The 55856-nt window shown below is 63.3% G+C and carries 42 protein-coding genes, 1 tRNA gene and 3 pseudogenes; 17 read left to right on the top strand and 29 right to left on the bottom strand.

Annotated elements, in window-relative coordinates; all coding sequences use genetic code 11:
- Positions 1-461 (bottom strand): DNA gyrase subunit A (locus tag ACFMO3_RS00230; protein ID WP_376788421.1); only part of this gene is annotated, 461 nt, incomplete at its 3' end.
- 158 nt (positions 462-619) lie between these two features.
- On the opposite strand from ACFMO3_RS00230, the pseudogene ACFMO3_RS00225 reads away from it, so the two are divergent.
- Positions 620-841 (top strand): annotated as a pseudogene (locus ACFMO3_RS00225) (nucleotidyltransferase family protein); the annotation flags it as partial.
- Between the two features lie 10 nt (positions 842-851).
- Here ACFMO3_RS00225 and ACFMO3_RS00220 read toward each other — a convergent pair.
- From ACFMO3_RS00220 to ACFMO3_RS00170, 11 genes are all read right to left on the bottom strand, one after another.
- Entirely contained in the window at positions 852-992 is a 141-nt protein-coding gene (locus ACFMO3_RS00220; protein ID WP_376788420.1) for a type II toxin-antitoxin system RelE/ParE family toxin, read from the bottom strand.
- Positions 993-1736: 744 nt separating this feature from the next.
- Positions 1737-2915, bottom strand: coding sequence for an acyl-CoA dehydrogenase family protein (locus ACFMO3_RS00215; RefSeq protein ID WP_376788419.1), 1179 nt, complete (start codon positions 2913-2915; stop codon positions 1737-1739).
- Between the two features lie 19 nt (positions 2916-2934).
- Positions 2935-4263, bottom strand: a complete 1329-nt coding sequence (locus ACFMO3_RS00210; RefSeq protein WP_376788418.1) for an LCP family protein — start codon at positions 4261-4263, stop codon at positions 2935-2937.
- 11 nt (positions 4264-4274) lie between these two features.
- Positions 4275-4670, bottom strand: coding sequence for a cytidine deaminase (gene cdd, locus ACFMO3_RS00205; RefSeq protein ID WP_376788417.1), 396 nt, complete (start codon positions 4668-4670; stop codon positions 4275-4277).
- A 339-nt stretch (positions 4671-5009) separates the two neighbouring features.
- On the bottom strand, positions 5010-5774 hold the full coding sequence (locus ACFMO3_RS00200) for an amino acid ABC transporter permease (protein WP_376788416.1): 765 nt from the start codon (positions 5772-5774) through the stop codon (positions 5010-5012).
- Between the two features lie 37 nt (positions 5775-5811).
- A complete protein-coding gene (locus ACFMO3_RS00195) occupies positions 5812-6453 on the bottom strand; it encodes an amino acid ABC transporter permease (protein ID WP_376788415.1) in 642 nt (213 codons plus the stop codon).
- 128 nt (positions 6454-6581) lie between these two features.
- Positions 6582-7472: a transporter substrate-binding domain-containing protein gene (locus ACFMO3_RS00190; RefSeq protein ID WP_376788414.1), complete on the bottom strand. Its 891-nt coding sequence runs from the start codon at positions 7470-7472 to the stop codon at positions 6582-6584.
- Positions 7473-7660: 188 nt separating this feature from the next.
- Positions 7661-8404 carry an amino acid ABC transporter ATP-binding protein gene (locus ACFMO3_RS00185; RefSeq protein WP_376788413.1) on the bottom strand — a complete coding sequence of 248 codons (744 nt, stop codon included), beginning with the start codon at positions 8402-8404 and terminating at the stop codon, positions 7661-7663.
- Positions 8405-8484: 80 nt separating this feature from the next.
- Positions 8485-9765: a hemolysin family protein gene (locus ACFMO3_RS00180; protein WP_376788412.1), complete on the bottom strand. Its 1281-nt coding sequence runs from the start codon at positions 9763-9765 to the stop codon at positions 8485-8487.
- Positions 9766-10434: a response regulator gene (locus ACFMO3_RS00175; RefSeq protein WP_376788411.1), complete on the bottom strand. Its 669-nt coding sequence runs from the start codon at positions 10432-10434 to the stop codon at positions 9766-9768.
- A gap of 19 nt (positions 10435-10453) precedes the next feature.
- Entirely contained in the window at positions 10454-11347 is an 894-nt protein-coding gene (locus ACFMO3_RS00170) for a patatin-like phospholipase family protein (RefSeq protein WP_376788410.1), read from the bottom strand.
- Positions 11348-11557: 210 nt separating this feature from the next.
- Between ACFMO3_RS00170 and ACFMO3_RS00165 the strand changes: the two genes are divergently transcribed.
- The 3 genes from ACFMO3_RS00165 to ACFMO3_RS00155 all read left to right on the top strand — a co-directional run bounded on the left by ACFMO3_RS00165 (position 11558) and on the right by ACFMO3_RS00155 (position 13580).
- Positions 11558-12700, top strand: a complete 1143-nt coding sequence (locus tag ACFMO3_RS00165; RefSeq protein WP_376788409.1) for a hypothetical protein — start codon at positions 11558-11560, stop codon at positions 12698-12700.
- Between the two features lie 72 nt (positions 12701-12772).
- Positions 12773-13471 (top strand): Maf family protein, encoded by a 699-nt coding sequence (locus ACFMO3_RS00160; RefSeq protein ID WP_376788408.1) that lies wholly within the window; start codon positions 12773-12775, stop codon positions 13469-13471.
- Positions 13472-13507: 36 nt separating this feature from the next.
- A tRNA-Asn gene (locus ACFMO3_RS00155) sits at positions 13508-13580 on the top strand.
- 261 nt (positions 13581-13841) lie between these two features.
- On the opposite strand, the gene ACFMO3_RS00150 is transcribed toward ACFMO3_RS00155, so the two are convergent.
- From ACFMO3_RS00150 to ACFMO3_RS00140, 3 genes are all read right to left on the bottom strand, one after another.
- On the bottom strand, positions 13842-14984 hold the full coding sequence (locus tag ACFMO3_RS00150) for a helix-hairpin-helix domain-containing protein (protein WP_376788407.1): 1143 nt from the start codon (positions 14982-14984) through the stop codon (positions 13842-13844).
- Between the two features lie 83 nt (positions 14985-15067).
- Positions 15068-15541 carry an RpiB/LacA/LacB family sugar-phosphate isomerase gene (locus ACFMO3_RS00145; protein ID WP_376788406.1) on the bottom strand — a complete coding sequence of 158 codons (474 nt, stop codon included), beginning with the start codon at positions 15539-15541 and terminating at the stop codon, positions 15068-15070.
- A gap of 56 nt (positions 15542-15597) precedes the next feature.
- On the bottom strand, positions 15598-15960 hold the full coding sequence (locus ACFMO3_RS00140) for a hypothetical protein (protein WP_376788405.1): 363 nt from the start codon (positions 15958-15960) through the stop codon (positions 15598-15600).
- 255 nt (positions 15961-16215) lie between these two features.
- On the opposite strand from ACFMO3_RS00140, the gene ACFMO3_RS00135 reads away from it, so the two are divergent.
- The gene (locus ACFMO3_RS00135; protein ID WP_376788404.1) at positions 16216-19449 is read left to right on the top strand and encodes an ATP-binding protein; all 3234 of its coding nucleotides are present in this window, start codon (positions 16216-16218) and stop codon (positions 19447-19449) included.
- A 133-nt stretch (positions 19450-19582) separates the two neighbouring features.
- Here ACFMO3_RS00135 and add read toward each other — a convergent pair whose 3' ends face one another.
- The 3 genes from add to secA all read right to left on the bottom strand — a co-directional run bounded on the left by add (position 19583) and on the right by secA (position 31875).
- Positions 19583-20674 carry an adenosine deaminase gene (gene add, locus ACFMO3_RS00130; RefSeq protein WP_376788403.1) on the bottom strand — a complete coding sequence of 364 codons (1092 nt, stop codon included), beginning with the start codon at positions 20672-20674 and terminating at the stop codon, positions 19583-19585.
- A gap of 80 nt (positions 20675-20754) precedes the next feature.
- A complete protein-coding gene (locus ACFMO3_RS00125) occupies positions 20755-27150 on the bottom strand; it encodes a GAF domain-containing protein (RefSeq protein WP_376788402.1) in 6396 nt (2131 codons plus the stop codon).
- A 651-nt stretch (positions 27151-27801) separates the two neighbouring features.
- The gene (gene secA, locus ACFMO3_RS00120) at positions 27802-31875 is read right to left on the bottom strand and encodes a preprotein translocase subunit SecA (protein ID WP_376788401.1); all 4074 of its coding nucleotides are present in this window, start codon (positions 31873-31875) and stop codon (positions 27802-27804) included.
- 547 nt (positions 31876-32422) lie between these two features.
- On the opposite strand from secA, the gene ACFMO3_RS00115 reads away from it, so the two are divergent.
- Entirely contained in the window at positions 32423-32965 is a 543-nt protein-coding gene (locus tag ACFMO3_RS00115) for a CvpA family protein (protein WP_376788400.1), read from the top strand.
- Between the two features lie 112 nt (positions 32966-33077).
- On the opposite strand, the gene coaBC is transcribed toward ACFMO3_RS00115, so the two are convergent.
- The 3 genes from coaBC to ACFMO3_RS00100 all read right to left on the bottom strand — a co-directional run bounded on the left by coaBC (position 33078) and on the right by ACFMO3_RS00100 (position 35451).
- A complete protein-coding gene (gene coaBC / locus ACFMO3_RS00110) occupies positions 33078-34304 on the bottom strand; it encodes a bifunctional phosphopantothenoylcysteine decarboxylase/phosphopantothenate--cysteine ligase CoaBC (RefSeq protein ID WP_376788399.1) in 1227 nt (408 codons plus the stop codon).
- A 72-nt stretch (positions 34305-34376) separates the two neighbouring features.
- The gene (gene xpt, locus ACFMO3_RS00105) at positions 34377-34949 is read right to left on the bottom strand and encodes a xanthine phosphoribosyltransferase (protein WP_376788398.1); all 573 of its coding nucleotides are present in this window, start codon (positions 34947-34949) and stop codon (positions 34377-34379) included.
- A 70-nt stretch (positions 34950-35019) separates the two neighbouring features.
- The gene (locus ACFMO3_RS00100; protein ID WP_376788397.1) at positions 35020-35451 is read right to left on the bottom strand and encodes a zinc ribbon domain-containing protein; all 432 of its coding nucleotides are present in this window, start codon (positions 35449-35451) and stop codon (positions 35020-35022) included.
- Between the two features lie 357 nt (positions 35452-35808).
- On the opposite strand from ACFMO3_RS00100, the gene ACFMO3_RS00095 reads away from it, so the two are divergent.
- The 5 genes from ACFMO3_RS00095 to fabD all read left to right on the top strand — a co-directional run bounded on the left by ACFMO3_RS00095 (position 35809) and on the right by fabD (position 41043).
- The gene (locus ACFMO3_RS00095) at positions 35809-36513 is read left to right on the top strand and encodes a guanylate kinase (RefSeq protein WP_376788396.1); all 705 of its coding nucleotides are present in this window, start codon (positions 35809-35811) and stop codon (positions 36511-36513) included.
- Positions 36510-37919 (top strand): replication-associated recombination protein A, encoded by a 1410-nt coding sequence (locus ACFMO3_RS00090; RefSeq protein ID WP_376788395.1) that lies wholly within the window; start codon positions 36510-36512, stop codon positions 37917-37919. Before ACFMO3_RS00095 ends, ACFMO3_RS00090 begins: the two co-directional genes overlap by 4 nt.
- 65 nt (positions 37920-37984) lie before the next feature.
- Positions 37985-38746 (top strand): ParA family protein, encoded by a 762-nt coding sequence (locus tag ACFMO3_RS00085; RefSeq protein WP_376788394.1) that lies wholly within the window; start codon positions 37985-37987, stop codon positions 38744-38746.
- Positions 38747-39154: 408 nt separating this feature from the next.
- Complete coding sequence (locus ACFMO3_RS00080) at positions 39155-40099, top strand: hypothetical protein (protein ID WP_376788393.1); 945 nt, start codon at positions 39155-39157, stop codon at positions 40097-40099.
- Positions 40096-41043, top strand: a complete 948-nt coding sequence (gene fabD / locus ACFMO3_RS00075; RefSeq protein WP_376788392.1) for an ACP S-malonyltransferase — start codon at positions 40096-40098, stop codon at positions 41041-41043. The genes ACFMO3_RS00080 and fabD overlap by 4 nt, the downstream gene beginning before the upstream one ends.
- 170 nt (positions 41044-41213) lie before the next feature.
- Here fabD and ndk read toward each other — a convergent pair whose 3' ends face one another.
- Positions 41214-41666, bottom strand: coding sequence for a nucleoside-diphosphate kinase (ndk, locus tag ACFMO3_RS00070; protein ID WP_376788391.1), 453 nt, complete (start codon positions 41664-41666; stop codon positions 41214-41216).
- Positions 41667-41878: 212 nt separating this feature from the next.
- Between ndk and ACFMO3_RS00065 the strand changes: the two genes are divergently transcribed.
- On the top strand, positions 41879-42859 hold the full coding sequence (locus ACFMO3_RS00065) for a S1 RNA-binding domain-containing protein (protein WP_376788390.1): 981 nt from the start codon (positions 41879-41881) through the stop codon (positions 42857-42859).
- Between the two features lie 254 nt (positions 42860-43113).
- The gene (locus ACFMO3_RS00060) at positions 43114-43932 is read left to right on the top strand and encodes a ParB N-terminal domain-containing protein (protein WP_376788389.1); all 819 of its coding nucleotides are present in this window, start codon (positions 43114-43116) and stop codon (positions 43930-43932) included.
- A 22-nt stretch (positions 43933-43954) separates the two neighbouring features.
- Here ACFMO3_RS00060 and ACFMO3_RS00055 read toward each other — a convergent pair whose 3' ends face one another.
- Genes ACFMO3_RS00055 through ACFMO3_RS00045 form a run of 3 tightly spaced genes read right to left on the bottom strand, consistent with a single transcriptional unit; the run spans position 43955 to position 47087 of the window.
- The gene (locus ACFMO3_RS00055; RefSeq protein ID WP_376788388.1) at positions 43955-44878 is read right to left on the bottom strand and encodes an RluA family pseudouridine synthase; all 924 of its coding nucleotides are present in this window, start codon (positions 44876-44878) and stop codon (positions 43955-43957) included.
- Between the two features lie 8 nt (positions 44879-44886).
- The gene (locus ACFMO3_RS00050) at positions 44887-46107 is read right to left on the bottom strand and encodes an ATP-binding protein (RefSeq protein WP_376788387.1); all 1221 of its coding nucleotides are present in this window, start codon (positions 46105-46107) and stop codon (positions 44887-44889) included.
- The gene (locus tag ACFMO3_RS00045) at positions 46077-47087 is read right to left on the bottom strand and encodes a TIGR03617 family F420-dependent LLM class oxidoreductase (protein WP_376788386.1); all 1011 of its coding nucleotides are present in this window, start codon (positions 47085-47087) and stop codon (positions 46077-46079) included. Before ACFMO3_RS00045 ends, ACFMO3_RS00050 begins: the two co-directional genes overlap by 31 nt.
- Before the next feature lie 200 nt (positions 47088-47287).
- On the opposite strand from ACFMO3_RS00045, the gene ACFMO3_RS00040 reads away from it, so the two are divergent.
- The gene (locus ACFMO3_RS00040) at positions 47288-48328 is read left to right on the top strand and encodes a phosphatase PAP2 family protein (protein WP_376788385.1); all 1041 of its coding nucleotides are present in this window, start codon (positions 47288-47290) and stop codon (positions 48326-48328) included.
- A 50-nt stretch (positions 48329-48378) separates the two neighbouring features.
- On the opposite strand, the gene ACFMO3_RS00035 is transcribed toward ACFMO3_RS00040, so the two are convergent.
- The gene (locus ACFMO3_RS00035) at positions 48379-49419 is read right to left on the bottom strand and encodes a sensor histidine kinase (protein ID WP_376788384.1); all 1041 of its coding nucleotides are present in this window, start codon (positions 49417-49419) and stop codon (positions 48379-48381) included.
- Positions 49416-50090 (bottom strand): response regulator, encoded by a 675-nt coding sequence (locus ACFMO3_RS00030; protein WP_376788383.1) that lies wholly within the window; start codon positions 50088-50090, stop codon positions 49416-49418. Before ACFMO3_RS00030 ends, ACFMO3_RS00035 begins: the two co-directional genes overlap by 4 nt.
- A gap of 363 nt (positions 50091-50453) precedes the next feature.
- Between ACFMO3_RS00030 and yqeC the strand changes: the two genes are divergently transcribed.
- Positions 50454-51839: a selenium cofactor biosynthesis protein YqeC gene (gene yqeC, locus ACFMO3_RS00025; RefSeq protein WP_376788382.1), complete on the top strand. Its 1386-nt coding sequence runs from the start codon at positions 50454-50456 to the stop codon at positions 51837-51839.
- Positions 51840-51905: 66 nt separating this feature from the next.
- Positions 51906-52742, top strand: coding sequence for an HAD-IIA family hydrolase (locus ACFMO3_RS00020; protein WP_376788381.1), 837 nt, complete (start codon positions 51906-51908; stop codon positions 52740-52742).
- A 47-nt stretch (positions 52743-52789) separates the two neighbouring features.
- On the opposite strand, the pseudogene ACFMO3_RS00015 reads toward ACFMO3_RS00020, so the two are convergent.
- Positions 52790-53026: pseudogene (locus tag ACFMO3_RS00015) on the bottom strand (hypothetical protein); the annotation flags it as partial.
- Here ACFMO3_RS00015 and ACFMO3_RS00010 point away from each other — a divergent pair.
- On the top strand, positions 52937-55486 hold the full coding sequence (locus ACFMO3_RS00010; RefSeq protein ID WP_376788380.1) for a glycoside hydrolase family 2 protein: 2550 nt from the start codon (positions 52937-52939) through the stop codon (positions 55484-55486). The pseudogene ACFMO3_RS00015 and the gene ACFMO3_RS00010 overlap by 90 nt on opposite strands.
- A gap of 80 nt (positions 55487-55566) precedes the next feature.
- Here ACFMO3_RS00010 and ACFMO3_RS00005 read toward each other — a convergent pair.
- Positions 55567-55856 (bottom strand): annotated as a pseudogene (locus tag ACFMO3_RS00005) (Uma2 family endonuclease); the annotation flags it as partial.

The raw sequence follows: 55856 nt of genomic DNA, 5'->3' as shown, positions 1-55856 counted from the left end.
GGCTCCTTCAACGAACCATCGAAATTGTCCACCCAGTCCACCGTCTCCTTCTCCAGGTCCTCCAGCAGCTCCTCCGCCATCGGCGTCAGCCGTGCCTCCGTATACCGCATCGCCGCCGGCGGATCCCCATCGATGGACCCGAAGTTCCCCTGCCCGTCCACCAGGGGATAGCGCATCGTGAACTCCTGGGCCATCCGCGCCAGGGCCTCATACACCGCCATATCCCCATGGGGGTGGAATTTCCCCAGCACCTCCCCCACAATCCGGGCCGACTTCTTGTAAGGAGCGTTCGGATGCAGACCCATCTCATGCATCACATACAGAATCCGGCGCTGCACCGGCTTCAGCCCATCCCGCACATCCGGCAGTGCCCGCGCCACAATCACGCTCATGGCATAAGAGAGATACGCCTGCTGCACCTCTTCCTGGATCTCAATCTGCTGAACCCGCTCAACCGCCATTTCGCCTCCTGAGAGCCGGAGTAGGTAGTGTCAAGTTTTTTGTATAAACAGAGGATAACGTTGCGCAAACAAGTGCTGCCGCTCTTCCCGCGCCGCCAAAGAGCCGCGCACGGCGCGCTCGCCCCAACGGGCGTTCAACCGCACCAGGTGCCAAGTGGTTGGCCCTCTTTGGGTCGGCCCTGCGAGGCCGCCTGCGGCCCGATAGCGACATTGACCTTTTGGTGGAATTCGAGCCCGGGCATACCCCGGGCTTGTTAGGAATGGCTCGCCTGGAGCAGGAACTGTCGGCCCTGTTGGGGCGTAAAGTGGACCTCTGCACGCCGAACGACTTAAGCCGGTATTTCCGAGACGAAGGGCTGCGGGAAGCCGAGGGGCAACATGTTTTTCCGTTTACAAGACCGATTCGAGTAACTCCGCCAGATCCCCGTAATCATACGGGGGACGCTTGCGAACGGCCAGTACATCGATGATTTTATTGCGCTCATCCACAGCGTAGATGATTCGCCATCGATCCATACGTAATCGCCGCACTTCTACATCGACTTCCGGCTTGTTTGACATACCCGGGCAGACGCTTGATATCTCGCCAGGCTTCGGGGTGGACATAAACCGTATAGTGGCCTATGTGAGATTCTCCTTTGGGTTACCGGAGCCGTTTCTCCCCCGCGGGACCCGCGGCCACCTAGAGTATACCGCATCCCCGCCGAGCGCCAAAGGGACGATAGACGATAGTTGTTGGACCGGGCGAAGCCGGGGTGGAAGTGGGAGCCGACGTTGGTAGAGGTGGACGGAGATGAGGTGGATAGCGATAACCCTGGTGCCCTCCTAACGGCGTCCAAGGCCCGGAAGATCCGGCCCAGCTGCTTTACCTGGCGCCGTCTTCGAACTTGAGCGCAGGGGTGCGGCCGCCTGGGGTTATTCTTGTTGGCGCGGTGGTGCGGGAGGCCGGTACGGATCGGCTACGGGCCTTGCGGCTGACAGATGGCTGGATCTCTGAGCACCCTCTTACCGGCATTGACTTGCCGATGGGTAGTCTCAAGTTTTTTGTGTAAGATGGCTTCCAGGGCCCATTTTGCCTTCTCCCGCAGAAGATCGGGTATAATACCAGGTGTAAGTTGCTCTTTCATGGCACACCTCCCGGTGATAGGGATACCCTCCCTGTCCCGGGAGGTTCCTTTTTGCCTCCCATTGTTTGCACAAAATATGATACACTACCGCCGGAGTATGAGCTGAGAGAGCATAGAAGGCACCCCTCTCAGCCAGATAGGCCTCACCTTAAACGACATCCGAGGGAAGGGGCTCCGCTTTTACGATACCCAGAATGTGGCGCGCGATCACCAGGCGCTGGATCTCGCTGGTGCCCTCTCCGATGGTCATCAGGCGGGCATCCCGATACAGCCGCTCCACCGGGAACTCCCGGCTATAACCGTAACCCCCATGGATCTGAATCGCATTGCGGGTCACCCGCTCCGCCATCTCGCTGGCGAACAGCTTGGCCATCGCCGCCGCCTGGGTGTAAGGCAACCCCTGGTCCCGCAGCCACGCCGCCCGATACACCAGAAGCCGCGCGGCCTCGATCTCCACCGCGGCATCGGCCAGCATCCACTGGATCGCCTGATAGGCGGCGATGGGCTGGCCGAAGGCGGTCCGCTCCTTCGCATATCGCACCGCCTCCTCGAAAGCAGACTGAGCCAGGCCGACGGAAAGGGCCCCGATGCCGACACGGCCGCCATCCAGCACCTGCAGGGCATACGATAGGCCCCGGCCTGGCTCCCCCAGCAGGTGATCCATAGGCACCCGCACGTGATCGAACGTCACCGCGTGAGTGGGCGATCCGTGAAGGCCCATCTTCTTCTCCGGCGGGGCGATCGAAACCCCTGCCCGATCCGTAGGGACAACGATCAGGCTGAGGCCGCGCTTGCCCGCCGCCGGATCGGTGCGGCAAAGCACCACGATGATCTCTGCGAGGCTCGCGTTCGTACACCACATCTTCTGGCCGGTGATCACCCACTCGTCTCCGTCGAGGACCGCGGTGGTGCGCACGGCGCCCAGATCGCTTCCACAGTGGGGCTCGGTCAGAGCCAGAGCGGCCAGCCCATTGCGGCCACTGGTCAGAGCGGGTAACCACCGCCGCCTCTGAACCTCGTTGCCGAACAGCAGGATCGGCGCCAGGCCCAGGCCATTGTGCGCGGCCAGGGAAAGGGCGGTCGAGCCACAGCCCCGGGCAATCTCCTCGATCGCTATCGCTGCGCTGACATGATCCAGACCAGCCCCCCCATAGGCCTCCGGCACGGTTAACCCCAGCAGACCCAGGGAGGCCCCTTTCCGGACAGCTTCCCAATTGAACTGTCCGGTTTCATCCACATACCGGGCACGAGGCCTCAGTTCCTGCTCGACAAACTCCCGAACCGCCTGGCGGAACAGCCGCTGTTCTTCCGTCAAACGGAAATCCATGGCGAGCCCTCCATAAGGTTTAACGCTCCGGGAAATCCTCACCTAGGCGGATCAGCAGATCACACGCACAGGGGAGATCCGGGACCTCCCGGATCGCTAGGAGAGAGAGGCCCAGCCATCCGGCCACCTGACGGCCGGCCTCCTGAGCCCCAGGGTGGACCAAGACCTGAGTTTCCGGATAATCGAAGCGATCCGCATTGCCGATCTCCACGATCTCCACCCCCAGCCCGCGAAGGGCATCCGCCACGCGGGTCGCCAGGCCCGGCCGCAGCGTGCCGTTCTGAACGGCGACCCGGGCCTCCAGGCGGGGCTGCTGAGGCCCGAAGAAATCCACCAGCGCCTCCTGAACCTTCTCCGGGATCCGGACCAGAACCTCCGCCCCATCGGGGGTCGTATAGGGCCGGGTCATCGAAGGGCCGATGGTCACCATGCGGATTTTCTCATCTGGGATACGAGCCGCCAGGCGGGCCAGGGCGATCATCTCCTCCAGAGTTAGGTTCGTTCGGATCCCATCCTTCACGGTTTCCCACAAAGCGGGGGCGCGAGCGATCAACGTGGGCAGCATATTCAGACGCAACACCCGATCTCGAACGGCCCGGAGCACTTCCTGCTGACGGCTCATCCGATCGAAATCCCCTCCACGCGTGGCCCGCGTCCGCGCGTATTTCAACGCCGTCCGCCCATCCAGATGCTGACATCCTGCATCGATATGGAACGGCTCATAACCATAGTGAGCATCCGGATAATGGGGATCATCAATGGCTTCTGGGACGCAGAGATCAATGCCCCCGAGGAGATCGACAGCTTTCTCGAAGGCCGTGAAATTCACCCGCACATAATACGTGGTGGGAATCCCGAAATTATAGCGGATCGTCTCCTGAGCCAGGGCGACCCCCCCGCCCGGATAGCCATAGGCGTCCCCGAGGAAATGCGCGGTGTTGATCCGGTTCTCCCCGAAGCCCGGGATCGTCACCCAAAGATCCCGAGGGATGGAGAGCACACCCGCGGAGAGCCCAACCGGGTCCAGCGTAGCGATCATGATCGTATCCGTCCGCCAGGGCCCTGCTTCCCCTTCCCGCTGGTCGATGCCCAGGATCAAGATGTTCACTCGTTCCTTGCCAGTCCACTCGGGAATCCCAATGGGATGATCCGGAGAAGTTCTCGGAGAGGAGGTGGATTCCCCACCGGCCAGGACAGGAGGGGAGATTCGCAGGGCCTCCTGGAAGGCAAGCCGATAGCTCAGCATGCCGACCCCGCCTCCCAGCCCCAGAACCAGGAGGATCCAAAGCCATCCGGGCCCGCGAAAGGGGGATCGCCGCACGACGGAAATCCGAAGTTCACGCCCCATTCCGCTCCCCCTCAACGAACAGCCTTCAGATCCCTTGGGCCGAAAGGCTCCGGGAGCAACCGGCGTAGGGATGTCTCTCGAACGGCGCCTTTTGCATCCACCAGCAGAATCCGCAGATCCGGGACGAACTCAGAAAGCACCTGACAGCATGCCCCGCACGGCGTGCCGCCGTTCTCCGTCGCAATGGCAATCGCCGTAAAACCGCGCTCGCCTTCCGAGATCGCTTTGAAGACCGCCACCCGCTCCGCGCACAATCCGAGGGGATACACCGCATTCTCCACATTGCATCCAGTGAACACCTGACCGGAGGCGCTCAGCAGGGCGGCTCCCACCCGGTAACCGGAGTAGGGCGCATAGGCGCGTTCCCGCATCCGTAAGGCCAGTTCAACCAGCGCTTGATCATCCATTGGCAATGCTCCCTGGGGAGATAGACCCATGATCCCACTCTATTCCGTAGATCAAGCCCAGCGATGCCCCCCTCGAGATGCAGAGGTTTCACCCGCATGGAATATCCGATCCTTCACAGAGCCTAAAGAAGAATTTTACAACGAGGTAGGATCCCAGCTTCGCCCGAGCTCATACGGGACGGAGCTCCCCGCTCCCCTGTCTCTTCCCTATAGCCATCCGGCCATGGGGAGGAGGGCTGGGAAACTATGCCCGATGGGGAGATTGGGGGTCCCATTTCGACGATCCACAGACACCTGGATCACGGTGGGGCTGGATCTGGACCAGAGGCCGGGGACCTCCTATCCCCGGTCGAGGCCCAGCTGGCGCTCCAGCGCGCTGGCCATACGGCCCATGGTGTAGTTGATCAGGAAGTAGATTACCGAGACCACATACAGGGTTTCCAGCGGGTTACGCTCTCCCTGGAACAGGATCACGCCCCGCCGATACAGCTCAATGAACCCGATGATAGCGCCCAGCGAGGTGTCCTTCACCAGCGTAGCGAATTGGGCAACCAGCGGGGGGAGGGCCCGACGGAAAGCCTGGGGAAGGATGACCAGGCGCATGGCCTGCCCAAACGTTAACCCGAGGGAGCTGGCGGCCTCCCATTGCCCCCGCGGCAGGGAGAGGATCGCGGCCCGCAACGCCTCGCCGTTTACCGCCCCAGTGTAGAGCCAGAGGGCAGCAATCACCGCTGCATCCGGTCGGGTGAGAGCATCGATCCCCATCTGACGGCCCAGCGCGCTTAGGCGAAGGAAGAGATAGAACATGAGGCCCAGCAGCGGCAACGCGCGGATCCCTTCGATCACCCCGATCACCGGATACCGAAGCCATGGCGGGCCGCTGTGGCGCGCCAGGGCGAAGAAGAGAGCCAGCGGGATGCTGGCCAGGATGGCGATCACCGAGGCCTCCATCGTGAGGGCGATCCCTAGAGCGAGGAACTGCCAGGTGGATAACCGAGTGAAGGGCTCAAATCGTGCCGGCTCCATCCGGAAAGCCAGCGGGATCAGGATCAGCACCATCCCCACGCCGAGAAGAGTCTGCCAGGGCCGCTCCTGAATCTGCATGCCTGCGCCTCCGCGCGTCGAACGCCTTGCCCGGGAGTTAGAACATGATCCGCAGCCGCCGCTCCATGAAATTCACAAGCCCACTTAAGGGAACCGTGATCACCAGATATAGGAGGAAAGCGATCAGCATGGGCCAATCCGCAAACGTGCGCCCGATCACAAATTCGGCCTGATACAGCAATTCCTCAACGGCAATGGCTGAGGCGATGGAGGTGTTCTTCACCAGGGCGATGAACACGGTGCCCAGCGGGGGGATCATCATCCGGAACGCCTGGGGCAGCAAGATCAGACGCACTATCTGGGGAAAGGACATGCCGAGGGAGAGGGCGGCCTCGATCTGCCCTCGATGGACGGATTGAAGGCCGGCGCGCACCACTTCCGCGACGAAGGCGGCCGTATAAACCCCCAGCCCGGCCACGGCGCTATCGAATGAAGTGGGAAGGCGGATACCCGCTTTGGGGAGCCCGCTGTAGACAAAAACCAACACGGGAAGAAGGGGGATATCTCGGAAGAACTCCACATAGCCCGCGGCGAACCATCGAAGGACCGTGACCGGCGCCACCCGCAAAACCCCAATGAGGGTTCCCAGGGCAAGGGCCACGCCCATGCTGGCCAGGGAAAGCCTCAACGTCGTCCATAGGCCCAGGAGCAGATAGTGCCAGACGTCCGCTGTGCTCATCAATGGAAGAGGCGACCTGGAATAGGATGTCGGCTGGCTCCCCAGGGAAAGGCAAGAGGCATGGCGGGCGGCCAATCCGCCCGCCATGCCTTCGGCTTCCCCATGGGTCCCCTCACCGATGCGAGCGATCAGGGCTGGCTCACCGCCCGCCAATCGTCGGGCGGGGGCTCAGGTATGGTATCGCTGGGGATCCACTTGCGGTAGATCTCCTTCCAGCGACCGGAGGTCTTCAGCTCTCGGATCACCGTGTTGACAACTTCGAGCAGCTCCTTCTCACCCTTCTTGACTCCGACGCCGTAAGGCTCCACGGTGAACCGGCCTCCCACGACCTTCCATTTGTCAGGCTCCTGGCGCACGAAACCGTAGAGGATGATATCATCGGTGGTCACCGCATCCACCCGGCCGGCGTCCATGGCCGCGACCGCTTCCGAGTAGGTATCGAAGAGCACCACCTCGATGTTCAGACCCTGCCGATCGGAGAGGTCACGGATGTTCTTCTCGGAGGTGGAGCCCTTCACCGTGCCCACCCGCTTGCCCTTGAGATCCTGCAGGCCATTGATGGGGCTGTTCTTGGGGACCAGGAGAGATTGTCCGGCAACGTAATAAACGATGGAGAAATCGATCTCCTTCAGGCGCTCTTCGTTGATGGTCATCGTGGAGGCAACGATATCGACCACCCCTTCTTTGAGGAAGGGGATGCGGTTCTTGGAGATGGCTTCTTTGATCTCCACGGCATTGGGATCCCCGAAGATATATTCAGCAACTGCCCGGCAGATCTCCACATCGAAACCCTCAACCTGATTGGTCTTGGGATTCAGATAACCGAAGGTGGGGATATCGTATTTCGTGCCACAGATGAGCTTGCCGCGATCCTGGATCTTACGCAGGAGGGTTCCTTCGGGGGCCAGCGGGGCACGGCCTTTTCGCGCTGGTGGGGCGCCGCCTGGCGCCTGACAGGCCGCCAGCAGCAGAGCCAGGATCCATCCGATCCGTAACCATCGAGAGAGACTGGAGCGCATGGGTCGCCTCCTAAAGAATAAAAATCCGAAACAGGCAGATGGGGCGGGGCACCTCCCGATGCCCCGCGGATGAAAGGGGATGGGCCGCTTCTCCGCCCGCCCACTCCCCCGGAACGCCAATGGGCTCCCCCTGTAGCCCGGTCCCCACAGCCTTCCGGACCGGGATGAGGAGAAAACCGACCAGGGCCTCAGTGGCGAAGGACCTGGCTTAGGAAGACCCGGGTGCGCTCGTGTTTGGGGTTCTCGAAAATCTCGTCCGGCGTCCCGATCTCCACGATCCGCCCGCCCTCCAGGAACACCATGCGATCCGCCACGTGGCGAGCGAAGCCCATCTCATGGGTGACCACCACCATGGTCATCCCCTCGCGGGCCAGGTCCTCCATAACATCTAACACCTCCTTGATCATCTCGGGGTCCAAGGCGCTGGTCGGCTCGTCGAACAGCATGATCTTCGGTCGCATTGCCAGACCCCGAGCGATGGCCACGCGCTGCTGCTGGCCCCCGGAAAGCTGAGCCGGGTAGGCACGGGCTTTCTCCGGGATGCCCACCCGCTCCAGCAGTTGCATCGCCAGCCGTTCCGCCTCGGCCCGCGGCACTTTCTTCACATGCACGGGCCCCAGGATGATGTTCTCCAGCACCGTCAGATGCGGGAAGAGATTGAAGTGCTGGAAGACCATGCCGATCTCCTGGCGGAGCCGGTTGACGTTGATCTTCGGATCATGGACAGGGACGCCATCCACCCACAGCTCTCCAGAGTCGATAGGCTCCAGCCGGTTGATCGTGCGGATGAGCGTGCTCTTCCCGCCCCCGCTAGGGCCGAAGATCACCACGACTTCCCCTTCATAAATATCCAGGGTGATATCTCGCAGAACGTGGAGGCTCCCAAACCACTTATTGACCTTTTGGAACGAGATGATCGGCCGTCCTCCCATGATCCGCTTCTCCGTCTCGAATCTTTGGAAAAAGCCATCCCTCCGGTGAGGCCATGGATCTCCAACACGCGTCCCGCTGATCAAGGGTGAGACGGGCTTTCATGTATCTCATGCGCCTGAGGCTCCAGCCGGCGGATCCGGATCTTACGGATGCGACGGCCGATGACCTCCTCCACCCGGAACTCCAGTCCCTCGTCCGTAAAGGTTTCCCCTGCCGCCGGAATGTGCCCCAAGCGTTCATAGATATACCCGGCGAGGGTGTCCGCCCCTTCCGTCGTTAAGGTTACCCCTAGCAACTCCCGGATCTCATCCAGGTCCACCCGCCCATCGAAAAGATAGGTGTGCGCATCGATGGGCAACACCAGGGGTTCCTCCGAGCGGTCGAATTCGTCCTGAATCTCGCCCACAATCTCTTCCAGAATGTCCTCAATGGTCACCAAGCCAGCCACCCCACCGTATTCGTCGACGACGATTGCCATGTGAACTTTGCGCTGCTGCATTTCCCGAAGGAGATCCACAATGCGTTTGCCTTCAGGGACGAAGTAAGGCGGACGCAATAGCTCTTTCAGTGAGGCTTCCCGAACCCCATCTCGCATCAGGCGAAGGAGGTCCTTCGCATACAGCACACCAACGACACGGTCGATGGTGCCCTCATACACCGGGATGCGGGAGTAACCCGCCTGGAGGATCACATTGAGCGCTTCGGAGAGGGAGGCCGTCACAGGGATCGCGACCATATCCGGTCGGGGGACCATGATTTCCCCAACGACGGTATCATGGAGCTCAAAGATCGAGACGATCATTTCTTTCTCCATGGCCTCAATCGCTCCCCCTTCCTCTCCGGCATCCACCAGGGTGCGAAGTTCGGCCTCATCGATGACCGGGATCGCTTGCCCTTCGATCCGGGGCCCTGCGCGCCGGGCGAGATAGCGCAACGGGCCCGTCAGCCATCGCAATGGCATCAGGGTCAGCGCGCCCGGGATGGCCAGCGCTTCGGCATAGCGCTGGCCCATGGCCCGCGGCCAGTATTCCCATGGGCCATGCAGAAGCCAGGCGAGGATCAACCAAAAAAGAGGCATCCCCAGGGAAGGCCCTGAACGATGGAAAATCCAGAAGGTCCCCCAACCAGCCACCGCGAGATCCAGAAAGAGAAGCCCCAGCTGCAGGCTTTGCCATCGGATCGCGCTATCCTCGGCCAGCCGCTGCAGCCATGCCGCCAACCAGCGCCCCTCCTGAGCCCATGCCCGGCGTTTTCCCTCTGGAAGGGCCAGGATCGCGGCCTCCGAGGCCGTGATCCAGGCCCGCAGCATCAGGCCGGCCAGCACGACCAATCCGAGGATCCAGGCGCTCCTTCCTTCCATTTAACCCAGCCCCTCATCCAGGTAAGCTTTGATATTGTGCTCCACGGCGTAGGCAGCCGCCTCCGCACGGTTCGACAGCCCGAGCTTGCTGAGGATGCTACTCACATAGTTCCGCACCGTCCCCTCGCTGAGAAAGAGCGTCTGGGCGATCTCCCGATTCGTCTTTCCTTCGGCGATCAGGGCCAGCACCCGTAGCTCCTGTTCGGTTAGATCCTTAAAGGCGGATGCCATGGCACTGCGCCGTGCTGACCGCACATGTCGAAGTAGACGAGGTGTCATCGAAGGATCGATCAGGGCTTCCCCTCGGGCCACGCGTTCGATGGCCGTGATCAGCTCATCGCTGCCGATTTGTTTCAGTACATAACCGGAAGCTCCTGCCTCAATCGACTCGATAAGCAGCTCATCCTCCGCATAGGAGGTTAGCATGATCACCCGGGTTTCCGGAAGTGCCTCGACGATCCTCCGTGTGGCTTCGATACCGCTTCCACCGCGCAGGCGGATATCCATCACGATCACATCCGGCCGATGATCCATCGCTTTCTGAACAGCCTCATCCGCCGATCCAGCCTCCGCCACCACCCGGAAGTCCGGCCGCCGTTCCAGCAGCGCCCGCAAACCCACGCGCACCACCTCATGGTCATCGACAATCATGATCCGTACCGTCCGCATTCCCAATTCCCTCCCGAATTCATGCGCCTTGAGGTAGAAGCCGGCGCATCCAGCGCGGACAGGCTAGGGCCTGCTCCAACCCGGCAAGAGCCGCCCGCGCGGCCCGCTCTCCCCGCTCCAAGATCTCCGGTGCCAGATCCAGAGCAAACACCGGGATATCCCCAGTAGGTACACGGATCAATCCGTCGGGCGGCGACTGCGCCAGGCGGGACTCTGTGATCCATCGCGCCATGATTCCCACGGAACAGAATACGACCTCCAGGGTCCGACTCCAGCGCGCCCGGCGGATCAACCATCGGATCAGCAAGGGGCCAGGCAGCTCCTCCGGGAAACGGCGATCGGTTCGACCGGGTTCCACCCACGATAGGTCCACGCCAATCACAAAGGTGGCTCCCAGCGCCCGAGCGACATCCACGGGCAGAGGGTTCAGCACTCCCCCATCGACCAGACGTCGCCCCTCCCACCCGACCGGCGGGAAGACGCCGGGAAACGCACTGGTGGCCAACATGGCCTCCACCAGCGGGCCCCGATCGATCCAGATTTCCTCCCCAGTATCCAGATCCACGGCCACAGCCGCAAAGCGAATAGGAAGATCTTCAATCCGGACATCTCCCACGGCTTCCCGCAGGAAGCGAGCCCAGCGGTCCGTTCCAACCAGGGCGTTCCCGTTCGGATCCGGTTTCATAAACATCCGCCATCCGATCCGATGGGCCAACGCCTCGATCGCTTCCGGCGAAAGTCCTGCGGCGAACAATCCCCCCACGATCCCGCCCGCGCTGGTGCCGGTGACGATCTCGGGCCACCAGCCTGCCTCCACCAGCACCCGAAGCACCCGAATATGCGCGAATCCCCGCGCCCCTCCACCGCTCAACGCGATCCCCAGCCGATGCGGGCGCCGGATCCTCCAGCGCATCAGGGCGTTCCTCAGCATAACGGGTCCCTATCTGTCTGCTGCTCTGGAAAGGCGTAAGAGGCCCAGGGGAGCGCCGAAGGCGCTCTCTCCCTTCCCCCATTGCCCCGGGAAGGAAAAACATCCGCTTTCCCCGTTCCAGCTTACCCTCGTAGACTTATTATAATTTGAGGACCGAACGAAAGTGAGGCCGAGGAAGGAGGACATGCATCCATGTCTCGCTGGACCCGTCGGAGGCTTTTGAAACAGATGGGCTGGATCGGGTTGGGCATGGCGGCTGAGGCCTGTGCCCGTGCGCTCCAGCTCCCCACCCCTACCCCTTTCCTGACCCCCTCCCCCAGCCTCACCCCCAGCCCCTCGCCTTCCATCACGCCGACCTCAACCGACACGCCAGTGCCCGCTTCGCCGACGCCCGCGCCCACGCCTACCAAGACGCCCTGGCCGATGTTCTCACGCCCCAGCAAGCTGGGGATCGTCGTCCAGTGGTTCCGGGATGTCCATATCGTTAACCTGATCGTGAACACCCGGATGCGTGTGGCGAAGATCATCGACGATTTCGGCCGGGCACCGGAGATCAAAGCGGGATCGCCCAATACGATCCTGATCGGCCGGATCACCCACCACTTCGATTTCGGGGAGCATATCCGGGATGGGCGCACGGATATGCGGGCGGCCGCCGAGTGGTATGTCAACCAATTTATGGACAAATATCTGGCGAACCCGCACATCGATTACTGGGAGGGTCACAATGAGCCGCGGCCCCACAATCATGAGGTGATGCGCCTCTTTGCGCAGTTCGAGATTGAGCGGATGAGACTGATGGCTCAGCGAGGCTTGAAGTGCGCCATCGGAAACTTCCCGAACGGCTCACCGGATCTGGAGCTATGGGTCGATTTCCTCCCCGCTCTCCAAGTCGCCAAACAATTGGGCGGGATCCTGGCGCTTCACGAATACGCTTCGCCCACCCTGGATGCAGGGGTGGATCATCAAATCGGGGAAGGATGGTTCACCTTGCGCTATCGCAAGGCATATCGCTATATGGTGCCGCCCGCTTATCAAATCCCGATCGTGATCACCGAGATGGGGATCGATGATATCCCGACATTTCAGGGGCCTCCCCGCCGGGGCTGGCGGAACTACATGAGCTACTGGGAACAACAAGGGCACGGGAACCCCCACTTCTTCTATCTGCGCCAGCTGTGGTGGTATGATGAGGAACTTCAGAAGGATGACTATGTGATCGGGGCGACGATCTACATTGCTGGGGCTTACGAAGATCAAGCGTCCTACGAGATCATGGTGGAGCCCTTCCGGGAGATGTTTGAGGATTACCTCCGGGCCCATCCCAACCCTTAAAAAACATCCCTTGGGCTCGATCCGCCTCAACCCCATGGGCGGCCCCACCCCACCCATTCCCGATGATATCCGATGATCCCTGAGCGATGGGTTCTGGCTTCGGCTTCGCCGCGGCGCCGCACCTTGATCCAGCTCCTCGGACACCCGGTGGAGCTCCTGGCGGTTTCGATCGATGAGGCCCCGGCGCCGCATGAGCAACCGACGGCCTGCGCGGCCCGTCTGGCCCTCGCTAAAGCCGCCGCGGGGGCCCGGCTCGCCCCCGATGCTCTGGTCCTGGCGGCAGATACCGTGGTGGATCTGAATGGGGCGATCCTGGGCAAGCCAGAAGGGATGCAGGAAGCGCGGGCGATGCTTCAAGCTTTGCGCGGATGCCCTCATCACGTGCATACGGCCGTTGCGCTTTACAACCCATGGCGAGATGAGCTTCTTCTGGAAGTGGCCACCACCCAGGTCTGGATGCGATCCTACACCGATGAAGAGATCGAGGTGTATCTGGCTACAGGGGATCCCCTCGATAAAGCCGGCGCTTACGCGATCCAGCATCCGGGTTTTCAACCCGCCCGGATGGTGGAAGGCTGCTATGCCGCGGTAGTGGGGCTGCCCCTCTGCCACCTCGCCCGGGCCTTGCGCCGCTGGGGATGGTCTCCGCCGGAGGATCTGCCCACACGATGTCAATCTACCCTGGAGCACGTCTGCAGCGTTTACCCGGACATCCTGGCGGGGGGAGGAAACCGCCGATCGAAAAGCCCGGCGGGGCAGGAGGCTCCTTGACGCGCTTCCACTGAGCTTTTATAATTTTAATGACCTTCCCCGGTAGCTCAACAGGCAGAGCAGCCGGCTGTTAACCGGCGGGTTGGAGGTTCGAGTCCTCCCCGGGGAGTCAGAGGCCGCCGCTGGGCGGCCTTTTGTTTTTTACGGCTTGCGCTGCAGGAGGGCGAGAGGACCATCCGGGCGTGGATAGTGGGAGGAGGTGTCCATGTTTGTGGAAACCCCGCTCCTTCCGGAGAATTCTTCCGCAACCGATCTCTTCCTCGAGGACTACCGGTGCGAGATTTGTGGATTTCCCATGGAGGAGATCCACTGTAAACTCCGTTGCCCGAATTGCGGGCGGATGCGAGATTGCTCTGATCCCTGATCGATGTTAGCACATCGGCAGCGGAGGGGTTTGAGGCAGCCGCCGCCCGTTGAGGGTGATAAAAGGGGCCGCCCGCTCCGTAGAAACCCCGAGGGCTGTCAGGCTCTCAGGCCGGGTTAAACGACCCTCTCGTCGGGCCTGCAGGATCGCCCGCGCGGTTTTCGGGCCGATCCCCGGGACCCGTATCAATTCCTCGTAAGAGGCCCGGTTGATCTCCACCGGACAGTCCGCCAGCGCTCGACGCGCCCACGCTCGCTTCGGATCCTCCGCAAGGGGCAGGTTCCCATTCTCATCAAAGGGTAGCTCCTCCAATCGAAAGCCATAAACCCGCAACAACCATTCCGCCTGATAGAGGCGCTGGGCACGCAACGGTGGGGTTGGCGGGAGATCCTCCAGCGGCGTGTCGGGCACCGGCCGGAAGGGGGAATAGTAGACGCGAGCTAAACCGATCTCCCGATGCAGCCGCGCCGTGGTTTCCAGGATCTCCCGATCGCTCTCCCCCGCCGCCCCCACGACCAGCTGGGTGGTCAACGATGGCCAGCGCCCGGACCAGGCGAGCGCGCGAGGCTCTTCCTGACGGATTCGCCCGGCGATATAGAGCGGCCCTTCCAGCTCCACCGTAAAGGCCTTGTGAGGCGCCAGACGGGACAGCCGCTCCGGGTTAGGGGCTTCCAGATTGATGGACACCCGATCCGCCCAGCGCATGGCCGCCCGCACCTGATCCGGCTCCGCGCCAGGCATTAATTTAAGATGAAGGTAGCCCTGGTAGCCATAGCGCTGCCGGAGCAGCTCCGCGACCACGAGCAACCGATCCTGAGTCCGCACCCCTCCCCCCAGGATCCCCGAGCTCAGGAACAACCCATCCACCAGCCCCCGCTGATGCATCGCGTGGAAGGCGCGAGCCAGTTCATCCGGCTGGAAAGTGGCGCGGCGGAAGGACCGGCCTGCCCGAAACGGACAGTAGAAACAATCCCGTTCGCATGCGGAGGTTAACAGGACTTTCAGAAGGCGGACAGGACGGCCATGGGCCCGCGCCTCATATATACAATCCATTAGCGGCAGCCGGGGCCGCCCGGAGGGATCCGTCTCCTCTGCCGGTTCCCAGATCGCCGCCTGGGTCAGGAGCGCCAGCTTCGTCTCGAGATCCATGGGAACTCCTGCTCTTGCGGCCCGATAGACCATAGCGAAGAATTAAAAAGCCCGGTCTGATCGGCCCAAAGGGCCTCCGGGAATCACCCGGTGGTGATGGGCTCAGAAGTCTTCCAGTAGGTCCGCTCGATCTCCGCAACCTGGGCCAGGCAGGCCTCATCTTCCGGGTTCGGGATATAACGGGTGTTGAACCAAGCGTCCAGGATCTCCCGGGCGATCGCCTCGGAGGTCCGGCGCAAACTCATACAGAGCACATTGGCGTTGTTCCACAGGCGAGCCCCTCGAGCCGTCTCAGCGTCCTCGCAGAGCGCGGCCCGGATCCCCGGGACCTTGTTGGCGGCGATGCTCACCCCAGTCCCCGTCCAGCAGAACAGAATCCCCTCATCCGCCTCTCCCCGCGCGACCTTCTCCGCCACGATCCGGGCCACCTCAGACCAGGATTGCCGGACACCGGCGAGAGGACCGACCGGCTCCACCTCGAACCCTCGCCGTCGCAGCTCCTCTAAGACGACATCCGTCACATGGGTGCGCTCATCGCTTCCAACGACGATGCGCATGGCCACCCCCCCTTTCAGGCGTATGACGCCGGCCCACCGGGCCATTCCGGCGCGCCTCACTCCGGACATTCGTGCTGAATCCCCTCCACCCAAGCCAGGATCCGACCCAGCAGACCCGGATCCAAGCGCGAGGCGTCCAGGCAAGCCCGGGGCTCCAGATAAGCGTCCAGAATCCACACCTCTGGGTTTCCTGGAACGGAAGGGAACAGCCTGGGATCCCTGAAGCAGATCACGCGATCGGAGGTCGCCGGCGCAGGAGTGATGAGGATCAGGGTTGCTCCGGATTCAGCGATCGGTTGATGGGCCGCCTCCCACCACTGGAGGCGCTCCGGTTCAGACTTCGGTTCCAGAGCGACGATTACCGGCGACCGGTGGCGATAGGGCTGCAGTTGATCCCTTACTTGAGGAACTGGAAACACCGGATCCCTCTCCTTTCCCTCGCTCGAATTCGCTTTCATTATACTCCGCAGGCTGCGGAAAGCGATGGGGCAAGGCAAACGGTACGGTTTGAGAGCAGAGAGCGTGGGGGGCGATCCATCGCCTCGGCAGACTTTCCCCACGGATAAAGCCCCGCTCGCACCGGGCCAATCGATCGTTTCCCCTGAAATCGCAATCCGGGTTAAGATGGCCAGCGGGAACGGTGAAGATAGGATCGCCCGAAGGGGGGCGGCCTCATGCGGCTGGAGTTCTGGAGCTTCCCAGGCAATTGGACAGGGCCCGGCTCCCTGTGGGGGTGGGGATGGACGATCATCGGATTCCTGGCCCTTTTCGGCTTATGGCTCAGACGGCCGCACCATTTCCGTGCCTGGAGGGAACTCCGACTTGCCGAAGTGGGGGGCTTTCTGCTTCTGGCCCTCCTGACCGGTCTGACCCCTGTGCTCACCTGGGAATTCCCGGGCCTTCCCTTCCGGGTCGGCTTTCCGGTCCTGCTCTGGCTGCCTTATTTGATCTGGGGCGGACGGCTTCGGCCGGGCGCGCTGGCGCTGGCCGGGTTGATGATGGGTGCTGTCATCGGATGGATGGGCGATGGCCGTTTCCTGCACCTCCCCTGGATCATGGCTCTGGACGCAGCCCTGATTGGCGGATTGCTTGCCCAGAATTACGCGGGGCGTTTCTTCCGTATCCTGCGTCAACCGCTGACGGCCGCCATAGCGGGCTGGATCGCATGGATGTTTCTGCAATCTGTTTCCTGGGGTAGCTTTTACGCTTCATGGCCTGAGGCCCTGGACGGCACCTGGACACTGATCACGGCCATCGCGCTCCCCTCGTGGGCCAGCGCCTTGATCTGCGGGCTGATCGCCCAGGGGCTCCATCTCCGATGGCCCCGGATCTTTTCCACCGGCCAGCCTCCCCAGTGGCCACTTCATGCCCGCCAGATCCAGGCGCGCTTCCTCTTCCTCTTCTCGAGCTGGATCGCCGCCATGGTCATGACCCTCTTTCTGTTCCTGACCGCTATCGCCATCCGCCAGGCGGATAGGGAGCAGGCGCAAGCGATCAACCAGGGTGTCAGCCGTACGGGTGAGCAGATCGCATATTTTCTGCACACCGGAGAAACCCTTCTGTCCGATCTGGCTACCCTGGGCATCCCCCGAGGCGAGGCTTCTCCGATCGTTGCCTCCATACTTCAGCGCTTCGTTCAAACCGGGCCGATTTACCATGCCGTCCTGCTGGTTGGAACCGAGGGAGCGATCCTGGCCGCCTATCCGACGGGAGAGCCGGCATGGGGGCTTTCGACCTTCGAACGTGCAGCGATCGCCCAGAGCCGTGCGGCTCGTGCAGTGATCCGCACCGAAGTCCATCGCCTTCCAGATGGCACACCGGGCCTATCTTTCGTAGCGCCGCTGGAGGGAGATCCCCCTACCGCCTTCCTGATCGGGCGGGTACGGATCACGGAGCACCCGGCCCTCCAGGAGGCCCTGGCCTCTCTGAGCGGGGGTCTGCCGGCCGGCGAGGGATTCCTCATCGACCGCCAGGGACAGATTCTGCTGCACCCCGATCCCCAGCGCGTGCTGGACATCTTCCCGCTCCCCACATCCTCCCTTCCCGGACCTCTTGACATCGCGCAGCGATCCCCCACAGGGACCATTACCGAGCTCCACCTTCGCCAGGTTCCAGGAACGGACTGGTGGGCTGTTATCCGTTACCCCCGATCCGCGCGGATCCAGCGAGCCCTTGAGCGGATCCTGCCTGCGGGGATCTTCCTGGGAGGATTCAGCGCGATCGGCGCCCTGCTCTTGAATGCTCTGAGCGGGCATGTAGCGAAACGGCTGGCGAAACTGGCCGCCGCAGCAGGGCGCATGGTGGAAGGAGAGCTGGAGAAGCCCATCCTGATCGATGCACCGGACGAGATCGGATACCTGGCGGAAACCATGGAACGCATGCGCCACGCTTTACGAGCACGGCTGACCAATCTCTCCCTGCTGCTGGAACTGAATCATCGTCTGGTGGAGACCCTCGATCTGGCGCATGGTCTGTCCGAGGTCGCGCGGTCGCTGGAGCAAGCGGTTCCATCCTCGGCTGCCCGCATTCTCATCCCCGGATCCCATGGAGATCTGCGGGTGTTCACCGCGACCGGCGAAGGGCATCCGGGGCCCCTCGATGAGGCCTGCTGGGAGCTGGGTCATGAGCGAAGAGAACCCCTCTGGGTCGAGCACGTGCTTCGCCACCCGGAACTCCCCTCGATCTTCCGGCAGGAAGACCGGGGACGGGCGCTGGGGATCCTCCCGGTTTACTGGGGGGAGGATCTCGTAGGGGTCGCCTGGATCGCCTTCCCGCAACCCCGGCGGGTGACTATGGCGGAACAACAACTGACCCACTTGATCCTCAGCCAGGCGGCGGTATTTATTGCCCGGGCCCGTCTGCAGGAGGCGGCTTTAGCCGAACGCGAACGGCTCCGGGCGGTCTTGGAAAGCAGTCCGGATGTACTGATACTCATCGATCGGCATGGGGATCTGCTTTACCTGAACCCACCAGCAGAGCGTTTCCTGGGCCTTCCAGCCTCCCGGGTGCTCGGCCATCCGGTGGCCTCGCTCCTGAAGGATGTGGAGCTGCGCGAGCTGCTGGATGAACCGATCCCCCCCGGGCAGATCCGGAGCCGGGAATTTCGACGGCCCGATGGTCGGACGTTCTGGGCGGGGCGCTACGATCTGCGCCTGGAGGACGGTCGGGAGATCGGCAGGTTACTGCTTGTGCGGGACATCACGCCTTTCCAAGCGCTGGATCAGTTGAAGTCCGATTTCATCGCCGCCGTCTCCCACGACCTGCGCTCTCCCCTCACTTATATGCGAGGCTTCGTCACGATGTTAGGCATGGCCGGACCCCTGACCTCTCGCCAGCAAGAGTATGTAGAGAAAATTATGAGCGGCATCGATCAGATGACACGGCTCATCGAGGATCTGATGGATCTGAAGCGGATTGAGGAGGGGATCGGCCAGCGAGGGATCTGTCGCCTGAGCGACCTGATCCGCGATGTTTTCCATGAGATGCGTCCCCATGCGATGGCCCGAGGGCTGCGGATGAGCATGGAGATCCATGGGCATGGGATCGTGAAAGGAGACCCCATGTGGCTGCGCCGGGCGATCACAAACCTGGTCGACAATGCCATCAAATACACTCCAGAAGGGGGGAGCATCTCCCTGGGTGTGATCGAACAGAACGCCGAAGTCGTGGCCTGGGTAAGGGATACAGGGCCCGGCATTGCGCCAGCCGATCAGGCCCGGATCTTTGAGAAGTTCTACCGGGTGCGCCGTAAAGAGACCGCCCATGTGAAAGGAAGCGGCCTGGGGCTGGCGCTGGTGAAATCGATCGTGGAATGGCACGGAGGACGAGTCTGGGTGGAGAGCCAGCTGGGCCAGGGCAGCACTTTCTACATCGCCCTCCCGATGACCGGGATCCCCACCAGCGCATAACGCCATCGGCCTGCCCGGTTCAAGGAGGGCGCGAGGGATCCCCTCGGGGGCTCCCTCAGATGGCCTGGCCCTGAAATCCATTGCCTTCCGTATGAGCCAAACGGCGCAAGTCCCAAGCCTAAAAACCCGGGATTCACCTCCCCTCCTCCAGGCGCCAGCCCTGCTCGATACTCTGGATTCCCTTCCGGAGGCGTTGGGCCAGCGCCTGACGCTCCTCCGGGCCGAGAAAAGCAGCCTCCACGGCATTCTCCAGGATCCGCAACAGGTCCTTCCACTGCAAACCCATACCCGCCATCGCGAATAGATATTCATCGGTTAACATCGTGTCGCTGATGCTGGGATCATCTGTGTTCAACGTGACCTTGAGGCCTAACCGATAGAGATCGGGTAGGGGATGGTCGTGGAAACCCGCAACGGCACCGGTCTGCAAATTGCTGGTCGGGCAGATCTCCAGAGGGATGTTTCGCTCACGCAGCAATCGGAGGACCTCAACATCGTGGATAGACTGGATCCCATGGCCGATGCGGTGAGCGCCCATGATCCGGATCGCGTGGCGGATGTTTGCCGGAGGGCCCACTTCCCCCGCATGGACGGTCAGGAAAAGCCCCTGCTCCCGGGCCCACCGGAAAATCGGCACCAGATCCCTTGCGGACGCGCGAAGCTCATCCCCCGCCAGATCCAGCGCCACCACCCCCCGGGAGCGATAGGCAACGGCCAGACGGGCGATCTGCCAGGCCAGCTCCGGATCTTCCCCCCGCACAATGGTCAGGATCATACGTACCTGAATGTCGAACTCATGCCGGGCCTGCTCCACACCCTCCAGAACCCATTCAATCACTTCCTCCAGATGAAAACCCTGAGCCTGCGCGAGCGCCACGGGGTTAAAACGAAGCTCCAGATAGCGAACATGATCCAAAGCGGCGTCGGCGACTGCTTCATAAGCCATTCGGCGGATGACCTCCTCGCTGGTGTAAAACAGACGAAGAATTCGGAAACGGGCGAGGAAGCGGTGAAAATCCGCGGCCTCGCTAACGGTGAACCGAATGAGGGACTCCAGCTCTGCCGTCCCCAGATGCAGCTCCAGGGGGATGGAATGACGACGGGCGATCTCCATCAGGGTGCTCAAGCGGAGGGAGCCTTCCAGATGCCGGTGCAGATCGACTTTGGGAAGGCGATGAAGCAGGGAACGCCACCCATGCGCCACTGGACCACGCCGCAGGCGCATCCGCACGCGCTCCGGGAATCCCTCCAGGGATCTTGACCCCTTATCCTCGCGACCTCGCATCGCATTCATCGTTGGATGACCTACGATTCGCCGAAGAGAAACCCCAACAATTCATCGGAAGGCGCGGTCGGCGGCTTGGGGATCGTGAAATGGAAAGTGCTCCCCTTTCCCAGCTCGCTTTCCGCCCAGACCTGGCCGCCATGGGCTTCCACAATCCGCTTGACAATGGCCAGGCCCAACCCCATCCCGCCGAACCGCCGGCGGGTGGATCCATCCACCTGATAAAACCGCTCGAAGATGCGCTCCAGTTTATCCGGCGGGATCCCAATGCCCGTGTCCTGAACAGACACGAGCGCATGATCCTCCAGGTCTTGAACGCGAACGGTGATACGACCCCCATTTGGGCTGAACTTCACCGCATTATGCAGCAGGTTATCCAGGACCTGGGAGAGCCGCTCTCGATCCCCCCAGACGATGACCGGTCCCCCGGGATCCTCCACGGCGAACTCCAGGCCAGACGGGGAGGCCGTGAGCTGGAAGTTTTGGACAGAGACCCGGGCCAGGGCCGCGATATCCACCGCCTCAAAGTTGAGCGTCCCTCGCTCGATCCACTGAAGGGTGAGGATATCGCCGACCAGCCGGCTCAGCAGGTTCGTCTTCTTCGCGATGATCTCCACCGCCTCTCGCTGCGCATCGGTTAACGGCCCCATCGATCCGTCCAGCAGGAGATCCGCATACCCCTTGATGAAAGTCAGGGGAGTCCGGAGCTCGTGAGAGACGTTCTGTATGATTTCATCTTTCAGGCGATCCGCCTCCTGAAGCTCTTCGTAGGCCCGACGCAGCTCCTCCGCATGGGCCCTCAATTCGTAGAACAAACGGGCGTTCTCAATCGCAGCCGCCACCTGCGTGGCCACAATGGTCAGCAGACGCTCATGCTCCGGCTGGAAGGCGTTAGGGATCTCGTGGTCCACCGAAAGGGCGCCGATGACCCGATCGCCAATCGTCAAGGGGACGCACAACAACGAGCGAACCGAGGGATCGAACACCACGAAACGAGGATCCTCCCGGGTATCCGGGACATAGATCGGGCGCTTCTGCTGGACGACCTGGCCGGCGATCCCCTCGCCGATCCGCAGGCGAGCCTCCTGCCGCCAGCGATCCTTGACCCCGGCAGCGGCCCGGATCTCCAGCAGCTCCGTGCGAGGGTTGAACAGCATAATATTCGCCGCCCGACAATGAAGGACCTCCCGCAGGGTCATCACCACCGAATCCAGCAGGATCCCCAGATCCAGCGTGGTGCTCATGCGGCGGGCAAACTCGTATAGCGTGGTGACCTCCCGCAGGCGCTGGGCCGTCTCGCGGTAAAGGCGAGCGTTTTCCAGGATCACCGCCAGATGGCCTGCCAGGATGCTCATCAGGCGCAGATCCTCCTCCGTGAACGCGTTCAGGCGCGGGCTCTCGGCGTTGAGCACACCGATGATCCGGTTCCCGATCTTCATCGGGACGGCCAGCTCAGAGCGGGTGCCGGGTTCCACCTCCACATAATCCGGATCCTGGGTGACATCCGGGACCAGAGCAGGGATCCCTGTCCGGGCCACCCGGCCGGTGATCCCCTGATGGATCGCGAGGGGAACCGAGATCGCTGGTTCGGAGAACCCATAATGCCCGAAGTTGCGGAGACAGCCCGTTTCCTGCTCCAGCAACAGGCACTCCACCGCTTCAAAGCCCAGCGTTCGCTGGATGGCGAGGAGAGCCTGATGGACCACGCGCTCCGGATCCAGCGTGGCTGTCGCCGCCGTGATCACCTCGTAGAGGACGCTCAGCTCAGTCAGGCGACGACGAATCTGATGAAAGAGCCGTGCGTTCTCCAGGGCGATCGCCAGCTGCCCGGACAGGGCGCCAAGCAGACGAACGTGATCATCCCGAAAAGCCCTCGGTTCGGAGCTCTGGACATCCAGGACGCCGATCAGGCGATCCCCCAGCAAGATGGGAACGGCCAGCTCCGCCCGGGTCTGGGGGATCCGCGGCAGGTATCCCTCATCCGCCTGGACATCCAACACCCGCACCGGGGATCGGGTCGCCGCGGCGCGTCCCACCACACCCTCCCCCAACCGCAGGCGATGGGCACGCCAGGCTTCTTCCTCTCGCTCACCTGTTTGATACCGCACCAACTCATTCGGGTCGGCGGGATCCGTCAGGAAGAGAGCGATAAACTCGAAGGCCGGCTCCTCCTGAAGCAACCGGAGAATCTGACGGACCAGCGCATCGAAATCCGTGACGTGCACAGCAATTGCGGAAGCCCGGTGGAGGATCTCCAGCTCCCGCAGGCGGCTCACGGCCTCTTCATACAGGCGGGCGTTGGCGATCGCCACCGCCACCTGATCGACGATGGTATTGAGCCAGCGGAGCTCATCCGCACCGAACAGACGAGGGGATTCGAACACCACGTGCAGAGCGCCAATCACCCGGTCTGCATGCCGGAGCGGGAACGCCGCAATGGCCCCAATCCCCCAGGCCTGCGCCTCAGGGTCATGGAACAGCGGATGTACGGATGTGTCCGGGATCACCAGCGGACGTCCCGTTCGGACCACGGTCTCGGTGACCCCTTCCGGGCGCGGGCGGGGCGCTTCGAGGAGAATCTCCCCCTCCCTCGTGAGGGTCATCCCTGAACGCCAGCGCTCCTGCTCCTCCTCTTCGCTGAGCAGGTGGATGTATACCCGATCCGCGTGGGTGTACCCTATCAGGTGCCGTCCTGCTGTCTCCAGCACCCAGCGGAGATCCAGCGTGGACGTGACCTGGGCGGCCATCTCCTGAAGGGCGCTGAGTTCGGCGATCCGCTTCTGCGATTCCTCATAAAGCCGCGCGTTGTGGAACGCCAGGCTGATGTGATCGGCCAGCGAGCGAAAGATCAGCTCATCCTCACGCAAGAAAGCATGAGGATGAGCAGAGAAAAACGCGAGGACGCCGATGATCGAGCCCTCCATGCGCAAAGGAACTGCGATCATCGAGCGAATCGGATCGGTTCCTCCAGATAGGAGAGAGAGATCCTCCTGATCCATCAGGGCATCCGTTATCCACACCGTCACATCCTGAACAAGGGCCCGGGCGAGAGGTCCTGTCAGCGGCCGGACGGTGCCCTTCACGAGGTATTCGGATAGCCAGCCCGCCGAGGCCGCAACCTCCAGCTGATCCGGCTCCGGCCCCTTTATGAAAACCGCCGCCCCCTCGCCAATCATCTCCTCAACGGCCATTCGCACCGCGATCTCCAACACTTCCCCGGAGCGCAAGGTTGCAGTCAACGCATGGGAGATCCGGCTCAATGCTCCCTGCAGGCGGGCATGCCGCTGCGCGGCCTCATACAGCATGGTGTTGGCCAGAGCCACCCCGATCTGATCCGCCAGCGCCCGGGCTAGCTGGATCTCCTCCTCAGTGAAATGGCGAAGCCGGGTATCACTGAGCTCGATCAGCCCGATCGCGCGACCCCGCACCCAGAGCGGAAGCATCAGACATGTCTGATAGCCAAAGCGCCGCATCCACGCCTTCTCATGGGGGTCGGCCTCTGGATCATCCATCCGGACGATCAGGAAGTCCCCCTCCTCCAATAGGCGTGCGGTCGCTGGATATTCCGACAGAGGATAAGGATGGCCGATCTCCGGCAAACTGGGATCTTCCCCCAGCCGCTCCGGGGGAGTGTAATCCGCGTAAACCACCAGGGCATCGCCTGGGGGATTCAGAAGTGAGATGGTGCAGTTGGTGACCTGGAGCACACTGGCCAGATGACGGGATGCCTGCCAGAGGACCTCATCGGTGCTGAGTGTGGAAGCGGCCAGGGCCGCTCCTACGACCAGCGTGCTCAGATCCCGGATCCGGCGTTGGGTATCCCAATGGAGGACTGCGTTCTGGAAGGTAACCGCCACGTAGGAGGCCAGGAGCTGCATGACCTCCTGTTCTTCCGCCTGAAAATCCCTCTCCGCATCAACCAGGAGCGTGAGGTAACCCAGAAACCGCTCCCCATGCCGCAGGGGCACTCCCCATACCTGGGCCTCCGAGCTCCCTCCGAACCATCCCGCATCGCCATCCTTCACCAGCAGGCGGGATCCCGTCGGGGGCTCATCGAAAAGGGCGCTCCCTTGCTCCCGGGATAGACGCCGCCCGGGAGGGTATCGCTCGGGATCTGTCGTGGCGCGCAGAACCAGATCCCGCCCGGAGGGTTCCCAGATCCAAATCTGGGAGCCCTCCGCATCGAAGAGCTCGCAAGCCGTCCTGACGGCTTGATCAAGGATGGCCTCCGGATCCATCTCACGAGCCAGCTGCGCCATCGCCTGACTCAGCCGGGCCATGAGCCGGCTTCGGCGGCGCTCCCGCTGGTTCATCCGAGCCGTTTCCAGGATCGCCCCGAGCTGATCGGCGATCGCCAGGATGAACGCCTGTTCGGAGGAGGTCAATGGCTCCGGGCGTGAAGAGACCAGGCCCAATAAGCCAATTGTCCGATCCTGCGCCCGAAGTGGAGCCAAGACCAGGGCCCGCATGCCCTCAGGCCATCCCGCCCCCGGCGACCGGTGGATCTCGACTCGATCGGCCCGAAGCGCTTGATCCAGTATCTCCGGAGGCAGCTGCGCCATCAGCGCCCGCACCGCTTCCGGATCGCGCCCCCTCACATACCATCCTTTCCCTTCACCTTCCGACAAAAGCAGCCACCCTCCCTCGAGGCCCAGATCCTCCAACAGCCATCCCAGGGCTTCCTCAGCCAGTCGGGAGACATCGGGGATCAAACCGGACAGACCGATCATCGCCTGGAAAGCGGCGAGCTCGTGAGCCATCCGCCGGGATCGCCCCAGCAACTGGAAGGCATAGATCATAGAGGCGAGCAGCCCGCTTAAGGCCTCTACAAGGCGCGCCTCCACCTCTGTCCTCCCCGAGATCGGCTGACTTCGTCCAAGGATGATCAGGCCCAGCAGGCGGCCTGCAAAGCGCAGCGGGATCCCATCGACAGAGGCAAAGGCGGAGGCCGGCAGCAGATCCTTCAGAGGATCCGGGAGATGGTCCCACGGGATCCCTTGAAAACCCTGCGTTCCCATCAAACCCTGAAAATTCCACTGCATAGCATGAGGAACCCATCCCTCAGGCTCGTCCGTTAGACTGACTGCCATGATTGCAGGAAGGGGAGAGTAAGCCTCATCGGGCAGGAGCAGGATCCCGGTCTCCGCGCGGGCCAGTTTCAGGAGGATTCTCAGGGCCAGGCGCAGCCCCTCCTCCGCATCGGTGGTCTGAGCCACCTCGCGACCGGCTTCCGAAGCTTGAGCGACCGCCTGATGATATCGCTCCCGCTCCGCTCGGGCGGATTGCAAGCTCCTCGCGGTCACCAGGGCGATAGCGATCTGATTGGCGATCAGAGTCAGCAGATCGCGTTCCATGGAGAAAGCTGGACGGGGCCATCGGTAACCCAAGGCCAGAAGAGCGATCGGAGTTCCCTGATGGATCAATGGGAGCATCACCAGCGTGCGAACGCCGATCGCCTCCACAATCCCCCGCGTGATAGGCGCCAGCAAGGCGGTCCGGGTATCCTCGATATACCAGGCATAGCGATGGGCCAGGAAGGCCATATAAGTGGGCTCATCCATCTCCAAATGGCCGAATCGGGCCGCGAACCCCTCATCCAGGCCGAAGCCGACCAGCAAATCCATGCGCCGACCATGAACCTGATAAGCCGCTCCCACATCAGCTTTCCATATTTCCATCAGCAAATGAAGGGCACTGGAGATGAGCGCTTGAGGGTCGTGGAGGTGATGGCCCAGCTCGGCCAGCATCCCCAGGGTCTGGGAGAGCTCCCGTTGAAGCCGCTCCTCCGCACTCGAGGCGATCTGGCGGATCACACCCCAGGAGGGGCCGGGGGTGGCCAGCCAGCGGGCCTGACCGCGCTCCCCCTGGGATCCGAGGACGATCTCCCAGATCACCGGAAGGCCCTCGTTAAAGAGCCGGCGCCACGCCTCCTCCAGCGCCCCCCGTTGAGCCGGATCGATCCAGTCCCAGAGCGAACACTCCAGGAAATTCGCGCGCGGGATCTGCCAGAAAGCGGAGGCAGCGGCGTTCAGCCAGAGGACCCTCCCTTCCAGGTCCAACACATACAGAGGATCCTTGATAGCCTCCCATTGAGCCAGATGCTCAACCGGAATCAGGGGATCGAGATGAAGCCAAAGGATATGGGGAGAACGCCCTATTGTAGCGATAAAGCGAAAGGGGAAAGCCCGGGGGGTCAACCAGAGAGATCCGGCGAGGGGCTCCCGTTTCTGGGCCGCCTCTTCCAGAACAGACCAGGAAGGGGCGACTCTCAAGATGCATTCGGTCGCCCGGAGAGGTCCCCGGCGTTCCCGCCACGCTTCGAGGTGGGCAGCGAGCTGTTCGTCCGGAAGGAAGCGACCGCTGCGCAGGTCCAGACGAGCCCTGAAGGGGCTCGAAATCCTCTTTGACCGACCCATCCCCATCTCCTCATCCGAAATACAGATGGCCCCCTCCAACAGGCCCAGGAGCCCCGGGGCATTTCCATGCGCTCAGCGCTCACGACATCTGTTGCTTGACTCCGATCCGGGTTGGGAATCGTTCTGCCCCTGCCTGCCCGGGCGAAAGCGTCGGGGCGAAAACTCCTTCTATCGGATAACCCCGCCAAAGGCCAGCCAGAACGGCCACCAGGAACCATAGGAGCGGCAGGATAGCCCCTCCCTGGGGCCCTCCGGGCTTCGGGAAGACTTCCTAATGTATTTTAAATGCAATACCGCCGGCGCGGGTCTCGAGAGAGGGAAGACCGGCGAGATCCTCAGACCACGGCGGCACCCGGGTGGGAACAGATGGATGCCCAGGCGGCGAGGAGGTTGGAGTAAGGAGAGGGGAGCCACTCCCTGGCCCTCCGATTTCAGCGGACCCCCACCCGGGGTTGTGGAAGAGGGAGCTCCCCAGGGCGAGCGGAGGGGTCACCGGAAGGATCGTGGGAGATCCGGGCGGAAGCCACTGACCCCAGGGCTGAGGCTGATAAACAGGATGAGCCCACGGAGCAACAATCGCATGCTCCTTCTCACGCTCGCCCCTTGATCTTCGACACTGTATGACAGGCCAAGGAGAGGCCTCCTAATTATTCATCGGCGACGGCGTTCGGCTGTCGATGAGGGAGTTGAGGTCGTTCCCGGCAGAGGGGGCGCTCCCGGCCGGCCATGACAATGCTTATACTTCTTGCCGCTGCCGCATGGGCACGGATCGTTCCGCCCGATGGAGCGGGAGGCAGCATCCGAATGGACCTGCGCTCGGGACGCGGGGACACCCCGGCGTTCTCGGGCCATGGCCTGGCCGGTGGGCGCGATCAGGAAAAGCCGCCGCACGGTTTCCGCCCGGATGTTGGTCAACAGATCCTGGAACATCTCGAAAGCCCGCCGCTTGTATTCGACCAGCGGATCCCGCTGGCCGAACGCCTCCAGCCCGATCCCCTGCCGCAGGTTCTCTATCGCCGTGAGATAATCCACCCATAGTTGGCCGATCAAGCTGAGCAACAGGTTACGGGCCGCGGTGGAGAAGGCCCGACGCCCAAAGAACCGGATGGCTTCCTCCTGGAGCCCCGACGGCCAGTGCCCGAAGAGGGTTTCCGCGACCATCGTCCATCGTTCCGCCCCCAGCCAGCTCATCAGGCTGAGGCGGGTTGCCTCGTCCAGATCGACGGGCCGCTGTTCCGCCATCGAAACCCATACCGAACGGCCCAACTCCTCCTCACGGGCTTCCAGCACCCCGCGGAGATGCTCCAGGATCCGTGGGCCGCGCTCCGATGCGGGGATCTCCTCCAGCAGCTGCCCGGCCAGATAGGAGAGCGGGAACACCACCTGCGCATATGTCACCCGCTGATGGGTCCGGGCATCAAAGGCAGTCTGCCGGGTGAACTGGGCTTCCCAGAGCGCCTGCGCCAGTGCGACCGGGTCCCGCTGGCCGTTCAAGCGATCGGCCAGGATCCCTTCCACCTCCCGAAGGTGGGCCTCCAGTCGAGCCTGGGTCTCCCGAAGAATCCCCTCACGGATGATCTCGGCCAGTTCCTCCCATGGAGCTTCCATCAGATCCATCTCCCGCAGGGTGAGACCAACGCCTGCTCGCCGGGCCGCCGCGGTGAGGGCTTGCATGCGCAGCGCGCGATGCCCGGCTTCCCGTACGGCCTCCATCAGGTGCTCCCGGACCTCCTCCGGCGCGGCGGCCCGCAGGCCTTCCAGCCGGATCTCCAGGCCGGTCAGCTCACGCACTCGCTCCATGAGGTTGCGCAGATTCAACCCCTGGCGGCCTTCCGATCCTTCCTGAAGCCAGTCCTCAAACGCCCGCTCCGCCGCATCCACCCAATCTGAGAGGGTATCCCGGCTGCGCTCCGCCACTGCCTGGACGGCCCGGGCTGCTGCTTCCGCCCAGTGAGCGGCCGCTGCCCGCGCCGCCTCATGAAGCAATCCGGCGACCTTCTGGAGGGAAGGCTCCCCAGACGCCAAGCGCTCCAGGAGCAGGGCCAGGCTGAAGGAAGGAAGGAATCGACCATCGCTCAGCACCATCGGTGGCTGAACACTGTCCAGCCACTCGATGACCTTCCATCCCTCGCCGGGCTTCATCTGCTGAAGCCGGCGTCCGACCTCCGCCTCCACCATCGCCCAGAGATCGTCATGGAGATCGTCCCGCAGAAGCAGCCGGAGGCGCTGGCCGTAGATCAGCTCGCGCTGACGGTTGAGCACATCATCGTATTCCAGCAGGTGCTTGCGGATATCGAAGTTGTAGCCCTCCACTCGCCGCTGAGCCTCCTCAATGGTTTTGTTCAGCCAGGGATGCTCCAGTGGCTCATCGTCATCTCCCCACACGCGCTCCATCCAGCCGCGCAGGCGATCCCCGGCGAACCGCCGGAGCAGGTCGTCCTCCAGCGAGAGATAGAAACGGGAGGAGCCTGGGTCCCCCTGACGGCCGGCGCGGCCGCGCAACTGATTATCGATCCGCCGCGCCTCATGGCGCTCCGTGCCGAGCACGTGAAGGCCCCCAAGAGCCTTCACCTTGCGCTCGCCCTCGATATGCTCCAGGAAACGCTGCACCGCCTCCCGATACAGCCCATATTGAGAGGGATCCAGCTGGCGCAGCGCCGCAGCCCGCTCCTCAAACGTCATCTCATAAGGATTGAACCCGGCCCGACGCAGGACCCGGTTGACATCCCCCAGGACCTCCTCCGGCAGCTCGCCGCCCAGTTTGATGTCCACACCACGCCCCGCCATATTGGTGGCGATGGTCACCGCTCCGACCCGGCCAGCCTGGGCGATGATGCGTGCCTCCCGGTCGTGATGACGCGCGTTCAACACCTCATGGGGAACCCCATGCTCCAGGACCCGTCGGAGCCGATCCGGCTGGTCCACCCGCCACAACGCCGCGAGATGCTCCAGATTGGCTGGGGACAGCGGATCCGGATCCAGCCCCAGGGCCCGGGCCCAGGACCGGAGCTTCCCTCCAGGCAGTTTCTCCGGCGGCTGGCCGAGAAGCCCCCGCTCCTCCTCGGAGAGCAGGACCTCCTTCCCCTCGGCCTCGCGACGCCGCAATGCATCCTTCACCAAGTCCACCAGCGCCAGCCAGCGCAGGCCCTCGGCTTGCAGACGCTTGCTCAAGTAATCCGAGGCCTCCACCGAAGTGGTCCCCACCAGCACTGGCCGGCCCATGGTGTGCATCTGGACGATCTCCCGGAGGATCGCCCGGTGCTTGGCCTCCTTTGTTCGATAGATCACATCGGGGTAATCCACGCGGATCATCGGACGGTGGGTGGGAATGACCACCACATCCAGCCCGTAGATCTTCTGGAACTCCTCCGCCTCCGTCGCCGCGGTGCCAGTCATCCCGGCCAGCTTCTCATACAAGCGGAAGTAGTTCTGAATGGTGATGGTGGCATAGGTAACGTTCTCCGGGCGGATGGGCACGCCTTCCTTCGCTTCAATCGCCTGATGCAGGCCATCGGACCAGCGGCGGTCCGGCATGAGGCGGCCGGTGAACTCGTCGATGATCACCACCTGACGCCCCTGCACGATGTAATCACGGTTGCGATGATAGAGGAACTGGGCCTTGAGGGCCTGCTCCAGGTGGTGGATCATCTTCATCTGTTCAGGGGTCAGCTCCTCAGGGCGTTCTGGATCGAAGATGGGTTTGCCGATGAGCTGTTCGACCCGGTCATAGCCGGAATCGGTGAGATGGACTGTCCGGTGCTTCTCATCGATCTCGTAATCGCCAGGCCGCAGCTGCCTCACGATTTGAGCCCACCGGATATATTCCTCGGTCGCCTCCTCCGCCGGGCCGCTGATGATCAGCGGCGTCCGCGCTTCATCGATGAGGATATTATCCACCTCGTCCACGATGGCATAACGATGTGGACGCTCCAGCCGCTGGACCCGCGCCTCCAAGGTGAAGGCCATGTTATCCCGAAGGTAATCGAAGCCGAACTCATTGTTCGTCCCGTAGGTGATATCTGCCAAGTAGGCTTCCTTGCGCGAGACGGGACGCAGTTGGGCGAAATCCTCCTTTCCCCCATCGTAATCGGGGTCATAAATGTAAGCATTGCCCTCCCCGGCCTGCAACAGCCCCACCCGAAGGCCCAGCATATGGTAAATCGGCCCCATCCAGCGAGCATCCCGCCGGGCCAGGTAATCGTTTACCGTCACCAGATGAACACCCAGCCCCAGCAGGGCGTTGAGGTAGAGGGGTAGGGTGGCGACCAGGGTCTTCCCTTCGCCAGTCTTCATTTCAGCGACTTTGCCGAAGTGGAGCGCGATGCCGCCCAGCAGCTGCACATCGTAATGCCGCAACCCCAGGGTCCGTTTTGAAGCCTCCCGCACAGCAGCGAAAGCCTGGGGGAGAAGCTCCTCCAGGATGGCCTCCTCCGCCTGGCGCAACTCGGACAGGCGCTGCTTCACTTCGTATTCCAGCTGAGTGCGCCGATCCGGATCCCGCTCTACCAGCCAGGACAGATAGGCCCGGCGATAGGCCTCCCGATGGCCGGCGATCGCCTCCGCAATTTGCGTCCGGAACCGGTCGGTCATCCCTCGCAATTCGGCATCCGTCAACTTCTCGAACTCCGGCTCCAGGCGATTAATGGCCTCCACCAGCGGCGCCCACCGGCGCAACCAGCGATCAGATGAATCCCCCAGGATCTTCCCCAGGATCTGTTTCAGCATCGCTCGCCTCTCCGAACCCATATTGAGTCTCGCGTTTGCATGGATCCCGCTCCCCGTGAGGGTGGAGGGGTGAGGCGGGACCCTCCCAGCGGCCGGCCCAGCCTCGAAAGCGGCTGGGGAAAGCCAGCGGCGCCGCCCCCATCCATGCGCGCAGGATCGAGCACCGTCCGAATGCCGTGAAAACAACCCCGGGACGGGGCGGCCCGCTTTCTCTGTTAAGTTTAACCCAGAATATCCCGCCTGGCGGTCCGTTGGCCTGGCCTTTCGCTTGGCCCATGATCCATTTGGATCCAGGCGAACCTGGATTCCGAAAGAGCGAATGGCCGCGCGCCGCAACCTGGAGAGAAGGGAATAGGGGAGCGCCCTCGGCGGCCTCCATCCCTGAAGGCGAAAATCCCTTATGAGATCAAGCCGGAGGGCACCGATCCCTTAACCGAACCCACCCTTTCGCTATAATGAAATCAAAGGGTGGCAAGGGGAGAACAGGGGCTGTTCCCCTCGCCTCTCAACCGCAACGGTCCGGATCCCCGAATCAGAGGAGGACCGGATGATCTTCGATCTGGTGCTGGTGCTTGGGGCGCTGATCAGCGGATGGATAGGAGGGCACAGAGGATTGGTCAAGCAGATCCTCAGCCTGGCCTCTGTTTATCTCGCCTTGGTGCTTGCCATCGGCCTTCAAGATCTCATGGTGACTGCCTTCGCCCGCGCCGTGGGTTTGATCACCGTAGAAACTTCCATATTCTTTTTTGTTACGATTTTCCTGATCGCCTACATCGGGCTGGAGCTTTTGAATTTCACTTTTTATCGGCAGATCCGCCTGGCGGCTCTGGGATTGATGGATTACCTGCTGGGGGGGATCGGCGGGCTCCTCTGGTGGCTGGTCCTGGTCGGAGCGGTTCTCACCATGATCTTCTACAGTCTCACCGTTCCATGGACGTGGCAGCTGGCTCCCCTTGCGGCGGCGATTCGCTCGGATTTCAGCGCCTCCATCACGCTTCCCACTTTAGCTATGTTATTCAAGAACTACGCCCTCATCCCCATCCGGCTGTTGATGCACCCTCTCCCCTCCATCCTGACCGGGTGGCCATGAGAAGGATGCGCACCCCCGCCCTGAATCCGGGAGACGGATTGGCTGATGGAGAGCCGAATGGGACGCGCGCAGCAGCCCTGATCGGCAGAATCTCCGGAGGATAGACCAGACGCTACCCTTTTCCCCGCAGGAGATCGACCACGCGATCTAGGATGGCCTCGGCGACGGCGGCCTTGCTCATCAGGGGCAGCGGCTCCACGTGTCCCCGCGCGTCGATGAGAGTGACCCGATTCGTCTCCACGGCAAACCCGGCCCCGGGCTCGGTGACGTCATTGGCGACGATGAGATCGAGCCCTTTGGCCTGCAGCTTTGCCCGCGCGTTCTCCAGCAGATCCCCCGTCTCGGCCGCGAAGCCCACCACCACCTGGGGCTTTCCCTGTTCCACCCGGCGGGCCGCCACGCCTTCCAGGATATCCACGGTGGCCACGAGCTCCAGGGCGAACGCGGCCCCCTTCTTGATCTTCAACGGCTGCGCCCGGGCTGGACGGTAATCGGCCACCGCTGCGGCCATCAGCAGGACGTCCGCTTCCCTGCATTCCTGCCAGACCGCCTCCGCCATCTCCGCAGCCGTTCCCACATCGATGCGCTGAGCCCCAACGGGGGTTTCTAACGCCACCGGGCCGGCGATCAGCACCACCTCCGCACCGCGATCCAGTGCGGCCTGGGCCAGGGCGAAGCCTTGCCTCCCTGAGGAGCGGTTCCCGATAAATCGAACCGGATCGATCGGTTCATAGGTGGGGCCAGCGGTCACCACCACCCGGCGGCCGGCCATGGGCCCCTTACGGCCGAGGATCCGGCGGATATGCCCGATCAGCTCAGCCGGCTCGATCATGCGGCCCCAGCCCTCCAGGCCGGAGGCCATCCGTCCATAGGCAGGGCCCACCACCTCGATCCCTCGTGCTCGAAGGCGTTCCACGTTTTCCTGGGTCACCGGGTTCGCCCACATCCCCCCATCCATGGCCGGGGCAATGAGGATCGGAGCTCGCGTGGATAGACACAGCGCGCTCAACAGATCGTCCGCCAGCCCGTGGGCCATCTTGGCGATAAAATCCGCCGTCGCAGGCGCGATGACCACCAGATCCGCTGCCTCCCCGAGAACCACGTGGGGGATCGCCGTCTCCGGCGTGGGCGTCCACAGATCGGTCCACACCGGTCGACCCGTGAGGGCGTGAAACGTGAGCGGGGCCACGAAGCGAGCGGCGGCAGCAGTCATCACGACATCCACCTGGGCCCCCGCTTGAGTCAGCTTGCTAGCCAGGTCCGCCACTTTATACGCTGCGATGCCGCCCGTGACCCCGAGAATCACCCGCCGCTGTTGGAAAACCGGGATTGCTTCCACACCCCTGCGCTCCCAGAAAGAATGGGCAAGCTGGGATGCGCCCCAGATCATCCATTCATAACGAAGGCGCCCCTATTCCTCCAGCAGGATCTGATCCCCCTCTACGCCGCTCACCACGGCTAGGGACTCGATGGGTACGCCCAGCGCTTGCAGCCGATCCCGACCTCCCTCAAAGCGCTTTTCGATGACCGCTCCGATCCCGACCACCTGCGCGCCGGCCGCCTGAGCCAGCCGGGCCAGGGCCAAGATCGTAGCCCCCGTCGCCAGAAAGTCGTCCACAATCAGCACGCGATCCCCGGGCCGGAGGTAATCCGCAGCCACCAGCAGCGTCACATCGCCCCCCTTGGTGTGCGAAGGCGCGGTCGCGAAGAACACATCCTCCCCCATTGTGAGGGGCTTATGCTTGCGGGCAAAGACCAATGGGACCCCGAGGGCATACGCGGTCATCAGGGCCGGCCCAATGCCGGAGATCTCCGCGGTCAACACTTTGGTGGGATGGCGGGGGCGAAAACGCCGGGCGAGCTCCTGGCCACAGGCCGCGATCAAGGCCGGATCGATCTGATGATTCAGGAAGGCATCCACTTTAATGATGCCGTTCCCCAAATGGCGGCCGTAACGACGGATGGCCTCTCGCAGGGCTTCCACCGAGTCCCTCCTCTTCGCATTAAGGCTTTCCCGCAAACCCTCTAAAAAGCCCCTGCATTCCGCGCAATCCTCAATCCTCCGTTTCCAGGTCGGCTTCGCCCTCCTCTCCTCCTTCCCCCTCCCCTCCCTCGCCGGCGAGCTCGGGGATCGCCTTCTCGATCTCCTCCGGTGTCTGGCCTGCCTCCAGGCGCTCGATCACTTCTTCGAACTCCGGCCCCAGATCCCCCAGCTCTTCGCCCAGCTCCTGGGTCATCCGGCGCATCCAGCGGCCAATGGAGCGCGGGTCCTTCTCATCCACATCCCCGATCCAATCCGCATCCGCCAGGGATTCCAGGCGGGATTCCTCCGAGCGGAGCACCCGCACCCGGGAAATCAACCGGACCAGATCGCGACTGCCACAGTAGGTGCAGGCGACCTGGCTGTGATCCACCTCGGAGAAGGTGCGGAAGAACGCCGTAACCCGACGACGACATTGCCGGCACCGATACTCATAGATGGGCATCCTCTCCCCCCTCCGTTTCCCGGATTCGCTCTCCATTATATCCAGAGAGTGCTCCTACAGGAGCCTCGAGGAGTTCCGCCGGTAGAGCTCAGAACACGGGGAGTCGCTTGAATGAGCGGGCGAGCAGAGGGGTAAATTCCGTGCGGGAGGAACTCCATGGCAACGAAAATCGGAGGTCCCGGATCCCCTGCCGCTTCCTCCCACTCACGGGTAAAATGAGAAACCAGGGAACTCCCGGCCATCCGGGGTCGGGCGGGCCTTCCGATCTATTGCCCGTTCTTCCCCCTGGCCCCTATAGAGCGCCAAAACCCAGCTGCGCGCGTCCCGAACAGACTACCTTCGAGCTCCTGGAGCCCGATGAGCGACCGGAAAGGTTCCCAGACGCCCGAGTGGATTCCTGTAAAGGAGCCCTCCACGCTGGAGGGACTGGCTCAGCGTCCGGCCCGGCCCCTGGTGGTGGTGATCTCGGGGCCCTCCGGAGCCGGGAAGGATTCCCTCATCCGGCGGATGAAGGAATTGAACGTTCCATTCCACTTTGTGGTCACCGCCACTTCCCGTCCCCCTCGCCCGGATGAGGTCGATGGCGTGGATTATCATTTCCTCTCCCGGGAACAGTTTGAAGCAAGCATTCGGGCCGGGGAGTTCCTGGAATATGCGATCGTTTATGGAGATTATAAAGGGATCCCCCGCTGGGAGATTGAAAATGCCCTGGCCAGCGGGAAGGACGTCATCCTGCGCGTGGATGTGCAGGGGGCGGCCACGCTCCGTCGCCTGATCCCAGAAGCAGTGTTCATTTTCGTCATCCCTGCCTCCCGGGAAGAGCTGATCGAGCGCCTCCGGGCCCGCGGCACCGAAACCACCGAATCGATCGCCCGGAGGCTCCAGGCCGTGGAGGAAGAGCTGAAACACTGGTCCGAGTTCGATTATGTAGTCGTGAATCGGGATCAACGGCTGGACGAGGCGGTGAACGATATCCTGGCGATCATCCGGGCAGAGCATTGCCGGGTGCATCCCCGACAGGTGGATCGGGACTTTTCAGCTCGAGACCCGGAAGGCGAATGAAAGGACATCCCGCGGAGATGGCCGGAAAGAAGGATCTTTTCTCCTATAGCCAGGCGGAAGCGGTTCGGCGGGAAGCCCCCCTGGCCGCGCGCCTGCGCCCTCGACGCCTCGAAGAATTCGTGGGCCAGGCTCATCTGATTGGGCCCGGCGCCCCCCTTCGACGCCTCATCGAAGAAGGAAAGCTGCTGAACTCCATGATCTTCTGGGGTCCGCCGGGCACCGGCAAAACCACCCTGGCTCTGCTGATCGCCCAGGCAGCCCGGGCCCATGTGGAGACTCTGAGTGCGGTCACCGCCGGCCTCCCGGACCTCCGCCGGGTGATTCAGGAGGCGCAGGATCGCCGCCGTCTCTATCTTCAGCGAACCATCCTCATTGTCGATGAGCTGCATCGCTTTACCCGGGTGCAACAGGATGCCCTGTTGCCTTACGTGGAAGACGGCACGGTGGTCTTCATCGGCATCACCACCGAGAACCCCTACTTCACCATCGTCCCCGCCTTGGTCTCCCGTTCCCGAGTCTTCACCTTTCAGCCTCTGACAGAAGACGAGATCCTTCAGCTGCTTCGACGCGCGCTCTCGGATCCGGAGAACGGTTACGGGGGGCAGCCGATCGAAGTCCCTGAAGAGGTTCTTCAATTCTGGGCTCGCCTGAGCGAAGGGGACGCCCGCAGCGCCCTGAACGCGCTGGAGCTGGCCGTCAGCGTGACCTCCCCCGATCCGGATGGGATGATCCGCATCACCATGGAGATCGCCCAGGCCGTTGTCCAGCGGCGGGCACTGGCTTACGATCGGGAAGCCCATTACGATACGATCAGCGCCTTCATCAAGTCGATCCGGGGAAGCGATCCCGATGCCGCCCTGCTCTGGCTGGCGAAAATGGTGGAAGCGGGAGAGGATCCCCGGTTCATCATGCGGCGTCTGTTGATCCTGGCGGCGGAAGATGTGGGACTGGCGGATCCCATGGCGATTGTGGTGACCGCCGCATGCGCTCAGGCTGTGGAGTGGGTGGGGATGCCTGAGGCGGCCTATCCTCTGGCTGAGGCCACGCTGTATCTGGCCACTGCCCCCAAGAGCAACCGCACGGGGGCCTTTTTCCAGGCTCTGGAATTCCTTCGCGCTCACGGAGCCGGTGAGGTCCCCGCCCACCTGAAGGACGCCAGTCGCGATGCCGAGGCCCTGGGCCATGGCCGGGGCTATCAATATCCGCATGTCTTTCCGGGGCACTTCGTCCGACAATCCTACTGGCCCGTCGGGCTCCCCCGCGTTCGCTTTTACGCGCCATCCGACCAGGGTTACGAACGGGAGATCGCGGAGCGGCTCCGCCGCTGGTGGGGAGATCGTATGGAGGGATCTGAAGGCCCTGGATCTCCGATGCCGGAAGGTGAAAGGGGCGAGGCCTCTTCCTGATTCCGGACCAACGACATGATTCTTGATCCGCTCGCATCGGCCCGCAGAGCCGAAGGCAGGTCCACGTGGCTCGAACCATTGCCGTAGTCAGCCAGAAAGGGGGGACGGGCAAAACCACGACGGTGGTTCATCTCGGCGTCGCGCTGGCGGAGCGCGGCGCATCCACCCTGTTGGTGGATCTTGACCCCCAGGCGGCGTTAACGGCGGCTTTCGGGTTGAACGAGGATCTCTCGCCAACCGTCGAGGCCTCGCTGATGAAAGGCATCCCCATCACCCAGGTGATCCGGAACCTGCGGCCGGGTCTGGAGATCGCCCCCGCCTCGTTTCAGCTGAACCAGGCGGAGCTGATCCTGCACCAGCGCCCGCGCTGGCCTTACCGGCTTCGAGAGGCCCTTCGACCGGTTCATGGACACTATGCCTACATCCTGATCGACGCGCCGCCCGGATTGGGCCCCCTCACGGTGAACGCCCTCGTCGCCGCCGATGCCTTCCTGATCCCCATCCGGCCGGATTATCTCTCCCTGCGCAGCCTGAAAGGGCTGCTGATCGCCGTCGGGCGGTTGCGCCAGCAATTGGGGCTTTCCATCGAGCTCATGGGCATCCTGCCCACCATGGTGCAGCTCCACCTTCGCCATCATCGGGACGTGCTCGCGGAGCTGACAGCCGCCTTCGGGAAAAAAGTGTTTCAGGTCTTCATCCCTCAAAGCATCCGGTTCGCTGAGGCTCCGGTCGCCGGGCAGAGCCTTCTGGATTACATGGCCAATCACCCCGGGGCCCAGGCCTATCGGCGACTGGCTGCGCTGATCGAGGAGGCCAGTGGCAGGTAAAGAGATCCCATGTCCCTCTTCAGAGCTCATAGTTGAAGAAAAGCCCGCCTGCCTGACTTTGGAATTCAGGATCTCATGATGGGCAAGCGAGGAAAGCCCGAGATCTCCATTCGCGGCCGAGGTCGAACGCTCTTCGCCGGGCTTACCGAATGGGTAGAGCCCATAGATCCTCCTGCGCGGAATCCGAAGACGCCGGTTTCCGCGCAGGAGCCGCGTTCGGGAGAATCCCTCTCCACCCCTTCCTCCAGGGGATCGCTAGAAGGCGGGGAGGAGAGCCCGGAAACCCTCGCTCCCTCTCCTCCATTCCGCCGTCCCCCTGAACCGTCCCGTGCTCCCACCGATGCCGTCTCCTGGCCTCCGTCGGAGGACGATAACGGTTTCCGGTTTCTCGCCCTGGAGGCCACGCGCGTGGCCTCGGCCCGCCTTGAGATCCCGAACTGGGCCCCTCCGCCCGACTGGCGCTGGGAGCCCACGGCCACGCCCGCGGAGACGGTCGACGTGGACCCCCGGGCGCCGATGCGGGCCCTGCGCATTCCCGGATTGCTGATGCCCGAGGCCCTTCACCCGATGGTGGGCTCGTCGGAAGCGATGGCCGCAACCCCTGCCGAAGGAGCACAACCGATGGAACAAGCCCCCACCCCCCCGGCCTTCCCTGAAAAACCACGGGCGACTCACCCCCGCGGGGTGGATGAAGCCCACGTCCGTCAACTCCATGCGCGGATCGATGAGCTTTACCGCCGCATCGCCAGCGGGGCAATCCCCGATCCGGGAACCGCGGAGCAGGCGCTGACGTGGCTGAAACAGGCCCGAGAGGCATTGCTCTCCCCCGACGGCTACGATGAGGCGGAATACTACTACAGCCTCGCCCAGACCCGCTACGCCATCGCCCGCCGGCTCTGGCGCTGGTCCTATACCTACGGGCTCTTTGTCTTCCTCTGGGGCATCGCCTGGCTGGGGCTTTATCTCTGGGCGCTGACGGAGGGCCGAGGCTACAGCGCCCGGGTGGTCCCTCCGGGCTACGAAGGGATCTGGGAGCCCATCATGTGGGGCGGCCTGGGCGGAGTATGCGGCATCTTCTACAGCCTCTACTGGCATGTGGCCATTCAGCGAGATTTCGATCGCCAGTACGTGATGTGGTATCTCGTCCAGCCGCTCCTCGGGAGCATGATCGGCATGATCATCTATATGATCATCACCGTGGGCTTCCTCACCATCCAGGGGACGTCCACGCCGGCCAATCCGCTCTTTATGTATCTGCTGGCTTTCATTGCCGGCTTCCGGCAACGGTTCTTCCTGGAGCTCATCGATCGCATTGTCCAGACCTTCACTCCGAACCCCAGGAGCAAGGCATGAACGGGCACCTCGCTTTTGTTTTCCCAGGACAGGGCTCGCAATATGTAGGGATGGGCCGGGCCCTTTACGAGGCCTTTTCTGAAGCCCGCCAGGTGTTCGAGGAAGCGGATGCCCGGCTGGGCTACGCCATCTCTCGCCTGTGCTTCGAGGGGCCGGAGCCACAGCTGAACGACACCTTTTACACCCAGCCGGCCATCCTCACGGTCTCCATCGCGGCCTGGCAGGCCTGGCAGGCCCGGGGAGGACCCGCGCCTGATTTCGTGGCTGGCCACAGCCTGGGAGAATTCACCGCTCTGGTGGTCGCGGGCGCCCTTTCTTTTCTGGACGCCTTGGGCCTGGTGCAGGAGCGGGGACGCCTAATGAGGTGGGCGGGGGAGCAACATCCGGGGGCTATGGCCGCCGTGCTGGGGATGGAGCGGGCCGCTCTAGAGGCGATCTGCGCCGAGGCCAGCCGGGAAACCGGTGAAGCGGTCGTCGTGGCCAATGACAACTGCCCGGGCCAGCTGGTGATCTCCGGCGGGAAGGCTGCAGTGACACGGGCGAGCGAGCTCGCCCGAAGCCGCGGGGCCAAACGGGTCGTCCCGCTGGCAGTTAGCATCGCCGCCCATTCCCCATGGATGGCCCCCGCGGTGGAGCCCTTCCGGGCCGCGTTAAAGGCCACGCCCTTTCACCGGCCCCGCATCCCGGTAATCAGCAACGTGCAGGCCCGCCCGCTCCAAGGCGATCCGGAAGACCTGCGGGCGGAGCTGGCCCAGCAGCTGACCGCCCCGGTCCGATGGACGGAGAGCGTGCAGTGGATGATCGAGAACGGCGTCCGGACCTTTGTGGAATTCGGCCCCCGGGATGTGTTAAGCGGGTTGATCCGCCGGATCGCTCCGGAAGCTCGCACGCTGCGAGTGGAGGACCCCGAGACCCTGGAGCAAGCCTTGCGAGCGCTGGCCTGAGCCCTCGGATGGAGATCGACACACCTTTGGCACACCCGCTCACACCGGGAGCTCGAGAGAGGGAGAGGGCTCTACGGTCTTTCCAATCGGAGCCCATCAGGAACCCCAGCAAGCCACCAGGGAAGAGAAAGGTAATCGAATGCGGGGCACCAAAGGCGCCCCGCATTCGATTAACTGTCCATAATCCATCGATCCACGTCCCGCGGATAGGAGAGGATCTCATCCTCCCGGAAGAATAGCGCGATCTCGAACGCCGCCGTCTCCGGACCGTCCGATCCGTGAACCAGATTGCGTCCGATGGTGAGGCCGAAGTCCGCCCGGATCGTCCCGGGCTCCGCCTTCACCGGATCGGTCGCGCCCATGGTCTTGCGCACCACCTCGATCGCCTGGGGGCCCTCCACAACCATTGCCACCACCGGGCCGGAGGTGATGTAACGCACCAGGCTCTCATAAAAAGGCTTGCCCTGATGGATCGCATAATGGCGCGCGGCCAGCTCGGGGGAGATCTGCAACATCTTCATGGCCACGATCTTCAACCCACGGCGCTCCAGCCGGGAGATGATCTCTCCAACCAGCCCCCGCTGAATCCCATCCGGCTTGATCAGGACCAGCGTCCGCTCCACGATCTAACCTCCTGGCTAAGATTCACAAGGATGAAATTATAGCGCCCCAAAAAGAGGGGAGAAAATAGTGGTGAATTCGCTCAGGGCTCAGGCGGCTGGCTGCGCCCGCCTATCGTTTGCCAGCCTGTCCGCTCCGACGTAAAATTGTGAAAGAAAGCACGGATCGCGCGTATGATCCTCCCAGATCACTCGCAAGGAGGGGGTAAGCCGCCATGGAAACGCGCCCTGGGATCCTGGAACAGCAAGAGGAGGCCGAGAGCTCTGTCAAGGTTCCCCTTCGATCTCTTCGTCCGAAAATGCAGGTGGAAGGAGTCGTCATCGCGATCACCCCGGCAGGTGCCTTCGTTGACATCGGCTCCGAGATCCCTGGTTTCATCCACCTTTCCCAGCTCAGCCCACAACCCATCCTCCGGGTATCCGATGTGCTGAAGCCCGGCGATCGCGTGACGGTCTGGGTGAAGCAGGTCAACCGCAAGAAAAACCTGTTGAGCCTCACGATGATCCGCCCGGCGACGTATGGCTGGGGGCAACTGAAGCCGGGTCGGGAGTTCACCGGCCGGATCACGCGGGTGGAGCCGGGCGGCGTGTATGTGGATATCGACGCGCCGGTGGAAGGGTTCGTTCCGGCTTCTCAGATCCGCCGGGAGGGCCGGGTGGATCCCACCGGGTTGTTCCAGGTAGGCGACGAGGTGAAAGTCTGGGTGATCAGCGCCAGCCGCCGCGAGCGCCGGCTGCGCCTGACCATGATCCCGCCACCTTCTGTGAAGTGGGAAGATCTGAAGGTCGGCGAGCTGATCCGGGGCAAGGTCACCCGGGTGGAGAAATTCGGAGCCTTCGTGGATATCGGGGCAGAGCGGGATGCCCTGATTCATATCAGCGAGTTCGGGGTGCGCAACCTGAAGGATCCTTCCGAGGTGCTCCAGGAGGGTCAGGAAATCGAAGCCCGCATTATCCTGGTGGACCCCGAGAAAAAGCAGATCCGCCTCAGCCTCCGGGGGCTCCTCCCTATCAAAGAAGTGGAACCCGAACCCTCGATCCAGAAAGCGGTTCCCCCGCGATCCGCCCCTGCCCCTGAGGCCGAGCCCATCGAGGAGGAGCTTACGGTGATGGCCTATGCCCTGAAGCGGGCACTGGAGGAAGCTCGGGCCCGCGGCCGCCCGATCCCGCCTCTGGAATCGTTATCTGCGAATTAATCCCAGCCCAGGTTCATCAAGCGGCCAGCGCCCTGTGCTACCGGGATGAGCCCGTTGGATTGCAAGCGAGCGATAGGACACCGCTCCCTCTTCGTGCGGCGAAACCATGCGAAGAGGGGGCGGTTGGTTCCGTCGCAAGCTCCACCCAAAGCCACATCATGAGGGCTACCCTGAACCCCAGGCGCAGGCCCCGCGATCCCTTCGAAATCGAAATGGGTCAGGAAAGGATGGGAACACTACATCCCAGGGAACGAATGCCCGTCTTGCGGTTTGTCCCAGTGGAAGACCTGATCCCCCATGAGCAGGCAGATCAGGTGCGAACAGCCCCCCTGGTTCATCGGCTGCAGACCGAAGGGATCCTGAAGAACCCTCCGGTGGTGGCGCCGATCCCCGGTGATCCCCGCTATGTGGTGCTCGATGGGGCCAACCGGGTGGAGGCCGCCCGGCGTCTAAGGCTCCCCCATCTGGTTGTGCAGGTGGTGGATTATGAGGACCCCCGCCTGAGGGTCGAAGCCTGGACCCATGTGATCAGCGGCGAGAGCCCGGAGAGCTTTTTCACCACCCTCCACAAAATAGAGGGAATTACCTTGGAGCCCTCCGAATATCTGCATGCCCGGGCGGAGCTGGCCCGCCGTCAAGCCCTGGCCTATCTGATCTGCCCCCGGGGGGATATCTATCTGGTTCGGGCGGAAGGGGATCTCTACCGTCGGACCGATCTGCTAAACCGCCTGGTGGATATCTATAAATCCCGTTTCCGGTTCTATCGGACCACCACCGATCAGCTGGAGCAGATCCTGCCTGATTACGAGCAGGTGATCGCAGTGGTGGTCTTCCCGCGCTATGAACCAGCAGAGATCATCGAGCTGGCCCGTAATGGGGCGCGGCTCCCCGCTGGCATCACCCGCCACATCATCCCCTACCGGGCCCTACGCATCAATATCCCGCTGGAGATCCTGGCCGCTCCCCTCTCCCTGGAAGAGAAAAACGCATGGCTGATGGAATGGCTCCGCCGTAAACTGGCCGCGCGGGAGATCCGTGTCTACGAGGAGAGTGTCGTTATCTTCGATGAGTGAAAAAGCATCGCGGAAGCGTCGCCTATCCGCGGGGGGACATCTCCTCCAAAACGCGCAGGACCTCCTGTAGATCGGACGGTAACGGAGCCTCAAAGGTGATCGGTTCAGGGCGGGAGGGCAGGTGCACAGTGATCGTCCGGGCGTGGAGGAACAACCGAGGGCATGGCAATGGCGTTCGCCGCCCATAGATCGGATCGCCCACAATTGGATACCCGACATACGCCAGATGCACCCGAATCTGATGCGTGCGCCCGGTCTCCGGATAGACCTCCAGCCGCGCATAGCGTCCCCACCGCCCCTCATAGGTTTTCAACACCTGATACCGGGTGCGGGCGGGGCGACCCGTAGGGACCACCCCCATCCGCTTGCGGTAACGGGGGTCCCGGGCGATCGGTGCTTCGATCATCCCTTCCGGAGGCGGATGCCCGATCACCAGCGCCTCATAGACTTTACGCACCGTGCGTGCCTTGAACTGCGCCTGCAGGAAGTGATAGGCTCGCTCATTCTTGGCGACCAGCAACACCCCCGACGTCTCCTTATCCAGGCGATGCACCAGCCCCGGGCGCAGGACCCCACCTACTCCCTCCAGATCCGGACAGTGAGCCAGAATGGCATGGATCAGGGTGCCCCTCGTGTGCCCTGCCCCAGGATGCACCACCATCCCTGCGGGCTTGTGGATGACCAGCACGTCCTGATCCTCATACAGGATATCCAGCGGGATGGGCTCCGGGATCAGGTTGACCGGTTCCGGAGGGGGGATCTGAACGGTGATCTGATCCCCCCGACGGATCCGATGGGCCGGCCGCAGGACCGGTGCTCCATTGACCCATACCCGTCCGCTTTCGATCAACCGCTGGGCCGCAGAGCGGGTGAGCTCGGGCAAGCGTGTGGCGATGGCGCGATCCAGACGATCGCTGGCCTCTGCGATAAACGTCTCCACCCGCATGGGCGGTTCTACCCCGCTTTACGCCGCCGGCTGGATCGACGGTGTCGGTTATGAATGACGTCCAGGATCTCCTGGTCCTCCTTCTCCTGTCGAGCGATGAAGGCGGCGATGAAGGCGCTGCGACGCTGGCGGAGCGCCATCGGGGCGACTGCCTGCAGATCCTCCAGGGTCACTACTTCCCGACCATCGGCAGCGGCATAGGCTCGCGCCGCCTCCAGCAGGGCCACCTCCGCCCGGCTGGATTCAATGCCCAGCCGGTGGATCCAGCGGATCGCCTCCTGCTCCAGCTCCGGGGGAATGGTCACCCGGGGCAGTCGCTGGCGGGCCTCCATGATCTCCACGGCCGCCGCCGCGGTCTCATGCGCCCATTGCGCCGCCAGCGCATAGGGATTGGTTCGAAAGAGTCGCACCCGACGGTAAACTTCCAGCCGGTCCTGAGGATTGCTCAGGCCGCGCACCACCACCCGCAGCCCGAAGCGATCGTGAATCTGGGGCCGCAATGCGCCCTCCTCCGGATTCATAGAGGCAATCAGGATCAAGCGGGCGCGATAGGTCGCCATTAGCGGACCCCGCCGCACGGTATACCGGCCCAGCGCCGCCGCGTCCAGGATCGCATTTGCGATCTCGGGGTCCAGCAGGTTCACCTCATCCACATAGAGCACATTCTGATCCGCCTGGGCCAGAAGCCCGTGCCGGATCCTCACTTTGCCTTCCATCGCCGCCTGCTCGTCAATCCCTCCGATCACATCCTCCAGACGCGCGTTCAGGGGAAGCTCGATCAGGCGCATGCGATCCGGAGCCGTAAGGGGTTCCCCCTGGCCCAGTTTGCGGGCGCAATCCTGACAAACCGCATGGAAGCCCAGGGTGTAGGCCGCCTCCGGCTCGCAACCATAGGGGCAGAGCGAACGCTCAACCGGTGGAAGCAGATCCAGCAATCCCCGAACCGCGGTGGTTTTGCCGGTCCCCCGAGCGCCCATCAACAGCACGCCCCCGATGGCCGGGTTGATCAGGGCCAGCACCAGGGCGAGCTTCATCTCGGTCTGGCCCACGATGGCTAGGAAAGGAAAACGAACAGCTTCCTCCGCGGGCCGGTCAATCGGAGGGCGCGCGCGAAGAACCCGGGCTGCGGGGCTCTGTTCCTCCAGCAACCGGAGCAGCATCGAGGTCCGTCGAGGGGTCTCCAGCGGGGCCTCCGCGCTCAACAACGTGCGCTCAGGATCCTCTCCCATAGATCCCGATCCTGCAACTGGAAAGGTCGATACAGGATAACCCGATCCAGCAGGCCTTCGTAAACGGCCTGCAGGCGCTCCCATACGGCTTCGGGCGGGGCAGTAATGGCAAAGGTCTCCAGGATATCCTCTGAAATCCGAGAGGGCATCTCCTCCCAGCGACCCCGCGCCGCGAGGGCGGAAAGCTCCTCCCCGATCGCCTCCCATCCATGCAGCGACCACACCCGACGGTAAGAGGGCGTGGAGCCGTAGAAGGCGACTTGGGCGCGGACGAATTCCCGCATCTCCCGCATCTCCGTCTCATTCCGGCCAGTGATCACAAACACACTGCCGACGATCGTAAGATCCTTCCGACTCCGACCCGCCTTCCGCGCCCCCGCTTCGATGGCTGGCAGCAGGACCTCCCGCAGGTAACGCGGGGTGTGGAAGGGATGGACGAAGAACCCATCCCCCACTTCCCCCGCCAAACGGGCCAGCGGCGGGTTCACCCCGGCCAGCACGATGGGGATGCAGGGATCCGGGATCGGCCCGGGGTCGAAGAAGGGCGACATCAGGGTCAGTTTAAAGAACCGGCCCCGGTAGTTCAGGCGGTTCCCCAGCTGCCAGCACGCCCAGACTGCGCGGATCGCCTCAATGGTCTCCCGAAGTTTGGGAACGGGGGGATCCCATGGCATGCCAAAGCGACGTTCGATATGCGCCTTCACCTGAGTGCCCAGGCCGAGGATCACCCGACCGGGGGCGGCCGCCGCCAGATCCCACGCGGTGTAGGCGATGACCGTAGGACTGCGGGCGAAGGCGATAGCCACGCCCGTCCCCAGGGTGATCTGACGGGTGTGCTCCGCCGCCAGGGCGAGGGGAAGAAATGGATCATGGCGGGTCTCATGGGTCCAGATCCCATTGAATCCCAGCGCCTCGGCCTCACGGGCCAGCGCGGGGACCTCCAGCAGCCGGTCGAACTGGAGATTGGCATCGAGACGCATGGTGGGGCTCCGCTCAGGGCCTTACGTTTCCCAATTTTATAATGAGATGGGGTTTTGCCCACGGATATTCCGGCTCTGGAAGCCCCTCTGGGGATCGGAAATCATCCCATCGCCTTTTCATCCGTCCGCCTTGGTCTCCCGATCGAATGGGAGGACAATCCCAGCCGGATCCACCAAGGGATTTTCGGGAGCGGCAAGGGATGCGCGCCTACCTTCCCGGATATCTGGTGATCGGTTACACGGGGGCGGCGTGGGCCGCCGCCCTGGGGGTGATCCTCCTGCGCTGGGGCCAGATCTCTGCTTCCCGGCCGTTTCGAATTGCCGGGGTTCTGCTCCTCCTGGGAAGCGGGATCGGGTTCTTCGCCGGGGTGCCGGAGATCTGGACCCCCGGACCAGCGGGCACGGAGCTCAGCGCGATGGCCGGGCTTGCCATCTTGGGGGCATGGGCCGTCTTCCGGGCCTGGCAGATGTTTGCCCCCTCCCTTCCCGGCGGAACGAGAACCCACTGGACAGGGACGCCTCCCCTCTTCCCTTCATTCCGAGAAACCGGCTCGGGTGGCGCCGGCGTCATCCTCTCCCCGGCAAAGACAGGGGATCCGGGAAGGCAGACCGGAGCTCGCTGGATCCGGTGGGGCATGGGGATCGCCGCGATCCTCGCCATCTGGCGCTGGGATGTCCCGTTATTTTTCGCGATCAACCGGTATGCCGGGCGGACACCCGGGATAGACCTACTGGCGCGTTTGCTGATCAACGACTATGCCGTGCCCACCGCACTGGCAATGCTGGCCTGGGCAATGTGGCTGACGGGAGATCCGAAGCGCCAGGCGGCCGTCCTGCGGGCCATTCTGACCGTTCCTCTCAGCGGTCTGATCATGGAGGCGATGAATGCCCTTTATTTCCGCCCCCGTCCCTTCACCGACCATGAGGTGAACCTGCTGTTTTACCACCCCTCTGATTCTTCATTCCCCAGCAACGCCGCCACAGTGGCCTGGGCGATCGCCGTATCCCTGGGGACCGGCGACGCGAAAATCAGGTGGGTGGGGATGCTACTGGCGGCGGGGATCAGCTGGGCCCGGGTTTACGGTGGGGTGCATTACCCGCTGGACGTGATCGCGGGAGCGCTGCTGGGCGCTGGGCTGAGCCTGGGGGTTACCCACGGACTGCAGGAATGGAGCATCCGCATCGCACGCCAGATCGGCCGACATCTGTCGCTCCCTGAACGCCGGGGGGATTCGCCGTAACGCCAGGGATCGTTTCGTTCCCGGAATGGCGCGCCAGGTCTCTCCAACGGTCAGACCGACGAGGGCAGGAAAACCGTCACCCGCGTCCCCTTTCCAGGGGCGCTGGTGATGGAGAGCTGCCCTCCCAGCATCTCCACCCATTGACGGATAGACGTCAAGCCGATGGTCTTGCGCCGCGGAGCGTTCGCCAGCGCCTCCTCCACATCAAAGCCCACGCCGTTGTCTTCCACCTCCAGGCGAACTCCTTGGGGCTGGAAGGCCAAACGGACCGCGACCTGGGAGGCCTGGGCATGGAGGCGTACGTTCGTGAGGAGCTCCTGCACAATGCGGAAGAGCACGGCCTCCTGGTGAGCCGCCAGCCGGCGTTCCTCCCCGCTGATCTGCAGGCTGAGAGAGAACTTCACCTTGTCCTTCAGAGCCTCCACATAGCGCCGCACGGTGGGGACCAGACCCAAATCATCCAGGCTCATCGGGCGGATGTCGAACAGGAACTCCCGCATGCGCTGGAAGGTCTCGACGACGGCGCTTTTCAGGGCGGCGAGCTCCGCCTTCGCCCGCTCCGGGTCCCGCTGGAAGAGCCGCTCGCAGATCTCCGCTTGCAACACCAGATTGGTCAGCGCCTGGGCGGGCCCATCATGGAGCTGGCGGACTAGCCGCTGGCGTTCCTGCTCCTGGGCCTCAAAGAGACGGACGATCAGGCTGGATTCCACGTTGGGATGGGAGGTCACCCTCTCTTCCTGAACGGTGGCCAGCAGAGAAAGGATGCGATCCAGGGTTTCCCGATAACGCTGAAGCTGGGCCTCCAGGCTCTGAAATTTCTCCAGCTGTCCTCGCATCAACCATAGCCGCTTCTGAACATCCATGGCGGATTGATAGACCTCGATGAGCTCCGCCGGCGAGATGCTCTCCGGGCGGCTTTCCATCTGCTTGATCTGATTCGTCAGATGCAGGCTGCGCTGGGCCAGCCGCTCAACATCCGTGGAGGTCTGTCGGATCAACGCTTGCAGCTCCGACAGCTGTCGCTGGACCGCCTCCTGCTCCTCGCGGCAGTAATTCGCCAGATCCTGCAGAGATGAGATCGGATCGGTCACGGCTTTTCCTCCGGGAGGATGGACTCTTCCGGCAAGCGCACCCATCCACGGCGGATCGCCAGGATCGCCACCTGGGTGCGATCGCTCAAATCCAGTTTACGCAGGATCGCCGTCATGTGGTTCTTAACGGTCTGCTGACTGATCCCCAGTCGCTCCGCGATCGCCTTGTTGCTGTATCCCAGGGCGACATACTGAAGGATCTCCCGCTCCCGTGGAGAGAGCACGTGCTCCTCCACGGCCTCGGCCGCACCTACGATCTGCTGCGCCTCAGCAGCGCTCACCACTTGTGAGCCCAGGATACAGCGTCCGGAGAGCACATGGCGGATGTTCTGGAGAAGCCGATCGGGAGGTGTATCTTTGGAGCAGTAACCGTTGGCGCCAATGCGGATGGCATAGCGCATCTGCTCCTCGCTGTCATAAGCGGTCAGAACGAGGATGGCACCCTCAAACCCATGGGATCGGGCCTGCCGGATCACATCCAGGCCATTGAGGCCCGGCAGATGGACGTCCATCAGCACCAGATGGGGGTTCAACCTCAGGATCATATCCAGGGCGGTCTGTCCATCCGAGGCCTCGCCGATCACCTGAAGGCCAGGCTCCAGGACCAGTGTATCCCGCACACCCTTGCGAAATAGCGGATGGTCATCCACAATCAGCACCCGAACCGTCATCGCCGCACCTCCTGATCGCTCCCCCCGCAGCCCGCCAGGACGCCGTCTCCCATTCCCGATCACCCTGCGCGTTCTCATTCGGGGCGGATGCGGCTGGCCTTCGATAGGGAAGGCCAGATCGGCCTTCTCTACGACTCAGAGGGCCGCGGGGATGGGGAGAAAAAGATCCCTTGGAGATTCGGAGCCATCCCCCGGGCCTTCGGGAGGAAGTCCACGGTCCTAATTTTTAAAGTAAAATTGCAGATTCGACAAACCGAGATTCCCGGGGCAAACCGGATCCATTCCGACGCGGGGCCTGAGCCCGGCTCAGGGAGGAAACGCAGGGGCCTCTCGGGCCCTCCAAAGTCTTCGGGAGTCGCCTCCATGCGCTTCGACACACCCTTTCCCCTGTATGAGGCCATGGGACTGGTCCCAGGATCGGTGATCGCCTTCATTGGAGCGGGCGGAAAGACGACAACCGCCTGGCGGCTGCTCCACGAGCTCGGGCAGCCTGGAGCTCCAGCGGTGTGGACCACGACGACGCACATCGTCGAGCCGATCCTTCCGGAGGGAACAGGGTTGCTGCTCACCGAGGACCCCATCCCCGGGCTGCTCCAGCCCCTCCTCCAGCGGCTCCCCCGCTGGGTCCTCAGCGCCCGGCGGGCCGAGGCACTGCCGGAGCCCCCAGATGAGCCTTACCCGGCCCATCCGTGGAAACTGAAGGGGCTGCCGCCGGAACAGCTGGACCGTCTGATCCCGAGGATGCCAGAGGCCTCGTGGCTGATCGAGGCCGATGGCGCGCGCCGCATGCTTCTGAAATGGCCTGCTGCCCATGAGCCCGCCCTGCCCGAGGAGATCGACGCGGTGGTCGTAGTGGCCAGCCTGGAAGCCCTGGGGCGCCCGATCGGCGCCGTGACGCACCGCGCTGAGCAGGCGATCGCTCATTTGGGGGGCGACCTGAACGATCCGGTCACCCCTGAATGGATCGCCGCTTTGATCCGACATCCCCAGGGCGGGCAAAAAGGGATCCCACTGGGGGCGCGCCGCCTCCTGCTGCTCACCCGGGAGCGAACCTGGGATCCTCAGGCTTTCGAAGCGGTGTGCGCAGCGCTGGGCCCTTCCTCCTTCGAATGCATTGTGTCGCTGGTGGATGGCGAGCCGGTGGCCCGGGTGGGTTCCCTCCACCCCCCGGTAGCGGGGATTGTGCTGGCCGCCGGTGAGGGGCGGCGGTTTGGCAAGCCCAAGGCCATGGCCGAGTGGCACGGCCGCCCATTGGTGCGCCATGTGGTCGCGCTGGCCCAACGCGCCGGGCTGGATCCCGTGATCGTGGTGGTCGGAGCCCAGGCGACCCAGGTGCGGAAGGCCCTGATCGGTCTGCCGGTGCGCATCGTGGAGAACCCCGCATGGCCGGAGGGGATGAGCCGTTCCATCCAAGCCGGCCTGCAGGCCCTTCCCGCGGAGGTGGAAGCGTTCGTGCTCCTTCAGGTGGACCAGCCTATGGTGCGCCCGCGCTGGCTGCGCCAGCTGGTCGAGATCCACCGGGCGACTGCCCGGCCGTTGGTCGTCGGCATCGTGGACGGAGATCCGCGCCCGCCGGCGCTGTTCGCCCGACCGCTGTTCCCCGCGCTGCGGGAGCTCCGGGGGGATCAGGGCGGGCGTCCGCTGATCCAGGCGCTTCCCGAAGCTGTCGCACGGGTCCCGGTGCCAGATCCCACGTGGGTGATGGATTTCGACACTCCAGAGGCCTATCAGCAGCTATCCGAGTTATGAGAGCATGCAGCCCATCGCCTGCACCTGGAAAGCTGTCTCATTTCTCTCATGGGGAGCGATCCACCCATGGAAGCACTTCGTCCCCTTCGTCATCTGATCATCGATATGGACGGCGTGCTGTGGCGGGGGCAGCGGCCCATGGAAGGCCTCGCGGATTTCTTCGCTTTCCTACGACGCCACGAGATCCGCTTCGTCCTGGCCACGAACAACGCCAGCCGCTCCCGGATGGATTACGTGGAGCAGCTCGCCCGTTTCGGGGTGACCGTGCGCCCCGAGGAGGTGTTACCCTCCTGCGACGCCACTGCCTTCTACCTTCAGCAGATCGCCCCGGCCGGCGCCCGCGTGCTGGTCGTCGGGGAGCAAGCCCTTCGCGCCGCCCTGAGCGAGGCGGGATTTCAGGTGATCGACGCGGAGGACGTGGATTTCGTCGTGGTCGGCCTGGATTGGGGCCTCACGTATGCCAAGCTGGCCCGAGCCGCCCGGGCGATCTGGAACGGTGCCCGCTTCATCGGGACCAACCCGGATCCGGTGTGGCCGGGAGAAGACGGCCTGTATCCGGGCAACGGGGCGACCCTGGCCTTCCTGGAACGGGCCACTGGCATCTCGCCGATCGTGGTCGGCAAGCCGGAACCGCTGATGTTCCGGATCGCGATGCAGCGGATGGGCGCTGTTCCGGAAACCACTGCGGTGATCGGTGATCAGCTGCCCACGGACATCCTGGGAGGGAAGCGAGCCGGCCTGCGTACCATCCTGGTGCTTTCCGGGGCCACTACCCCATCGATGTTGGCCGAAAGCCCGGTGCAGCCGGACATGGTCTTCGCCGATATCCGGGCGCTCACTGCGGCCTGGGAAACGGCCCTCGCCGCGCCCGATCCAAAGGGATGCCCCCAAAGCCTGAGGTGAATCCCATGGGCTAGCCATCGGAGACGACAGATCAGCTGCCCAAAATCCTTATCCTCGGCAAGAAGGAGACGGCCCTTGGAGAAGGCGCGGATCAGAACCTCGTCATCTGTGGCTCCACGCAGGGTTTCCGCAACATAGAGGATATCTAGATCGTCAGCAGTGAAGGCAACCCATTCGGAACATGCCCGCCGACCATGCGCCGACAGATCCTCTCTGGAACCTGGTGGTTTCGCCCGGTAGGGGGAGCGGAATGGCTGCCGGGGCGGGTGCCCGGCAGCGTCCATCTGGATCTACTCTCCATGGGCCGGATCCCGGATCCCTTCCTGGGCAATCACCTCTCCCACGTCTCCTGGGTCGCCGAGACGGATTGGGAATACCGTTGCGACTTCCAGCCCGACGAGGCTCTCGCCCTCTGCGAGCGGGTGGAGCTGGTTTGCGCCGGCCTGGATACCCTGGCTGAGATCTTCCTCAACGGGGAACGCCTGGGCGAGACCCGCAACATGTTCCGCTCGTATCGCTGGGAGATCCGGGCACTTCTCCGGCCCGGCATGAACACGCTGATGATTCGCCTGCGCTCGCCCCTGACCTTCGTCCACATGCAGCATCGCCGTCGCCCGCTCCCCGGTCTCGGGTATCCCGGGGTTGCCCATCTGCGCAAGGCGCCTGCTCACTTCGGATGGGACTGGGGACCGGAGCTCCCCACCCTGGGGATCTGGCAGGCGGTCGCCCTGGAGGGTTTCTCCATCGCCCGCATCGAGAATCTGCACATCCGCCAGCGCCATGGCGGCGGGCATGTGACCCTCATCCTGCGAGCCTGCGTGGAGCGATGGCAGGATCTCCCCCTCTCCCTCCGGATCACCCTGGTGGACCCGGAAGGCAATGTGTCCCGCTGGGAGTTCCCCATGCGAGAGGAGGCTCTCACCGTGGAAATCCCTATCGCGCACCCTCTCCTGTGGTGGCCCAGTGGGCTGGGAGCGCAGCCCCTCTATTGGCTAAAAGCCGGATTATGGGCCGGGGATCGCCTCCTGGACCTCCGGCGCGAGATCCTCGGGCTGCGCACCTTGGACCTTTTCCGAGAGCAGGACCGCTGGGGGGAGTCCTTTATCTTCGTGATTAACAACCTCCCTATCTGGGCTAAGGGGGCCAATCTGGTCCCTCCGGACGCCCGGAGCCCATGGGTGGAAGAGGAAACGCTGGCCCATCTGGTCCGGAGCGCCGCCGCGGCCGGAATGAACATGCTGCGGGTCTGGGGCGGCGGGGGCTATGGGGATAAGCGATTTTATGCGCTGTGCGATCGCCACGGGATCCTGGTCTGGCAGGACTTTCCCTTCGCCTGCATGCTCTATCCCCTGGATGAGCCAGGGTTCCTGGAGGAAGTTCGAGCGGAGGTGCGGGAGAACGTCCGGCGCCTGCGACACCATCCTTCTCTGGCCCTTTGGTGCGGCAACAACGAGATCGAGATGCTCTGGCCGCTCTGGCGCTGGCAATGGAAAGGACGCCCGAAGGCGCTGGCTCACCTCGCCGCGATCCACGAGCGCTTCTTCTACGAGCTGCTTCCCGAATGGGTGCGCGCGGAGGATCCTGATCGCCCCTACTGGCCGGGCTCCCCCTCTTCCGGCATCTTCCGGGAGGCGGTCAATAGGGACCAGCAGGGGGATACCCATCTCTGGTACGTCTGGCATGGCCGGGCGCCCACAGCTGCCTATCGCGCCCGCATCCCTCGCTTCGTCAGCGAGTTCGGCGTGCAATCCCTTCCCCCGCCCCGCACACTGGTCGCTTTCGGTCCGCCGGGCGAGTGGGATCTGCGGCGGCCGGCTCTCCGTCGCCGGCAGCGTTCCCCAAACGGCAATGAGCGGCTGCTGGACTACCTGATGGAGCGCTTTCGGATCCCGAGGGATTTCCAGGATCTAGCCTGGCTGACCCAGGTGGCCCAGGCGGAAGCGATCGGTCAGGCAGTGGAACACTGGCGCCGTCATCGGGAGCGGTGCGGCGGCGCCCTTTACTGGCAGCTCAATGATGCCTGGCCTGCTATCTCATGGTCCGGCATGGACGTTTACGGCCGCTGGAAGGCCCTGCATTACGCTGCCCGCCGCTTCTTCGCTCCCATCGCCCTTTCCCTGAACGTCCAGGGTGCGCGGGTGGAGCTTTTCCTCCTCAACGACACCACCCATCCCTGGCGAGGTCCGATCCGCTGGTCCCTGGAAACTTTCTTCGGGGAGGTTCTCGATGCTGGGGAAGAGATGGTGGAGGCACCACCCCTGCGGGTCACTCTGGTGAGGACCGTGGAGGCAGGTCCTTTCCTCCGCCGGTATGGGCGGGTGCTGGCCTTCGTAGCGGAGATGTGGGAAGATGCCCGGCTGCAGGCGCTCCGGGTCGCCCTGTTCGCGCCGGAGAAGGATCTCACCTTCCCGGATCCCGGCCTCGCCGTCGAGGTGAGCGAGCGCGGGGGCGAGCTGGAGATCCTTCTGCAAGCCCGGGCCTTGGCCCGTTTCGTCACCCTGGAGCTGCCTGGCGCGGATGTGATCTTCAGCGATAACTTCTTCGATCTCCCGGCCCGGCGCACCATCTCCATCCGGGCGCCCATCCCGCCCGGTTGGACCCCCGGGATTTGCCGTCGGGCGCTGCGCGTGCGCACCCTGGCGGATCTCTCTCCCGGCCCACGGTGGCGGGATCGCTGGCTCCGCCTCCAAAGGCGGCTCTCCCTGCGCGCCCTCGTGGAACGACTCCTCTATCTCTTCCTGTGACGATCTGCCCAGGCCGTCCAATGGGAGCACAGATGGGCGCCTCTTTGCGGAGGCGCTGTCTGCGGATTGCAGATCGGGACCTACGCGAAGATGGATCCCAGCTCCAGGACAAAGCCCGGAAGCTCCGGATCCAGGGACACCGCCTCCACCCCTTCATACCGCTCCACCCGCCCATAGGGATCTATCAACACCCCCATCTTCTCCCGCAACTCCCCCACCCCCCGCCACATCGACCGCACCTCAAACACTACCTCCGGACACAACGGCCCAAACCCCTCCCGCTCCTCCGGGCGCAGCGCCTCCCACGAAGCCTCCGGGGAAAACAACGAGCCGTCCGGAAGCCGAAAACCCGTCGAGGAATCAAACTCCA

Source organism: Thermoflexus sp., assembly GCF_042408815.1.
GTDB lineage: Bacteria > Chloroflexota > Anaerolineae > Thermoflexales > Thermoflexaceae > Thermoflexus.
The sequence above is the reverse complement of the archived record's forward strand: the minus strand, read 5'-3'. Positions and strand labels throughout refer to the sequence as shown.

Excerpts from the sequence above, each read along its gene's own strand:
- ACFMO3_RS00065 (WP_376788390.1), top strand. The coding sequence starts at position 41,879 with ATGGAAACGCGCCCTGGGATCCTGGAACAGCAAGAGGAGGCCGAGAGC.
- ACFMO3_RS00030 (WP_376788383.1), bottom strand. The coding sequence starts at position 50,090 with ATGACGGTTCGGGTGCTGATTGTGGATGACCATCCGCTATTTCGCAAG.
- ACFMO3_RS00170 (WP_376788410.1), bottom strand. The coding sequence starts at position 11,347 with ATGCGCTGGAGGATCCGGCGCCCGCATCGGCTGGGGATCGCGTTGAGC.
- ACFMO3_RS00125 (WP_376788402.1), bottom strand. The coding sequence starts at position 27,150 with ATGGGTCGGTCAAAGAGGATTTCGAGCCCCTTCAGGGCTCGTCTGGAC.
- ACFMO3_RS00185 (WP_376788413.1), bottom strand. The coding sequence starts at position 8,404 with ATGGGAGGACGGCCGATCATCTCGTTCCAAAAGGTCAATAAGTGGTTT.
- ACFMO3_RS00045 (WP_376788386.1), bottom strand. The coding sequence starts at position 47,087 with ATGCGTCTCGATGCCAATCTCCAGTTCGACCGGCTGCTGGAGGTCCCC.
- ACFMO3_RS00010 (WP_376788380.1), top strand. The coding sequence starts at position 52,937 with ATGCGCCGACAGATCCTCTCTGGAACCTGGTGGTTTCGCCCGGTAGGG.
- ACFMO3_RS00160 (WP_376788408.1), top strand. The coding sequence starts at position 12,773 with ATGATCCCTGAGCGATGGGTTCTGGCTTCGGCTTCGCCGCGGCGCCGC.
- ACFMO3_RS00115 (WP_376788400.1), top strand. The coding sequence starts at position 32,423 with ATGATCTTCGATCTGGTGCTGGTGCTTGGGGCGCTGATCAGCGGATGG.
- fabD (WP_376788392.1), top strand. The coding sequence starts at position 40,096 with ATGAACGGGCACCTCGCTTTTGTTTTCCCAGGACAGGGCTCGCAATAT.
- ACFMO3_RS00050 (WP_376788387.1), bottom strand. The coding sequence starts at position 46,107 with ATGGGAGAGGATCCTGAGCGCACGTTGTTGAGCGCGGAGGCCCCGCTG.
- ACFMO3_RS00055 (WP_376788388.1), bottom strand. The coding sequence starts at position 44,878 with ATGCGGGTGGAGACGTTTATCGCAGAGGCCAGCGATCGTCTGGATCGC.
- ACFMO3_RS00215 (WP_376788419.1), bottom strand. The coding sequence starts at position 2,915 with ATGGATTTCCGTTTGACGGAAGAACAGCGGCTGTTCCGCCAGGCGGTT.
- cdd (WP_376788417.1), bottom strand. The coding sequence starts at position 4,670 with ATGGATGATCAAGCGCTGGTTGAACTGGCCTTACGGATGCGGGAACGC.
- ACFMO3_RS00135 (WP_376788404.1), top strand. The coding sequence starts at position 16,216 with ATGCGGCTGGAGTTCTGGAGCTTCCCAGGCAATTGGACAGGGCCCGGC.
- ACFMO3_RS00165 (WP_376788409.1), top strand. The coding sequence starts at position 11,558 with ATGTCTCGCTGGACCCGTCGGAGGCTTTTGAAACAGATGGGCTGGATC.
- add (WP_376788403.1), bottom strand. The coding sequence starts at position 20,674 with ATGCGCCTGCGGCGTGGTCCAGTGGCGCATGGGTGGCGTTCCCTGCTT.
- ACFMO3_RS00195 (WP_376788415.1), bottom strand. The coding sequence starts at position 6,453 with ATGAGCACAGCGGACGTCTGGCACTATCTGCTCCTGGGCCTATGGACG.
- ACFMO3_RS00090 (WP_376788395.1), top strand. The coding sequence starts at position 36,510 with ATGAAAGGACATCCCGCGGAGATGGCCGGAAAGAAGGATCTTTTCTCC.
- yqeC (WP_376788382.1), top strand. The coding sequence starts at position 50,454 with ATGCGCTTCGACACACCCTTTCCCCTGTATGAGGCCATGGGACTGGTC.
- ACFMO3_RS00180 (WP_376788412.1), bottom strand. The coding sequence starts at position 9,765 with ATGGAAGGAAGGAGCGCCTGGATCCTCGGATTGGTCGTGCTGGCCGGC.
- ACFMO3_RS00020 (WP_376788381.1), top strand. The coding sequence starts at position 51,906 with ATGGAAGCACTTCGTCCCCTTCGTCATCTGATCATCGATATGGACGGC.
- ACFMO3_RS00095 (WP_376788396.1), top strand. The coding sequence starts at position 35,809 with ATGAGCGACCGGAAAGGTTCCCAGACGCCCGAGTGGATTCCTGTAAAG.
- ACFMO3_RS00210 (WP_376788418.1), bottom strand. The coding sequence starts at position 4,263 with ATGGGGCGTGAACTTCGGATTTCCGTCGTGCGGCGATCCCCCTTTCGC.
- ACFMO3_RS00145 (WP_376788406.1), bottom strand. The coding sequence starts at position 15,541 with ATGCGCATCGTCGTTGGAAGCGATGAGCGCACCCATGTGACGGATGTC.
- ACFMO3_RS00175 (WP_376788411.1), bottom strand. The coding sequence starts at position 10,434 with ATGCGGACGGTACGGATCATGATTGTCGATGACCATGAGGTGGTGCGC.
- ACFMO3_RS00150 (WP_376788407.1), bottom strand. The coding sequence starts at position 14,984 with ATGGATCTCGAGACGAAGCTGGCGCTCCTGACCCAGGCGGCGATCTGG.
- ACFMO3_RS00200 (WP_376788416.1), bottom strand. The coding sequence starts at position 5,774 with ATGCAGATTCAGGAGCGGCCCTGGCAGACTCTTCTCGGCGTGGGGATG.
- ACFMO3_RS00060 (WP_376788389.1), top strand. The coding sequence starts at position 43,114 with ATGCCCGTCTTGCGGTTTGTCCCAGTGGAAGACCTGATCCCCCATGAG.
- ACFMO3_RS00190 (WP_376788414.1), bottom strand. The coding sequence starts at position 7,472 with ATGCGCTCCAGTCTCTCTCGATGGTTACGGATCGGATGGATCCTGGCT.
- secA (WP_376788401.1), bottom strand. The coding sequence starts at position 31,875 with ATGCTGAAACAGATCCTGGGGAAGATCCTGGGGGATTCATCTGATCGC.
- ACFMO3_RS00100 (WP_376788397.1), bottom strand. The coding sequence starts at position 35,451 with ATGCCCATCTATGAGTATCGGTGCCGGCAATGTCGTCGTCGGGTTACG.
- ACFMO3_RS00040 (WP_376788385.1), top strand. The coding sequence starts at position 47,288 with ATGCGCGCCTACCTTCCCGGATATCTGGTGATCGGTTACACGGGGGCG.